The 42,145-nt window shown below is 70.2% G+C and carries 30 protein-coding genes, 1 tRNA gene and 1 pseudogene; 21 read left to right on the top strand and 11 right to left on the bottom strand.

Features of this window, described 5'->3' with window-relative positions; genetic code table 11:
• Positions 1-45: 45 nt before the first annotated feature.
• The 6 genes from ACWGDX_RS33615 to ACWGDX_RS33640 all read right to left on the bottom strand — a co-directional run bounded on the left by ACWGDX_RS33615 (position 46) and on the right by ACWGDX_RS33640 (position 8,647).
• Complete coding sequence (locus ACWGDX_RS33615; RefSeq protein WP_363084722.1) at positions 46-225, bottom strand: hypothetical protein; 180 nt, start codon at positions 223-225, stop codon at positions 46-48.
• 242 nt (positions 226-467) lie between these two features.
• Complete coding sequence (locus ACWGDX_RS33620; protein ID WP_453631787.1) at positions 468-1,574, bottom strand: alpha/beta fold hydrolase; 1,107 nt, start codon at positions 1,572-1,574, stop codon at positions 468-470.
• The gene (locus ACWGDX_RS33625) at positions 1,571-2,065 is read right to left on the bottom strand and encodes a phage holin family protein (RefSeq protein ID WP_453631789.1); all 495 of its coding nucleotides are present in this window, start codon (positions 2,063-2,065) and stop codon (positions 1,571-1,573) included. Before ACWGDX_RS33625 ends, ACWGDX_RS33620 begins: the two co-directional genes overlap by 4 nt.
• Before the next feature lie 61 nt (positions 2,066-2,126).
• Positions 2,127-3,524, bottom strand: coding sequence for a Na+/H+ antiporter NhaA (gene nhaA / locus ACWGDX_RS33630; RefSeq protein WP_453631791.1), 1,398 nt, complete (start codon positions 3,522-3,524; stop codon positions 2,127-2,129).
• Positions 3,525-3,764: 240 nt separating this feature from the next.
• The gene (acs, locus tag ACWGDX_RS33635) at positions 3,765-5,720 is read right to left on the bottom strand and encodes an acetate--CoA ligase (protein WP_453631792.1); all 1,956 of its coding nucleotides are present in this window, start codon (positions 5,718-5,720) and stop codon (positions 3,765-3,767) included.
• A 230-nt stretch (positions 5,721-5,950) separates the two neighbouring features.
• The gene (locus tag ACWGDX_RS33640; RefSeq protein ID WP_453631794.1) at positions 5,951-8,647 is read right to left on the bottom strand and encodes a bifunctional SulP family inorganic anion transporter/carbonic anhydrase; all 2,697 of its coding nucleotides are present in this window, start codon (positions 8,645-8,647) and stop codon (positions 5,951-5,953) included.
• 304 nt (positions 8,648-8,951) lie between these two features.
• Here ACWGDX_RS33640 and ACWGDX_RS33645 point away from each other — a divergent pair, with 304 nt between their 5' ends.
• Entirely contained in the window at positions 8,952-10,232 is a 1,281-nt protein-coding gene (locus ACWGDX_RS33645) for a hypothetical protein (protein WP_453631795.1), read from the top strand.
• Between the two features lie 217 nt (positions 10,233-10,449).
• Here the strand turns inward: ACWGDX_RS33645 and ACWGDX_RS33650 are convergent, their stop codons facing one another.
• Positions 10,450-11,436: an ATP-binding protein gene (locus tag ACWGDX_RS33650; protein WP_453631797.1), complete on the bottom strand. Its 987-nt coding sequence runs from the start codon at positions 11,434-11,436 to the stop codon at positions 10,450-10,452.
• Between the two features lie 100 nt (positions 11,437-11,536).
• Here ACWGDX_RS33650 and ACWGDX_RS33655 point away from each other — a divergent pair, with 100 nt between their 5' ends.
• Positions 11,537-12,415 (top strand): oxidoreductase, encoded by an 879-nt coding sequence (locus tag ACWGDX_RS33655; RefSeq protein WP_453631799.1) that lies wholly within the window; start codon positions 11,537-11,539, stop codon positions 12,413-12,415.
• 411 nt (positions 12,416-12,826) lie between these two features.
• Here ACWGDX_RS33655 and ACWGDX_RS33660 read toward each other — a convergent pair whose 3' ends face one another.
• Positions 12,827-13,663, bottom strand: a complete 837-nt coding sequence (locus ACWGDX_RS33660; protein ID WP_365903556.1) for an HAD family hydrolase — start codon at positions 13,661-13,663, stop codon at positions 12,827-12,829.
• 513 nt (positions 13,664-14,176) lie between these two features.
• On the opposite strand from ACWGDX_RS33660, the gene ssd reads away from it, so the two are divergent.
• The 7 genes from ssd (at position 14,177) to ACWGDX_RS33695 (ending at position 19,243) form a co-directional block, all read left to right on the top strand.
• Positions 14,177-15,274 (top strand): septum site-determining protein Ssd, encoded by a 1,098-nt coding sequence (gene ssd / locus ACWGDX_RS33665; RefSeq protein WP_453631801.1) that lies wholly within the window; start codon positions 14,177-14,179, stop codon positions 15,272-15,274.
• Complete coding sequence (locus ACWGDX_RS33670; RefSeq protein WP_453631803.1) at positions 15,271-16,434, top strand: TadA family conjugal transfer-associated ATPase; 1,164 nt, start codon at positions 15,271-15,273, stop codon at positions 16,432-16,434. The genes ssd and ACWGDX_RS33670 overlap by 4 nt, the downstream gene beginning before the upstream one ends.
• On the top strand, positions 16,431-17,321 hold the full coding sequence (locus ACWGDX_RS33675) for a type II secretion system F family protein (RefSeq protein ID WP_453631805.1): 891 nt from the start codon (positions 16,431-16,433) through the stop codon (positions 17,319-17,321). Before ACWGDX_RS33670 ends, ACWGDX_RS33675 begins: the two co-directional genes overlap by 4 nt.
• Complete coding sequence (locus tag ACWGDX_RS33680) at positions 17,318-18,109, top strand: type II secretion system F family protein (protein ID WP_453631807.1); 792 nt, start codon at positions 17,318-17,320, stop codon at positions 18,107-18,109. Before ACWGDX_RS33675 ends, ACWGDX_RS33680 begins: the two co-directional genes overlap by 4 nt.
• Positions 18,110-18,349: 240 nt before the next feature.
• Positions 18,350-18,487 carry a DUF4244 domain-containing protein gene (locus ACWGDX_RS33685; RefSeq protein ID WP_237540801.1) on the top strand — a complete coding sequence of 46 codons (138 nt, stop codon included), beginning with the start codon at positions 18,350-18,352 and terminating at the stop codon, positions 18,485-18,487.
• Positions 18,474-18,881, top strand: a complete 408-nt coding sequence (locus ACWGDX_RS33690) for a TadE family type IV pilus minor pilin (RefSeq protein WP_365903550.1) — start codon at positions 18,474-18,476, stop codon at positions 18,879-18,881. The genes ACWGDX_RS33685 and ACWGDX_RS33690 overlap by 14 nt, the downstream gene beginning before the upstream one ends.
• Positions 18,878-19,243: an Rv3654c family TadE-like protein gene (locus ACWGDX_RS33695; protein WP_453631810.1), complete on the top strand. Its 366-nt coding sequence runs from the start codon at positions 18,878-18,880 to the stop codon at positions 19,241-19,243. Before ACWGDX_RS33690 ends, ACWGDX_RS33695 begins: the two co-directional genes overlap by 4 nt.
• Positions 19,244-19,302: 59 nt before the next feature.
• Here the strand turns inward: ACWGDX_RS33695 and ACWGDX_RS33700 are convergent, their stop codons facing one another.
• The gene (locus ACWGDX_RS33700) at positions 19,303-21,903 is read right to left on the bottom strand and encodes a DEAD/DEAH box helicase (protein ID WP_453631812.1); all 2,601 of its coding nucleotides are present in this window, start codon (positions 21,901-21,903) and stop codon (positions 19,303-19,305) included.
• A 79-nt stretch (positions 21,904-21,982) separates the two neighbouring features.
• Between ACWGDX_RS33700 and ACWGDX_RS33705 the strand changes: the two genes are divergently transcribed.
• The 11 genes from ACWGDX_RS33705 to ACWGDX_RS33755 all read left to right on the top strand — a co-directional run bounded on the left by ACWGDX_RS33705 (position 21,983) and on the right by ACWGDX_RS33755 (position 39,184).
• Positions 21,983-22,336, top strand: a complete 354-nt coding sequence (locus tag ACWGDX_RS33705) for an STAS domain-containing protein (protein WP_003967428.1) — start codon at positions 21,983-21,985, stop codon at positions 22,334-22,336.
• A 101-nt stretch (positions 22,337-22,437) separates the two neighbouring features.
• A complete protein-coding gene (locus ACWGDX_RS33710; RefSeq protein WP_453631814.1) occupies positions 22,438-22,908 on the top strand; it encodes an ATP-binding protein in 471 nt (156 codons plus the stop codon).
• A 360-nt stretch (positions 22,909-23,268) separates the two neighbouring features.
• Positions 23,269-25,680 (top strand): sodium-translocating pyrophosphatase, encoded by a 2,412-nt coding sequence (locus ACWGDX_RS33715; RefSeq protein ID WP_453631815.1) that lies wholly within the window; start codon positions 23,269-23,271, stop codon positions 25,678-25,680.
• Between the two features lie 309 nt (positions 25,681-25,989).
• Complete coding sequence (locus ACWGDX_RS33720) at positions 25,990-26,577, top strand: small secreted protein (RefSeq protein WP_453631817.1); 588 nt, start codon at positions 25,990-25,992, stop codon at positions 26,575-26,577.
• A 245-nt stretch (positions 26,578-26,822) separates the two neighbouring features.
• On the top strand, positions 26,823-28,358 hold the full coding sequence (locus ACWGDX_RS33725; RefSeq protein ID WP_453631818.1) for a DUF7059 domain-containing protein: 1,536 nt from the start codon (positions 26,823-26,825) through the stop codon (positions 28,356-28,358).
• A 158-nt stretch (positions 28,359-28,516) separates the two neighbouring features.
• Positions 28,517-28,714: a hypothetical protein gene (locus ACWGDX_RS33730; RefSeq protein ID WP_066950783.1), complete on the top strand. Its 198-nt coding sequence runs from the start codon at positions 28,517-28,519 to the stop codon at positions 28,712-28,714.
• Between the two features lie 375 nt (positions 28,715-29,089).
• The gene (gene topA, locus ACWGDX_RS33735) at positions 29,090-31,963 is read left to right on the top strand and encodes a type I DNA topoisomerase (RefSeq protein ID WP_453631820.1); all 2,874 of its coding nucleotides are present in this window, start codon (positions 29,090-29,092) and stop codon (positions 31,961-31,963) included.
• 346 nt (positions 31,964-32,309) lie between these two features.
• Positions 32,310-35,837: a dTMP kinase gene (gene tmk / locus ACWGDX_RS33740; protein WP_453631822.1), complete on the top strand. Its 3,528-nt coding sequence runs from the start codon at positions 32,310-32,312 to the stop codon at positions 35,835-35,837.
• Positions 35,838-36,081: 244 nt separating this feature from the next.
• Positions 36,082-37,287: a DNA polymerase III subunit delta' gene (locus tag ACWGDX_RS33745; protein ID WP_453631824.1), complete on the top strand. Its 1,206-nt coding sequence runs from the start codon at positions 36,082-36,084 to the stop codon at positions 37,285-37,287.
• Positions 37,288-37,450: 163 nt separating this feature from the next.
• Entirely contained in the window at positions 37,451-39,013 is a 1,563-nt protein-coding gene (locus tag ACWGDX_RS33750) for an alpha/beta hydrolase (RefSeq protein ID WP_453631826.1), read from the top strand.
• 97 nt (positions 39,014-39,110) lie between these two features.
• Positions 39,111-39,184, top strand: a tRNA-Thr gene (locus ACWGDX_RS33755).
• A gap of 15 nt (positions 39,185-39,199) precedes the next feature.
• Here the strand turns inward: ACWGDX_RS33755 and ACWGDX_RS33760 are convergent.
• A pseudogene (locus ACWGDX_RS33760) lies at positions 39,200-39,601 on the bottom strand (tyrosine-type recombinase/integrase); the annotation flags it as partial.
• A 401-nt stretch (positions 39,602-40,002) separates the two neighbouring features.
• On the opposite strand from ACWGDX_RS33760, the gene ACWGDX_RS33765 reads away from it, so the two are divergent.
• Positions 40,003-40,995 (top strand): hypothetical protein, encoded by a 993-nt coding sequence (locus ACWGDX_RS33765; protein ID WP_453631828.1) that lies wholly within the window; start codon positions 40,003-40,005, stop codon positions 40,993-40,995.
• A gap of 511 nt (positions 40,996-41,506) precedes the next feature.
• Here ACWGDX_RS33765 and ACWGDX_RS33770 read toward each other — a convergent pair.
• A complete protein-coding gene (locus ACWGDX_RS33770; protein ID WP_453631830.1) occupies positions 41,507-41,857 on the bottom strand; it encodes a PRC-barrel domain-containing protein in 351 nt (116 codons plus the stop codon).
• Positions 41,858-42,145 lie beyond the last annotated feature (288 nt).

Raw genomic sequence — 42,145 nt, forward strand, 5'->3', positions numbered from 1 at the left:
GGTCCGTCCGACCGGACGGACCTGGAGCCCGCTCGTCCGACCTGTCTAGCCGCGTTGATGGCGGAGCCGGGCGGAAACCCAGCGTGCCCTGCGGCGGAGAATCAGGGAAATGCCGAGGCGCGCATCATGCCCCTGACCTTCCTGGCCGCCCCCTTTGTGGGTGATCGGCCCAGCGGCCGAGCGGCGGTTGCGTGCGGCGTCACCGTAGTCGTGCGTCCAGCCCATACCCCGACGTCTGCCCCTGCCCCATGGTCGGTAACCGTACGGGAGAGGGCCAATTGGCCTATGCGCGAGGCAATTGGCTGTTCGTAGGACAAGCGTTCAGAGGGTGACCATATCGGCGCAGCGAATCAGTCGTCCGGGTTACGTCTTCGGTCCCCGTCCGCGGTCCCTGCCGACGGCCCCTGTCAGGGGTTCGGCCGGCGGTTCGGCCAGCCGTTCTTCCAGCGGTCCGGCCGGCGGTTCGGCTAGCGGTCCGGCTCGGGATCCTTGAGCCAGTTGATGAGCTCCGCGGAGAACGCCGCCGGGTCCTCTTCATGGGGAAAGTGCCCGAGCCCATCGAACAGCCGCCACCTGTAGGGCGCTTCCACATACTCGGCCGATCCCGCCGTACTTCGCGTCCTCATCGCCGGATCGAGCGACCCGTGCAACTGGAGCGTGGGCACCCGCACCGGCCGCTTCATCCGCCGGTTGAACTGGATGCCGTCGGGCCGTGCCATCGACCGCACCATCCAGCGGTACGGCTCGATCGAGCAGTGCGCCGTCGAGGGGATGGTCATCGCGCGCCGGTAGACGTCGATCGCCTTGTCGTCGGGGAGCGCGGGCCCGGACCAGTCCCGGATCAGCCGCCCCACCAGCGCCGCGTCGTCCGCGACGAGCTGACGTTCCGGCAGCCACGGCCGCTGGAAGCCCCAGATATAGGAACCGGCCCGGCTCTGGGCGAAGTCGGAGAGCATCGCCGAGCGCCAGCGGCGCGGGTGCGGCATCGAGGAGACCGCGAGTCTGCGCACCAGCTTGGGCCGCATCACGGCCGCGGTCCAGGCGAGATAGCCGCCCAGGTCGTGCCCGACGAGCGCGGCGTCGGGCTCGCCGAGGGAGCGCACCACACCGGTGATGTCGAGGGCCAGATTGGCGGGGTCGTACCCCCGGGGCGTACGGTCGCTGCCGCCCACGCCCCGCAAGTCCATGGCCACGGCGCGGTAGCCGGCGTCCGCGAGCGCCGTGAGCTGATGCCGCCAGGTCCACCAGAACTGCGGAAAGCCATGCAACAGCAGTACCAGCGGTCCCTCGCCCAACTCCGCGATATGGAAGCGGGCACCATTGGCCGCCACATCCCTGTGTGTCCAGGGACCAGCAAGACGGACGGCAGAGGTCGGCGACGTACCGGAGGTCGGCGACGTACCGGAGAGCGGCGTTGCGCCGGAGAGCGGCGTTGTGCCAGCGGACGACGTCGAACCGGCGGACGACGTCGAACCGGGGTGATCAGACGCACCAGAGGCACCGGAAACACCGGAAGCACCAGAAGTCGCAGGCGAGCCGTGGGCCTTGCCCGGGTCGGAATCAGCGGCGGTCATGCAGACGAGCGTGCCACAGACTTGACGCGCTTCCCCACCGTGCGCGGGTGAGGCTTGACGTTCTGGAGCACGGCGGCCGTCTCCTTCGCCGAGGCGATCGACTTCTCCGGCGGCTTGACCTTCTTGAACTTCAGCAGCGCGAGCCCGGCGGCCAGTGCGGCGAGCACCAGAAACGCTCCGCCGACGATCAGGAACGACCAGGCGAGACCGAGCCCCAGATTATGGATCCCGTACGCGGCGGCGAAACTCAGCACCGGCAGTGAGAACAGGGCGAGGACGCCCGCGATGGTGATGGCCGCACCGCCCATCGCACCACGCTTCACATCCTGCCGGAGCTCGGCCTTGGCCAGGGCGATCTCGTCGTGCACCAGCGCGGACATCTCGGCGGTCGCCGAGGCGACCAGTTGACCGATACTGCGGTCGGTACTGACGGGCTGGACCACGGTGCCGGTCCGGACAGCGTCGGCGACTTGCGTGCCGCGGTCGCTCATCGGTGACTCCCTCTTCTCGCTTCTCCGCCACGAACTTCTCCGCCGCGGATCCGATGTCCGATCATGCCGGACTGTCGCCCTTATCGCGCGCCGCCCCCGCGTGTTCAGCCAGCCGACGGTGCTCCGCGGCCTTCGCCTCGTAGAGCGCGGCCATCCGCAGGTGGTACGCCGGATCATCCTGTTCGTAGATGTCGGGGATGCCGTCCAGATCCTCGTCCCGCTCCTCGTCCTCGTACAGCGCCCGGTAGGTCCGCACCCGCAGCTTGAGCAGAATGCCGGATATGACGGCGGCGATCAGCGAACCCGTCAGTACGGCCGCCTTCACCTCGTCGGTGAGCGCCGGGTCGGACGAGAAGGCCAGCTCGCCGATGAGCAGCGAGACCGTGAAGCCGATCCCGGCGAGCGAGGCGAGGGCGAGGACATCGGGCCAGGCCAGGTCGTCGTTCAGCTCGGCCCTGGTGAAGCGCACGGCCAGCCAGGTACCGCCGAAGATACCGACCGTCTTGCCGACCACCAGCCCCAGCACGACACCGAGGGTCTCCGGTCGGTGGAAGACCTCACCGAGCGCCCCGCCCGAGACCGGGACGCCCGCGGAGAACAGGGCGAACAGCGGCACGGCCAGACCGGCCGAGACCGGGCGTACCCGATGCTCGATGTACTCGCCCGGGGAGTGCTCCTCGCCTTCGTTTCTGTGGCAGCGCAGCATCAGCCCCATCGCGACACCGGCGATGGTGGCGTGCACGCCGCTGTTGTACATCAGCCCCCAGATGACCAGGGCCAGCGGGACATATACGTACCAGCCCCGCACCCCCTTCCGCAGCAGCAGCCAGAAGACGGCGAGGGCGACGACGGCGCCGCCGAACGCCACGAAGTTCAGATCGCTGGTGAAGAAGACGGCGATGATCAGGATCGCGAACAGATCGTCGACGACGGCGAGAGTGAGCAGGAACGCGCGCAGTGCGGAGGGGAGCGAGGTGCCGATGACCGCGAGAACGGCGAGCGCGAACGCGATATCGGTGGCGACAGGTACGGCCCAGCCGTCCCATGACCCGCCGCCGACCGCGTTGACCAGCACATAGACCAGCGCTGGTACGGCCATGCCGGACAGCGCGGCGATCACGGGGAGCGCGGCGGCTCTGGGATCGCGCAGTTCCCCCGCGACAAGCTCACGCTTGAGTTCGATACCGGCGACAAAGAAGAAGACGGCGAGCAGCCCGTCGGCGGCCCAGTGCTCCACGGAGAGGTCGAGACCGAGCGCGCCGGGTCCGAGACGGAAGTCGCGTACGGATTCGTAGCTCCCGCTCAACGGGGTGTTCGCCCAGATCAGGGCGGCGACGGCGGCGACGAGCAGCAGTACGCCACCGACGGTCTCGGTGCGCAGCGCGTCCGCGAGATAGTTCCGCTCGGGCAGTGACAGGCGTCCGAGAAACTTACGGGTGGTGGCCGTGGGCGCTGGCACGGGCGAAGACCTCCGGGGCGGTTCGGCGGACATGACGGATCACATGCCGACCAGACTTCCCGGCGCACCCAGAATCTTGCTGTGTTGTTGTCGCGACGCCCACCTTACCGGGGTGCGCAGGGGACGTATCAGGCGATCTTCACTTTATGCGTGGACCGGCGCGAGCACCGGTCGGGACAGATGCCCGGCGGGGGCGCCGGGCACGCGCTGTGCCTGACGCCCCGCTCCGGATGCCTCCGCTCAGTCCTCGCTGGTCGCGCTGGGCAACTGGCTCTGGATCAGATCCATGACGGAGGAGTCGGTGAGGGTGGTGACATCTCCGAGCGCGCGGTTCTCCGCGATGTCGCGCAGCAGTCGTCGCATGATCTTGCCGGAGCGGGTCTTGGGAAGTTCCGCGACGGGCAGGATCCGCTTGGGCTTGGCGATCGGGCCGAGCGTGGTGCTGACGTGATTGCGCAGTTCGGCGACGAGCCCGTCGTCGACGGTGGCGCTGCCGCGCAGGATGACGAAGGCGACGATGGCCTGGCCGGTGGTCTCGTCGGCGGCGCCGACGACGGCGGCCTCGGCGACCTTGGGGTGCGAGACGAGCGCGGACTCGACCTCGGTGGTGGAGATGTTGTGCCCCGAGACCAGCATGACGTCGTCGACACGGCCGAGCAGCCAGATATCGCCGTCGTCGTCCTTCTTGGCACCGTCCCCGGCGAAGTACTTGCCCTCGAAGCGTGACCAGTAGGTGTCGATGAACCGCTGGTCGTCGCCCCAGATCGTACGGAGCATGGAGGGCCACGGCGCGGTCAGGACGAGATAGCCGCCGCCCCCGTCGGGCACTTCGCTGGCCTCGTCGTCGACGACCGTGGCGGAGATGCCGGGCAGGGCGCGCTGGGCGGAGCCGGGCTTGGTCTCGGTGACACCGGGGAGCGGGGAGATCATCATGGCCCCGGTCTCGGTCTGCCACCAGGTGTCCACGATGGGTGTCTTGCCGGCGCCGATGTTCTCCCGGTACCAGATCCAGGCCTCGGGGTTGATCGGTTCGCCGACCGAGCCCAGCACACGCAGGGAGGTCAGGTCGAACTTGGCGGGGATGTCGTCGCCCCACTTCATGAACGTACGGATCGCCGTGGGCGCCGTGTAGAGGATCGTCACCCCGTACTTCTGGATGATCTCCCAGAAGCGGCCCTGATGGGGGGTGTCGGGGGTGCCTTCGTACATGACCTGGGTGGCGCCGTTGGCGAGCGGGCCGTAGACGATGTACGAGTGGCCCGTCACCCAGCCGATGTCGGCGGTGCACCAGTACACGTCCGACTCGGGCTTGAGGTCGAAGACCGCGTGGTGGGTGTACGCGGCCTGGGTGAGATAGCCGCCCGAGGTGTGCAGGATGCCCTTCGGCTTCCCCGTCGTGCCCGAGGTGTAGAGGATGAACAGCGGGTGCTCCGCGCCGAACGCCTGAGGGGCGTGCTCCGTGGACTGGCGGCTGACGATGTCGTGCCACCACACATCGCGGCTGTCGTCGAAGGCCGTGTCCTGGCCGGTGCGCCGTACCACCAGCACATGCTCGACCTGCGGACACTTGGTCACGGCCTCGTCGATGGCGGGCTTGAGCGCGCTCGGCTTGCCCCGGCGGTAACCGCCGTCGGCCGTGATGACCAGCTTGGCGTCGGCGTCCTGGATACGGGAGGCGACGGCGTCGGCGGAGAAGCCGCCGAAGACCACCGAGTGCGCGGCCCCGATCCGCGCACAGGCCAGCATCGCGACGGCGGCCTCGGGGATCATCGGCAGATAGACCGCGACCCGGTCGCCCTTGCGCACCCCCAGCTCGGTGAGGGCGTTGGCGGCCTGGGACACCTCGTCCTTCAGCTCCGCGTAGGTGATCGCGCGGCTGTCGCCCGGCTCGCCCTCGAAGTGGATCGCGACACGGTCACCGTGGCCGGCCTCCACATGGCGGTCGACGCAGTTGTAGGCGACATTCAGCTCACCGTCCGCGAACCACTTCGCGAACGGCGGATTCGACCAGTCGAGCGTCTCGGTCGGCTCGGTGACCCAGTCGAGCCGCCTCGCCTGCTCGGCCCAGAAGCCAAGCCTGTCCGCCTCGGCCCGCTCGTACGCCTCCGCCGTCACATTGGCGTGCGCGGCCAGCTCGACGGGCGGCGCGAACCGCCGCTCCTCCTTGAGCAGATTGGCCAGGCTTTCGTTGCTCACGACATCTCCCTTTCCCAGGGCGTCCTATGTGTCCCGGGCCTAGCTCATCAGGCGGATGCCCGGGTGACAAGGGTGTTCCGGAAATTGGTTTAGACCTATGTGTTCAGGCCTCCTGTGTGGCGCCAGCCCCGGCACGGTCTCCCGTACGACGGTGGGTGGCCCTCCTCCCCCGGGCGGGTGGGGTGGGGAAGGGGGGCCACACACTCTCACGGATGCGGCGGGAGAAGGGTTCAGGCGCGCGACTCCTCCAGCGCGGTCGGTGCCACCGGATTGAAGACCCTTTCGCCGGCTCCGCCGCTCCCGGCGCCGGTCGCCAGCAGATAGGCCTGGGCCTCGCCGACATGGAAGTACATCCCATGCAGCTCCAGTGTGCCGTCGGCCAGTCTGCGAGCCACCGATTCATGGGCCCGCAGATGCTCCAACTGCTGGACGACATTGGTGAGACAGAGCTGCTCGACCGCGTCCGCCGGCAGCCGTCCGGAGATCCTGGCCCAGGAGTGGCTTCGGCTCCTCATCCGCTCCAGGCTGGGCAGACCGTGGCGCAGCCAGCGGCGCAGCGGTGTCGCGGGCTCGCCGTCGGTGGCCCGGGGTGAGTCGTCCAGCAGGGCCTGCATCGCCCCGCACCCCGAATGTCCGCAGATGGTGATGGAGTCCACCCGCAGCACATCGACCGCGTACTCGATCGCGGCGGCCACCGACTCGTCCCCACCGTCCGTACCCGGCAGCGGTACGAGATTGCCCACGTTCCGCACGGTGAAGAGGTCGCCCGGACCGCTTGATGTGATCATGCTGGTGACCAGCCGGGAGTCGGCGCAGGTGAGGAAGAGCTGAGACGGCCGTTGCCCCTCGCGGGCCAGCCGCGCCAGCTCTTCGCGCACCAGTGGGGCCGTGTTCCGCTGGAAGGAGCTGAGCCCGCTGGCCAGTTGGAGAATGCTGGACGTACGCCCGCCTCCTGCGGGACTTCCCCGTCCGGAGCCGGTACGCGCCTCATGCGTCTCGCCCGGCTGCCGGACACTGTCGAATCCCGTACCGCCGGACGGCGCCTCGCCGGACAGCACCCCGCCGGGCTCCGTACCGCCGGCCCCGCCGGTGGCCAGGAGCTCCGTACTCATGGCTCCCATGCCGGGCTCCCCCGCTCCGGACAGGCGGCCTCCCGTATATACCGGGACCGCCTGCTCCACGGCCGTCTGCTCCACGGCCGTCCATCCCGCGCCGGGTCCAGCGGCGGTGTGTCCGGCGGCGGCGCACGCCGCGGTGGCCCGCTCCGCGTCGGGATGCCCGTCGCAGTGGTGATTGCGCCAGGGGGTCCAGGGGCGGCAGCAGGCATGGAACTCACTCGTGGACTCCGCGATCTGGGCTCCCGCCCGGCCGGTGAACTCGGCCGTGCCGCCCCGGGCGATATGCGCGGCCCGCCAGTCTTGCAGTGCCTCGTGGGCCGCGTGATCCATGAAGGACCCGTCCAACTCGACGACGCAGTCCGCGCCCTGCGGTACCTGATGCAGCATCCGGCTGAGCCTCGGCACGGCGAGGAACGTCAACTGGCCGCGCGCGTGCACGCGGTGGACCCCGCTCCGCTCCTCCGTGGTGATCCGCGTCCTGGTCAGCCGGTGCAGCGAGACCGCGACCGCCACCCCGATCCCGATGACGACGCCTTCCAGCACCCCGGTGAGCACGATGGCGGTCAGTGTGACGACATACACCAGCAGCTCGCGATTCCGTCTCACGTTGCGCATGTGCGTGAGATTCACCATCTGGATCCCGACGAACATCACCAGCGCGGCCAGCGCCGCCAGCGGGATCAGATCCAGCACAGGCACCAGCAGCAGAGCCGCGACCGCGATCCACAGGCCGTGCAGCATGGCGGAGTTCCTGCTGACACTTCCCGCGGCCACATTGGCGGCACTGCGCACGGCGACGCCCGTGATGGGCAGTCCGCCGAGCGCGCCGGAGACGACATTGCCCGCGCCCTGTCCGGCCAGCTCCCGGTCGAGCCGGGCCCGGGGGATCTGGACGGCCGGTTCCTTGCGGGCGGCCACCAGCTTGTCCACGGCGACCGCGGAGAGCAGGGACTCGACGCTGCCGACCAGGGTGACCGTGAGGACGGCGGCGAGCAGCCCGAGCACGGGTCCCTCGGGGAGCTCGGGCAGGGCATGACTTCTCCAGGAGGGCAGATCGACACGCTCCAGTCGGATTCCGGCGAGGGCGGCCAGGGTGCTCGCGACGGCCACCGCCGCGAGCGCGGCCGGGAGCTTCCGTACGCCCCGGCCCACGCGCCCCGGAATCCGCGGCCACACGAGCAGCACCGCGATGGTCAGAACGCTCACGGAGAGCGCGCCGGGATGCAGATTGGCCAACTGGGCGGGCAGCCCCAGCACATTGTCGACGGCGGAACTCTGAGGTGAACCGCCGAGCACGATATGGAGCTGGGCCAGGGCGATCGTGACACCGATGCCCCCGAGCATCCCGTGCACGATCGCCGGGCTGACGGCGAGCGCGGACCGGGCCACCCGCAGTGCCGCGAGAACGAGCTGTGCGAGCCCGGCGCAGATGGTGATGGCGCAGGTGGTGCGCCAGCCGTACCGCTGGATCAGATCGGCTGTGACGACGGTGAGCCCGGCGGCCGGACCACTGACCTGGAGCGGTGCCCCGCCCAGCCGGCCGACGACCAGACCGCCGACCGCCGCGGCCACCAGCCCCGCCTGGAGCGGTGCGCCCGTGGCGAGCGCGATGCCCAGCGAGAGCGGCAGCGCGATCAGAAAGACGGAGATCGAAGCGGAGAGGTCCGCCCCCGCGATCCGGAAGCCACCGCCGTCCGGAGGTGGGTCGTGCGGCCTCCGGAAGCGTGCGATGCGAGGGAACCGGGCCGTGGGCTGGGCGCGGCTCGTCCGAGAGCTCTGATCGGTACGAGAGATGACACACGTGGACATATTTTCCGTCTCCTCCGGGGCGGCGCGGACGCGGCCATGGGGCGCAGCCGAGAGGCATGGCATGCGACATCGGAATGCGCAGCTCAACTCTCGGTAAACGAATCGTAATGGAGGGTAAAGATTGTGGCAGGACTTTCCGGGCAAATGGTGCAATCATTCACCTGTCCTAGTGATTAGTAATCTTGTACGGCTGGTCGTCTCTTCATTTCTTCAGCCTTGGTGCGACGGTGTCCGCGCTCGGCGCCGTGCCGGCAGTCGCCGCTCGGCACTTCGGTACTGAAACCTGAAGGAAGAGGGTGGGCGGATGCTGGCCGCCACAAAGAGAACCGCCTTCGGCGCCGCCGTCACGGCGCTCGCCGTCGGCGTTGCCGGATGCTCCGGATCGGGCGGGGACGGCCCCCGGGCGAGGGCCCCCGAAGCCAAGAAGGGGCCCGCCGCCCCCAAGGCCGTGGTCAAACTCATCGGGGACGGCTCGACCGCGTTCACCGGTGCCCAGCCGAACCTGGCGAAGCCCGAGCGGCTCAAACCGGGTGAGAAGCCCCCGCAGTTCGTGGTGTTCTCGTGGGACGGCGCCGGCGAGGACAGCCAGAAGCTCTTCTCCCACTTCCGAGAGCTGAGCAAGAAGTACAAAATGACCATGACGTACTTCCTGAGCGGCGTCTATCTGCTGCCCGAGGAGAAGGCGGAGAAGTACCGGCCGCCCCAGCACTCGGCGGGCAGCTCGGACATCGGTTTCAACGACGTCAAGGGGATCAAGGCCACCCTGCGGGAGCTGCGCGCCGCCTGGCAGGAAGGCAATGAGATCGGCACCCACTTCAACGGCCATTTCTGCGGCGACGACGGCGGCGTCGGCACCTGGTCCGTCGACGAGTGGAAGAGCGAGATCAACCAGGCCAAGTCCTTTGTGAAGAACTGGAAGACCAACACGGGGCTGAAGAGCGAGGCCCCCCTGCCGTTCGACTACGACAAGGAGATGGTCGGCGCCCGCACACCCTGCCTGGAAGGGCAGAAGAACATGATGAAGGCGGCCCGGACGATGGGCTTCCGCTACGACTCCAGCGGGATCAGCAACCAGGTCTGGCCCAAGAAGACCGAGGGCATGTGGGACGTCCCCCTTCAGCTCGTCCCCGTACCGGGGCGTGACTTCGAGACCCTCTCGATGGACTACAACTTCATGTACAACCAGTCGGGAACGGTCCACGGCGACCCGTCGCAGCACACGTACTGGGGCAACCAGATGCGTGACGGCCTGCTCCAGGCCTTCGACCGCGCCTACAAGGGCAACCGCGCCCCGCTGATCATCGGCAACCACTTCGAGTCCTGGAACGGCGGCACCTACATGCGTGCCGTCGAGGAGACGATCAAGAAGGTCTGTGTGCAGAAGGACGTACGGTGTGTGTCCTTCCGTCAGCTCGCCGACTGGCTGGACGTACAGGACCCGGCGCACCTGGCCAAGCTGCGCGGTCTCCGTGTCGGCAAGGCGCCCAAGGGAGGCTGGGAGAAGTTCCTGCCCACGGCGGCGGCGGGCTCGAAGGCCTCCGCGAGCCCGTCGCCCCACCCGTCGGCCCACTCCGGCAAGCACTGACCGTACAAGCGCCGAGCGTGCGAGCACTGACCGAGCGCTGACCGGGTAGGCGCCGGCGGGGGTAGGTACCAGCCGCGGACGTGCCGACGGCGACCCGTCGGGCCCCGGCCCCGGCCGACCGTGCGGGCCGGGGCTGGACCTCATGACGGGATGACAGGTGCGGCGCCCAGCGACAGCGCCGCGCCGCCGCCGGTTGCCGCCACTTTGAAGACACGCTCTAGGACGGCTGACGTACGGCCAGGGTCTCGTTGAGCACGAAGGCGGGGTCGACCTGGGCTGCCAGGTCGACGCCCGTCTTGGCGTTGCCCCAGCTCTGCGCGTTCTTGAGATGGAAGTGGACCATCTGCTGTGTGTACCGCTCCCAGTCGCGGCGCTCGTACGAATCCTCCGCCGCGTCCTGGAGCGTCTGGAGCGCACAGCGGTTGTCCGCCTCCAGCAGATCGAACGGGCGCGGCCGGCCCTTCTCCATCGCCCGGACCCAGTCCGAGTGGCCCACCGAGATGAGCAGATCGTCGCCCACCTCCGTACGGAGGAAGTCCAGATCGTCCTCGCTCTGGATCTTGTTGCCGACGACCGCCAGTGAGACGCCAAAGTCCCGTGCGTACTCCCTGTACTGGCGGTAGACGGAGACACCCTTGCGCGTCGGCTCGGCCACCAGGAACGTCAGGTCGAACCGGGTGAACATCCCGGAGGCGAAGGAGTCCGAACCGGCCGTCATGTCGACGACCACATACTCCTCGGGGCCGTCGATGAGATGGTTGAGGCACAGTTCCACCGCGCCGACCTTGGAGTGGTAGCAGGCCACCCCGAGATCGGACTCGGTGAACGGGCCGGTGGCCATCAGCCGGATCTCGCCGCCGTCGAGTGCGAGGGACCGGGCGCAGGCCTCGTACACCGGGTTGTTCTCGCCGACCCGGAGGAGCCGCGATCCCTCACCGGGCGGAGTGGTCTTGATCATCGCGTCGGCGGAGGCGATCCGTGGATTGCTGCCGCGCAGATAGTCCTTGATCAGCGGGAGGTGCGCCCCCATCGCGGGCAGCGCGGCGGCCTCCGCCTCGTCGAGGCCGAGCGCGACCCCGAGATGCTGGTTGATATCGGCGTCCACCGCGATGACGGGGGCCTCGTTGGCGGTCAGATGGCGGATGAAGAGCGAGGACAGCGTCGTCTTGCCGCTGCCGCCCTTGCCCACGAAAGCGATCTTCATGTTCACATAGGGTAGTCGAGGTCTTGCTCAAGGTGATGGTTTCGTGCGGGGAAGACCACTCCAAGGTGGGGTGCATGCCATGGGCGTAGCCTCCCTACTTATGAGTACGACAGCCTCTGACGGCTTTTTCGCGCCGCGGCCGGAGGATCCCCTTGCCGCGCTGGCCGCCCTGCCGGGAGTCCCCGAGGCGGTGGATTCCGTACGCCGAGCGGTGGACCGTGTCTACAGCCACCGTGTCATGCGCCGCCGCAGTGACGAGGTCACCTCGGAAGCGGCCCTGCGCGCGGCGCGTGGTTCCGCGGCGCTGTCCGGCGCCGACTGGGCGCTCGAAGAGGTGCGCAGGCGCAGTGACTTCAGCTCCGGTGCCGAGGCCCGTACGGTCGGCGCGGCCCTGCGGTTGAACGCGGAGGCCGGTCAACTCCTTTCCATCTGGGTGCAGTCGCCGCTGCGCGTGCTGGCCAGGCTGCATCTGGTGGCCGCGGGCGGCTCCGGCGTCCGGGACGGAACGGTGGGCCGGCCCCGGCTGGCGGGCGAGCCGGTCGTGGAGATGCCCGGTGGCGACATCGCCGGGCCGCCGGCCGAGGCCCCGCTGCCCGGCGCGGACGAGGTGGCGGGACGGCTGGACGGGCTGTCGGCGCTGATCATCGCGGCCAGTACCGCGCCGGCGCTGGTGACGGCCGCGGTGGTGCACGGCGAACTGCTCGCTCTGCGCCCCTTCGGTTCGTACAACGGCCTGGTGGCACGGGCCGCCGAGCGGGTGGTGCTCATCGGCAGCGGTCTGGACCCCAAATCGGTCTGCCCGGCGGAGGCCGGCCACGCGGAGCTGGGACGCGCGGCCTACGCGGCCGCCTTTGACGGCTATCTCTCGGGCACCCCGGACGGCATGGTGGCGTGGATCACCCACTGCGGACGCGCGGTGGAGCTGGGTGTCCGGGAATCGACGGCCGTCTGTGAGGCGCTCCAGCGAGGCGCGGCCTGATCTGTCCCGACAGGGCTGCGGCGGCACCGTCCTGGCGCCGCCGCTGGCATGTCCACCGAGTTACCAGGCGTCCTCGTTGTGTTGCCCATCAGGTCGGGTGCTTTGCCCGTCACCTGGTGCGGCTGGCCCGTAATCGACGGGTCGACGTCGCGTGGGTACCCGGTGTCCATGCTTCGGTCCGTGGGGCCTTATGCGTTAACTGGTGATCCTCTCGGATGTCCTTGGTCTCGCGGGCCGTTGAATCCTTTCTACTCCTGCGCGGAGTAATGCGAAACCCTTGGCTTTACTTCTTTACTTTTAGCTTCAAACAAGGACGAAACGGTCATGCGCGCGATGGCTTCCGACGGGGCGGTTGACCGGGGCTGATTCCCGCCCGGACGCGGTGGCCGCCGCCCATGCGGGGGTGGCCGGTCACGCGAGGGTGGACTGGCGGCGCCGGCTGGCGTACCAGACCAGCCCGGCTGTCGCTGCCGCCGCACCCACGGCCGCCGCCGCTACCAGCGCCGGGCGGGGCGGCATGGAGAAGGCGGGCAGTCGCTGCTTGAGCCGGACGGGCCGGTTGAAGACGAGAACCGGCCAATCGCGAGCCAGTGCCTCGCGGCGTAGCGCGCGGTCCGGGTTGACCGCGTACGGGTGGCCGACCGACTGGAGCATCGGCACGTCGGTGATGGAATCGCTGTACGCGTAACAGCGGGACAGGTCGTACCCCTCGGACTCGGCGAGTGCCTTGATCGCCTCGGCCTTGGTCGGGCCGTACGCGTAGTACTCCACCTCGCCCGTGAAACAGCCGTCGTCGCCGACGACCATCCGGGTGGCCACCACCCGGTCGGCTCCGAGCAGCTCGCCGATGGGCTCGACGACCTCCGCTCCGGAGGTGGAGACGATCACCACATCGCGGCCCGCGATGTGATGGTCCTCGATGAGGGAGGCGGCCTCGTCGTAGATGATCGGGTCGATCAGGTCGTGCAGTGTCTCGGCGACGATCTCTTTGACCTGCTGGACGTTCCAGCCTTTGCAGAGCGCGGAGAGGTACTCCCGCATCCGTTCCATCTGGTCGTGATCGGCGCCTCCCGCGAGGAAGACGAACTGCGCGTACGCGGTGCGCAGTACGGCGCGGCGGTTGATCAGACCGCCTTGGTAGAAGGACTTGCTGAAGGTCAGCGTCGATGACTTCGCAATGACCGTCTTGTCCAGGTCAAAGAAGGCTGCTGTGCGCGGCAAGGAGTGGTTTTCCACGACGCCGAGCATATGCGCCCACCATTCGGCGTAAGCTCGGGCGCGTGGGTTTGCCTGAGAAGGCTGTCGGGTACACCATGGAAGTCACGGATCGTTCGCGACCGTGCTAACCCGGTCCGGCTCCTCCCCCCCCCGAGTCGGCCGTGGGGACGACCCCCGCTCTCCCCCCCGGCGGGGGTCGTCGCATGTCCGGACGCGTTTTGGACTCTCCAGCACGCCGTCCTCCTCTCCTCGATGGCTCTGTGCGGCGGCCTCTCTCCATGTATACGCGTCACTGTGCGTAGTCGATGCGCTGCTCTCCGGAAGTCACCGGTATGAGCGAGCGGGATATTCACAACTGGTGAGTTGTCCACAGTTTTCGAGCAAGATCCACACGATTTCCCGTTCCGCTGCACGGTGATTCCCGTCGTGAAGTTCACGGAAGCCGGAATCGCCGATACCGGATGAGTGCGAGATCGCCGAGAGGCGTTCGCAGTTCCGGGTCGGGGCGTGGATAGATAGGGGGCGGAGATCGTGGCTGGATCCATGACATCCGACCGGTCGCATGCGACCGAAGGACGCGGGACGGGACCGCTGATCGTCACCGAGGATGTGGAGCTGCTCGACGATCTGCTGCGGTTGTGTGCCGCGGCGGGCGCCGAGCCCGAAGTGCACCATTCGGTTCCCGAGCGCACGGAATGCTGGGACGACGCGCCGATGGTGCTCGTCGGGGACGACGCGGCGGCCCGCTGCCGCGGTGCCACCCGCAGACGGGGTGTGATGCTCGTCGGGCGGGATCAGGACGACCCCGACGTATGGCGGCGGGCGGTGGAGATCGGCGCCGACTGTGTGCTGCGGCTGCCCGACGCGGAGAGCTGGCTCGTCGACCGGATCGCGGACGCCGCGGAGGGCGTGGGCAGGCAGGCACTGACAGTCGGCGTGATCGGCGGGCGCGGTGGGGCCGGGGCCTCGACGCTGGCCTGTGCCCTGGCCGTGACCGCCGCGCGGAGCGGCCGGCGCACGATCCTCATCGACGGAGATCCCCTCGGCGGCGGGCTCGATGTGCTGCTCGGCGGGGAGCAGACACAGGGCAGACGCTGGCCGGATTTCGCGGCGTCCAAAGGGCGGGTCGCCGGCGGAGCGCTGGAGGAGTCGCTGCCCCGCCTCCATGAGCTGCGGGTGCTGAGCTGGGATCGCGGGGACTCGGTGGTGATCCGGCCGGAAGCCATGCGGTCGGTGCTCGCCGCCGCCCGCAGAGGCGGTGGCGTCGTGGTGGTGGATCTGCCGCGCCGGGTCGACGAGGCCGTGGCGGAGGCGCTGGCCCAGCTCGATCTGGGGCTGCTGCTGGTGCCGGCCGAACTGCGGGCGGTCGCGGCGGCCCGCCGGGTGGCCTCGGCGGTGAGCATGGTGCTCCAGGATCTGCGGGCGGTGGTCCGCGGTCCGTACGCGGCCGGACTGGACGAGCGGTGGATCGCCGACGCGCTGAGGCTCCCGCTCGTGGGCGAACTGCCCCTGGAAGCGGGTCTGTCGCAGGACCAGGACGGTGGAGCGCCACCGGGCTCCCGGGCGCGCGGACCGCTGGCCGCGTTCTGTACGGCCTTCTGGGAGCGGGCCCTGGCCGGGGACGGGAGCGTGGCGTCATGACCGCGGACACGGCCGGGGGCGGGCTGCTCGACGCCGTACGGCTGCGGCTCGCGGCGAGCGGGGCGGATCCGACGCCGGCGAGGGTGGCCGCCGCCTTACGGGCCCAGGGGCGGCTGCTGGGAGACACGGAAGTGCTGGGCGCCGCCGAGGAGCTGCGGTGCGAGCTGGTGGGGACGGGGCCGCTGGAGCCGCTCCTCGCCGACCCGTCGGTGACCGATGTGCTGGTCTCCGCACCCGACCGGGTGTGGGTGGACCGGGGCGGCGGGCTGGAGCTGACCACCGTGTCGTTCGCGGACGCCGCTTCCGTACGGAGGCTGGCGCAGCGGCTCGCCGCGGTGGCCGGGCGGCGACTGGACGACGCGCGGCCCTGGGTGGACGCCCGGCTTCCCGACGGGACCCGTATGCACGCGGTACTGCCGCCGGTGGCGGTCGGCTCGACGTATCTCTCGCTGCGAGTGGTGCGGCCCACGGCGTTCTCACTGGGTGAACTGACCGAGGCGGGGACGGTGCCACCAGGCGGTGAGCGGGTCCTGCGGGCGCTGATCGAGGCGCGGCTGTCGTTCCTGATCAGCGGTGGCACCGGCACAGGAAAGACCACTCTCCTGTCCAGCCTCCTCGGCCTGGTCGGGCCGCGCGAACGGATCGTACTGGCCGAGGACTCCGCGGAGTTGAGGCCCGACCACCCGCATGTGGTGCGGCTGGAGGGCCGGCCGGCGAACCAGGAGGGCGCGGGACTGGTGGAGCTGCGGGATCTGGTCCGGCAGGCGCTGCGGATGCGGCCGGACCGGCTGGTCGTCGGCGAGGTCAGAGGCCATGAGGTCACCGAATTGCTGGCCGCTCTGAACACGGGCCACGAGGGCGGCTGCGGCACCGTGCACGCCAATACGGCGGCGGATGTTCCCGCGCGGTTGGAGGCCCTGGGGACGGCGGCGGGCCTCGACCGGGCGGCGCTGCACAGCCAGTTGGCCGCCGCGCTCTCGGCCGTGATCCATCTGGTGAGGGACCGCGACGGGCGCCGGAGGATCGCCGAGGTGCATGTGCTGGAGCGGGACACCGCGGGGTTGGTGGTGCCGGTGCCCGCGCTTCGTTGGGGCGCCGAGGCCTTCGCGTACGAGCGGGGCTGGCCACGGCTGCGGGCGCGGATCGGGGGTGCGCTGTGACGGTCCTGTGGACGGCGCTCTGGGCGGGCGCGGTGGCCCTGTGCGCGGGGGCCGCGGCCTGGCTGACGGTCGGTCACGCGCGCGGGCTGCGCCGGGCCGTGCTGCTGTTCGGGGACGGCGGGGGCGGCGACGGGCCGGGCGACACCGGGCCGGGGGTTCCTCGGTGGCGGCGCTGGACGGCCAGGGCATGGGGGCGGGTGCGAAGTCCGGGGCGGGAGTGGCTCTGTCTGCCGCCCGCACTGCTGCTCGCCGTCCTCGGGGACTCGGTGCTGCCGCTGATCGGGGGCGCAGTGGCGGTGCCGCTGATGAGGCGGAGGTTGCGGTCGGGGGAGCGGAGGAGATCGCGGGAGCGGCGGGCCGACGGGGTCGTCGCGCTGTGCGGCACGGCGGCGGGCGAGCTGAGGGCCGGTCTCCAGCCCGCGCAGGCCCTGCTGGCCGCCTCGGGGGCCACGGGCGGGCTGGGAGGCACCGAGGCCGCCGTGCTCGCCGCTGTGCGGTTCGGCGGCGACGTACCGGACGCCCTGCGCCTGGCGGCCCGTGAGCCGGGCGCTGACGGGCTCGTGGGGCTCGCCGCCTGCTGGCGGGTGGCCGTGGACGGCGGGGCGGGGTTCGCCGCGGGGCTGGACCGGCTGGAGGCCGCGCTGCGGGCCGATCGGGAGCGACGGGAAGCGTTACGGGCCCAGCTGACCGGCGCCTGGTCGACGGTCGCGCTGCTCGCGGTGCTTCCGGCGGTGGGTCTGCTGCTGGGCTGGGCTCTGGGCGCGGACCCGCTGCGGGTACTGCTCCACACCCCGGCCGGCTGGGGACTGCTGGCGGTGGGCGGAGCGCTGGAGGGCGCGGGCCTGTGGTGGGCCGTCCGGATCGTGCGGGCGGGGGAGGCGTCATGAGCCACGACGTCGTCCACAGGCTGTGGGCAGTGGTCCCGGCCCTTGCCGCCCTCGGGTGCGCCGTGCTCGCGGTGGCGGCTCTACGGCGCGAACGGCGCGTACGCGGGAGGCTGGCGGCCCTGCTGGCGGTCGAGGACGGCCTGCTGGCGGTCGGGGACGGACGGCGGAGAGCGAGGCCGCAGATCGGGGCCTGGGCGCGGCGCTGGGGCCCGCCGCTCTGCGCGGCCGTCATCGGCTGTCTCTTGGTCGGCGGGGCGGCCGGCCTGCTCGTGGGGCTCGCGGGGGCGTACGGGGTACGGAGATGGCTGCGTACCCGGAAGCCGGACGACGGCACCCTGGCCGATGAGACCGTCCGTCAACTGCCGCTCGCGGCAGATCTACTGGCAGCCTGCCTCGCCGCGGGGGCCGGACCCCGTGAGGCGGCGGAGGCGGTCGGTGAGTCGCTGGGCGGGCCCGTGGGAGACCGGCTGGCGCGGACAGCGGCCGAGCTGCGGCTCGGCGGCGAACCGGAGGAGGCGTGGGGACGGCTCGGGGCGATACCGGGCGCGGCCGGGCTGGCCCGCTGTCTGGAGCGGGCGGCGGCCACGGGCGCGCCGGCCGCGGAGCCGGTGTCCCGGCTGGCCGAGGGCTTCAGGGCGGAGCGGTCACGAGCCGCCCTGGCCAGGGCCCAGCGGGCCCAGGTGTTGATCACCGCGCCGGTGGGACTCTGCTTCCTGCCCGCCTTTCTGACGGTGGGGGTGGCGCCGGTGCTCATCGGCCTCGCGAGCGGGCTGCTGAAGGGCAACTGAGGTTTCTGCGGGCCGGTAATTCGAGTGGATCTTCTTTCAGCTCTTTGATCTTTCAGCTCTTTGAGCGATTTCTACGGGGAGGCAGACATGAGGACGACCCTGCGAGGGACAGGCCGGACGATCCGGACGGCACTGATGACGCGGATCGGGTGGACAGGACGAACGGGGCTGACGGGCCGCGTGAACCGGTGGGGGCGGATGAGGCGGGCATGGCCGGGGCGGCTCCGCGCTGACACGGGGATGGCCACGTCCGAGTACGCCGTGGCGACCATCGCCGCCTGCGCGCTCGCGGCCGTGCTCTACAAGGTGGTCACGAGCGGGTCCGTCTCGGCCGCGCTGGAATCGGTGATCGGGAAGGCGCTCCATGCGCAGATCTGAGGCCGTACGTTCCGAGCGGGGGTCCGTGACGGCGGAGGCGGCCGTGGCCGTGCCGGCGCTGGTTGTGTTCACGATGGCCCTGGTCTGGGCTCTGACGGCGGCCTCCGCGCAGATCCAGTGCGTGGACGCGGCACGGGCGGTGGCGCGGGCCGCCGCCCGGTCCGAGCCACGGTCAGCGGCTCTGGAAGCCGGGCGCTCGACGGCCCCCGACGGCGCGAGGGTCACGCTGGAGCGCGAGGGGGATCTGTGGCGGGCACGGGTGGAGGCGCCGACGCCGGGGACGGGCGGACTGGGCGTGACGCTCACGGCGGAGGCGGCCGCGTCGGCCGAGGACGCCCTGGACGCCTCTGGAGACGGCATGGGAGGCCCGGTGCCGGCCGTGGTGGTGCCATGACCAGGGACCGGGGCGCTGCGACGGTGTGGGCGGCCATGGCGGCCACCACGATGTGCGTGGTGTTCGCGGTGGTGCTCGCCATGGGACAGGCGGTCGTCGCCCGCCACCGGGCGGCTGCCGCGGCGGATCTTGCCGCCCTCGCCGCGGCAGATCACGCGCTGCTGGGGCAGACGGACGCCTGCCGCCGGGCGGCCGCCGTGGCCTCGGCACAGGGGGCGGAGGTGGTGAGGTGCGGGCTGAGCGGGGGCATCGCGGATGTGACGGCTCGGGCGCCCTTCGGACCGTACGTCCCGAAGGTCAGGGCCCGCGCGGGCCCGCCGCTCGCGACACCCCCGCCCGGAGCCGGGGAGGCCGTGCCATGAGATGACGGCCGCTCGGCGGCGGGCCCGCGTTACGAGTACGAGCCTCCGCTGCCCGACGGCTACTCCACGGAGGGCGCGACCGTCTCGGCCGCCGCGGCCCCTGAGACCGCCGGGGCGGCCAGGGGCCCGGGGGTTGCCGAGATCACCGAGACCGCTGGGGGTGCGGGGTCCCGCGGACCGTCCGGATCCCGGGGGCTCCCCGGGGCGGCCGGATCCGGGGCGGAGCTGAGCAGCTCGGTCAGGAGCCGTACGGCTCCTCGCTTGTGCAGGGGGTCGTTGCCGTTGCCGCACTTGGGGGACTGGACGCAGGAGGGACAGCCGGCGTCGCACTCGCAGGAGGCGATGGCCTCGCGGGTGGCCGAGAGCCACTCCCGGGCCGTCCGGAAGGCCCGTTCCGCGAAGCCCGCGCCGCCCGGATGGCCGTCGTACACGAAGACCGTCGGCAGCAGGGTGTCCGGGTGGAGCGGGACGGACACTCCGCCGATGTCCCAGCGGTCGCAGGTGGCGAAGAGCGGGAGCATCCCGATCGAGGCGTGCTCGGCCGCGTGCAGCGCGCCGCCGAGCTGCTCCGGATTGACCCGTGCCCGGTCGAGCTGGTCCTCGGTGACCGTCCACCACACGGCCCGGGTGCGGAGCGTCCGTGGCGGCAGATCGAGCTTGCTCTCGCCGAGCACCTCGCCGGTGATGAGCCTGCGGCGCAGAAAGGAGACGACCTGGTTGGTGACCTCGACGGAGCCGTAGCAGAGGCGTCCGTCGCCCCAGGGGATCTCGGTGTCGGTCTCGAGTACGGAGATGGCGGTGATGTCGCGGGCGGCGGTGGAGTACGGCGGGGCGGCCTCCTCGACCAGGGCGACCGAGTCGGCCAGATCGAGCCGCCTCACCAGATAGGTCCGGCCCTGGTGGAGATGGACGGCGCCGTCGTGGACCGCGGTGTGGGCGGCGGCCTCGTCGACCGTGCCCAGCAGTCGGCCGGTCGCGGCCTCGACGATCTGGACGGGACGGCCGCCCTCGCCCCGGATGTCGGTGAGGTCGGCGGCCCGCTCCCGGCGGGTCCAGTACCAGCCGGAGGCACGGCGGCGCAGCAGTCCGGCGGTTTCGAGCTGCGGCAGCAGATCGGGGACGGCCGGGCCGAAGAGCGTCAGATCGTCCTCGGTGAGCGGGAGTTCGGCGGCGGCGGCGCAGAGATGAGGGGCGAGGACGTACGGGTTGTCCGGGTCGAGGACGGTGGATTCGACAGGCCGCTGGAACAGCGACTCGGGGTGGTGGACGAGGAACGTGTCCAGCGGATCGTCCCGGGCGACGAGGATGGCGAGTGCTCCTTGCCCGGCGCGGCCGGCGCGGCCCGCCTGCTGCCAGAGCGAGGCGCGGGTGCCGGGGTAGCCGGCGATGAGGACGGCGTCCAGCCCCGAGACATCGATGCCCAGTTCCAGGGCGGTGGTGGCGGCGAGACCGAGAAGCTCGCCGGAGTGCAGCGCGTTCTCCAGGGCACGGCGCTCCTCGGGGAGGTAGCCGCCGCGGTAGGCGGCGACCCGGCGGGCCAGGGAGCGGTCCACCTCGGCCAGACGTTCCTGGGCGATCACGGAGATGAGCTCGGCGCCGCGCCGGGAGCGTACGAAGGCGACCGTACGAACGCCCTGGACGGTCAGGTCGGTGAGGAGGTCGGCGGTCTCGGCCGTGGCCGTACGGCGGACGGGAGCCCCCTTCTCGCCGTGGAGCTCGGTGAGCGGGGGCTCCCAGAGGGCGAAGACGAGTTCGCCGCGCGGTGAGGCGTCGTCGGCGACCTCGTGGACGGTCAGTCCGGTGAGCCGGCCGGCGGACACGGCGGGTTCCGCGGCGGTGGCCGAGGCGAGCAGGAAGACCGGATTCGCTCCGTAGCGGGCGCATACACGGCGGAGTCGTCGCAGCACCTGGGCGACGTGTGAGCCGAAGACGCCGCGGTAGGTGTGGCACTCGTCGACGACGACATAGCGCAGGGAGCGCAGGAAGGAGGACCAGCGGGGGTGGGACGGGAGTATGCCCCGGTGCAGCATGTCCGGGTTGGTCAGCACGTAGTTGGCGTACTGCCGGACCCATTCACGCTCTTCGACGGGGGTGTCGCCGTCGTAGACGGCGGGGCGTACGCGGTTGCCGAGCGGCTCGGCGAGCGTTCTGACGGCGCGGCGCTGGTCGGCGGCGAGCGCCTTGGTCGGGGCGAGATAGAGCGCGGTCGTGCCCCGGCCGTTGGCGGCCTCCGAGCCGTCGAGGAGCGTGGACAGCACGGGAGCGAGATAGGCGAGGGACTTGCCGGAGGCGGTTCCGGTGGCGATGACGACCGATTCGCCGTCCAGGGCGTGCTCGGCGGCGAGCGCCTGGTGGGCCCACGGATGGTCGATCCCGGCCTGCTGAATGGCGTTGATCACTTCCGGTCTGATGCGATCGGGCCAGACGGCATGACGTCCTGCCCGCGGGGGCAGGTGCTCCGTATGGGTGATGCGCGCAGCCCGGCCCGCTCCCGCGGTGAGCCGGTCGAGGACCGTACCGGGGGAGGGTCGCTCGCCCCCGGTCGCGGGGGGCCCGCTGGGGCGTGGATTCCTGGCCATCGGCATCGAGTGTGTCACTGGTGTGACGGACAATGGGCTCAAGGCGTCGTGCGCGACTGCTGGTAAGTGATTGAATGCCATCGCGGCTGGCGATACGTCCCCTGGCTCCGTAGGGGAGACCCGAGGGGCGACCGCTCGATAGCAAGGTGCTGGAGGATCCGTGGACCTGTCCCTGTCGACTCGCAATGTGTCCGGCCCTGGTGGCGACCGTACGGTCGTCGAGGTCGGTGGCGAGATTGATGTGTATACCGCGCCCAAGCTGCGCGAGCAGTTGGTCGAGTTGGTGAACGACGGCAGCTACCACCTGGTTGTCGACATGGAGGGTGTGGACTTCCTGGACTCGACCGGTCTCGGCGTGCTCGTGGGCGGCCTGAAGCGAGTGCGCGCCCATGAGGGCTCGCTGCGTCTGGTCTGCAACCAGGAGCGCATTCTCAAGATCTTCCGGATCACCGGCCTCACCAAGGTGTTCCCGATCCACACCACGGTCGACGAGGCCGTGGCGGCCACCGACTGAGGTCGGCCACAGCCTTCCGGAAGAGGGGCAGAGGCACCGGGCGTTTCGCCCGGATGCCCTCGCTCGTGAGTTCGCACGCTCGTACGTTCGAGGGGGATCGCATGGCCACCGTTGAACTGCGCTTCAGCGCCCAGCCCGAACACGTCAGGACGGCCCGTCTGGTGGCGGCCGCCGTGGCGCGCCGGGCCGGGGTCGACGAAGCAGTGTTGGACGAGGTCAGACTCGCGGTCGGTGAAGCATGCAGCCGGGCGGTCGGGCTGCACCGTAGCCATGGCATCACCGCCCCGGTGAGAGTCGTGCTGACCGAGGACGAGAAGAACTTCTCCATCGAGGTCGGCGACGGAGTCACCGGCACAGGCGGCGGTGGCGCAGGTGCCGCTGGTGGTGCGGCCTCGGACGCGCCCGAGGGGGCGTCCTCGGGCGATCTGTACGACGGCGACGCCGAGGGCGAGGACGAGATGGGGCTCGCGGTCATCAGCGGCCTCGTCGACGATGTGGAAGTCACCACGGGAGACGACGGCGGGGTCATCCGGATGAGCTGGCCGACGACGACGGCCGTCACGCTGTCCTGATCGGACCGCCACGCTGCCCTGATCGGCCTGCCATGTTGCCCTGGTCGATCCGTCACGCTGTCCTGATCGAACTGCCGCGATGCCCTGATCGAATCGCGGGGATGTTCTGATCGGACTGTCGGATGCATTGATCGAATCTCCCCATTGCCCTGCCTCGAAAGGCCCTGCTGAGCAGGGCCTTTCTTATTTCGCGGAAGATCGTCGATCATTTTATCAATGTGTTTATACCATTACGTATTTTCGGTGTGACCATTTGTGTGCGGATAAGTCAAGGTCGATTCCATGTGGCGTGCTCTGTTTTGATCAGGTTCTGCTCCCTACAATCCGTCCATCTTGAACGCTGAGCGTCAAGGAGGACGAATGGCGGGGCACTTCCATCCACAACTGTCCGAACACCCCACTTCTCTCGCGGCCGCGATACTCACGGACGACAATCGGCTCATCGTGATCGTCATCGCGGTTGTCGCGCTGGCGGCTCTGTTCGTCGCCCAGCTCCTGGTGCGCCAGGTCCTGTCGGCCGGCGAGGGCACGGATTCGATGAAAGAGATCGCGGCGGCCGTACAGGAAGGCGCGAATGCCTATCTGGCCCGGCAGTTGCGTACCCTCGGCGTCTTCGCCGTCGTGGTGTTCTTCCTGCTGATGCTGCTGCCGGCGGACAACTGGTCGCAGCGCGCGGGACGTTCGCTGTTCTTCCTGGTGGGTGCGCTTTTCTCGGCGGCCACCGGTTACATCGGCATGCGCCTTGCCGTACGCAGCAATGTGCGGGTCGCCGCGGCGGCGCGCGAGGCGGCACCGGCTGAGGGCGAGCCGGAAAAAGATCTCACGGCCGTTTCCCACAAGGCCATGAAGATCGCATTCCGTACGGGCGGTGTGGTCGGGATGTTCACGGTGGGCCTCGGGCTGCTCGGTGCCTCCTGTGTGGTCCTCGTCTACGCCGCCGACGCGCCCAAGGTGCTGGAGGGCTTCGGGCTCGGCGCCGCGCTGATCGCCATGTTCATGCGAGTCGGCGGCGGGATCTTCACCAAGGCCGCCGATGTCGGCGCGGACCTGGTCGGCAAGGTGGAGCAGGGCATTCCCGAGGACGATCCCCGTAATGCCGCGACCATCGCGGACAACGTGGGCGACAACGTCGGGGACTGCGCGGGCATGGCCGCGGACCTGTTCGAGTCGTACGCCGTGACGCTGGTCGCCGCGCTCATCCTCGGCAAGGCGGCGTTCGGGGACTTCGGGCTCGCCTTCCCGCTGATCGTTCCCGCGATCGGGGTGGTCACGGCGATGATCGGTATCTTCGCGGTGGCCCCGCGCCGCTCCGACCGCAGCGGCATGAGCGCCATCAACCGTGGCTTCTTCATCTCCGCGGTGATCTCGCTCGCCCTGGTGGCCGTGGCGGTCTTCGTCTATCTGCCGTCCTCGTACGCCGGACTGGACGGAGTGGACGACCAGGAGATCCTCGCGCACAGCGGCGATCCGCGTGTGATGGCCCTGGTCGCGGTCGCCATCGGTATCGTGCTCGCCGCCCTGATCCAGCAGCTCACGGGCTACTTCACCGAGACCACCAGGCGCCCGGTCAGGGACATCGGCAAGTCCGCCCTGACCGGTCCCGCCACCGTGGTGCTCGCGGGCATCGCCATCGGTCTGGAGTCCGCCGTCTACACCGCGCTGCTGATCGGCCTCGCGGTGTACGGGGCGTTCCTGCTCGGCGGTACGTCGATCATGCTCGCCCTCTTCGCGGTGGCGCTGGCCGGCACCGGACTGCTCACCACCGTGGGCGTCATCGTCGCCATGGACACCTTCGGCCCGGTCTCCGACAACGCCCAGGGCATCGCCGAGATGTCCGGCGACGTCCAGGGCGCGGGCGCTCAGGTGCTCACCGACCTCGACGCCGTCGGCAACACCACGAAAGCCATCACGAAGGGCATCGCCATCGCCACGGCCGTACTCGCCGCGGCGGCGCTCTTCGGCTCGTACCGCGACGCCATCGCCACGGCCGTCGCGGATGTGGGAGCCGTCGCCGGTGAGCTGACCCTCAGTCTGGACATCTCCCAGCCCAACAATCTGGTGGGGCTGATCCTCGGTGCCGCGGTCGTCTTCCTCTTCTCCGGACTGGCGATCAACGCGGTGTCGCGGTCGGCCGGTTCGGTGGTCTACGAGGTGCGGCGGCAGTTCCGCGAGCATCCCGGGATCATGGACTACACCGAGAAGCCGGAGTACGGGCGCGTGGTCGACATCTGCACCAAGGACGCGCTGCGCGAGCTGGCCACGCCCGGTCTGCTCGCCGTCCTCACCCCGATCGTGGTGGGCTTCTCGCTGGGGGTCGGGGCGCTCGGCTCGTTCCTGGCCGGCGCGATCGGCACCGGCACCCTGATGGCCGTCTTCCTGGCCAACTCCGGCGGCGCCTGGGACAACGCCAAGAAGCTGGTCGAGGACGGGCACCACGGCGGCAAGGGCAGCGACGCCCATGCCGCGACGGTGATCGGGGACACGGTCGGAGACCCGTTCAAGGACACGGCGGGTCCCGCCATCAACCCGCTGCTCAAGGTGATGAACCTGGTGGCGCTGCTCATCGCGCCCGCGGTCGTGCAGTTCAGTTACGGGAGCGACGCCAGCGCGGGGATCCGCGCCGTGGTGGCCGTGCTCGCGCTGGCTGTCATCATCGGGGCCGTCTATGTCTCCAAGCGGCGCTCGGTGACGGTGGACGGCGGGGACGGCAGCGGCGGGCACGGCCCTGGCGGCGGAACGGAGAAGTCGCCGGACCCGGCTGTGGCGTCATGACGGCCGGTCGGACGGCGCCTCGGGACCCGTGACCGTACGTCTCGGGGCTTGTGACCGTAAGACCGGGCCCGTGACCGTATGTGCCGGGGGGTCTGCGGCTTGTAGTGGTCTGTAGGGGGCGTGCGGGCGGGCGGTGCGGAGGGACGCGCCGTCCGCCCGTCGGCGTTTCCGGGAACGGACGGTGCGCGTGAGGTGTCTCTCCCTTGGTGCAAATGGCTGCAATGGCGCACAGACCGCGCGACCTGGACACGGTTGTCGCCCACTTGGCGTGTATGTTCCGGGGCCGAGAGCCTTGGAAGGGACCATCCGGTGAACAAGAAGCTTGTGGCCGCGCTGTCCGGCGGTGCGGTACTGCTCATGACGCTGTCCGGTTGCAGTGACGACAGCGAGAGCAAGGTGAACGACTGGGCCAAGAAGGTCTGCGACCAGGTTCAGCCCGAGCTGAAGAAGATCGGGGCCGCCAACACCTCCATCCAGCAGGCGACCTCGGACAGCACCAAGCCCATCGACGTCCAGAGGACCGACTCCGCGGCCTTCCAGTCCATCTCCGGCGCCTACAGGGCGCTGGGCTCCGCCGTGAACAGCGCGGGCGCCCCGCCCGTCACCGACGGCGAGAAGACTCAGCAGGAGGCCGTCAAGGAACTCAACGCCACCTCCACGGCGTACGCGGGCCTCCAGCAGAAGGTCGACGAGCTCGACACGAAGGACCAGGCGGACTTCGCCGACGGCCTCAAGGGCGTCGCGGACGAGCTGGACAAGCTCAGCAGGAGCGGCGACAAGGCGCTCCAGAAGCTCCAGTCCGGCGCCGTCGGCAAGGCGATGGCGAAGCAGACCGGGTGCCAGAAGACGCCGCCGACGAGCGCCGGGGCGACCGGCTCGTCGGTGAACGGCGGCTAGGAACCCCTCAGGAAACATCGGGATTCTCCGGCAGGAAACATCAGGATCCTCCGGAACTCGTCGGAAACAGCCAGAGACAGTCGGAAACCGTCCGTATCGTCGCCGTCGTCGCCACCGTCAGGCGATGGGCGGCGGTCCGCGACATCCGCTCTTGGACGCTCTCGAACATGACACTGCGGCCCGGTCCCCCGAACGGAGGGACCGGGCCGCGGGCCGTTGTCAGTGGGAGCCGCCACAATGGGCGGGTGAGTACGACCAGCCTTCCCGCGCCCGACCACTCGCCCCGACTCCGTGCGGCACTGCTCGCCGCCGATTTCACCGTTGACGGCCTGCTCGACCTGCTCGGCGCGCCCGCGTACGCCGCGCTGGCCCGCAGCGAGACCGTGCCCGCGCTGCGCGCCACCCGCGGCGACACCCCGCTCGAAACGCTCGTACGGCTCTTTCTGCTCCAGAAGCCGGTTCCGGAGGAGCGCGCGGCGGCCGCGCTGCCGTTGGAGGAGGCGCTGGCCGACGGCTGGCTCGTACGGGACGGGCAGGACGGGCAGGAGGTCCGGCAGGACGGGCGGGAGGTCCACGCGACGGTGGATGTCCGGCCGTACGGCGGGCCGGAGGGCCAGGACTGGTTCATCGTCTCCGACCGGGGGCTCGCCGTCGGGGGTGCCTCGGGCGCGAGCGGCCATGACGAGGGGGTGGTGCTCGGAGTGGGCGGGGCCTCCACGACCCTGGCGGGGATCACCGTACGGACACCCGTCGAGAGGGCGCTCGACCTCGGCACCGGCTCCGGTATCCAGGCCCTGCACGCGGCCCAGCACGCCGTACGGGTCACCGCCACCGATCTCAATCCGCGGGCCCTCGGCTTCACGCGGCTGACACTGGCGCTCTCCGGCGCGCCGGAGGTCGAGCTGCGCGAGGGCTCGCTCTTCGAGCCGGTGGGGGACGAGACGTACGACTTGATCGTCTCCAACCCGCCGTTCGTCATCTCGCCCGGCGCCCGGCTGACCTACCGGGACGGCGGGATGGGCGGGGACGATCTGTGCCGCACGCTCGTCCAGCAGACCGGCGAGCGGCTGCGCGAAGGCGGATTCGCGCATTTCCTCGCCAACTGGCAGCACGTGGAGGGGGAGGAGTGGGAGCAGCGGCTGCGTTCCTGGGTGCCGGCCGGCTGCGACGCCTGGATCGTGCAGCGGGAGGTCCAGGACGTGACGCAGTACGCGGAGCTGTGGCTGCGCGACGGCGGCGACCACCGCGAGGACCCGGAGGAGTACGCCGCGCGGTACGAAGCGTGGCTGGACGAGTTCGAGGCCCGCAAGACCAAGGCGGTCGGTTTCGGCTGGATCACGCTCAGGAAGACGGGCGCCGAGCGGCAGTCGATCGTCGTGGAGGAGTGGCCGCACCCGGTCGAGCAGCCGCTCGGCGAGACCGTACGGGCCCACTTCGAGCGGCAGGACTATCTGCGCGCGCACGATGACGCGGGCCTTCTCGCCGGCCATTTCCTGCTGGCGCCCGAGGTCGTCCAGGAGCAGGTGGGGCTGCCGGGTGCCGAGGATCCCGAGCATGTGGTGCTGCGGCAGCACCGGGGTATGCGGCGGGCCACGAAGGTCGACGCGGTGGCGGCCGGGTTCGCCGGGGTCTGCGACGGCAGGCTGAGCGCCGGACGGATCCTGGACGCGATCGCCCAGCTCATGCAGGAGGATCCGGTACTGCTCAGGGACCGGACGCCCCAGGCGATCCGGCTGCTGGTGGAGGAGGGTTTCCTGGAACCGGCACCGACTTCGCTCTGACATGACCGCCGTCGCGGGCCCGTGCGGGGCGCGGGCCCCGTGAACGCGTTCGTGGCGTTCACCAGGAGTTCGTGCCGCTGACGCCCTGAGGTGCCAGCCTCGGGCCCTGAATCCTTGGCGCCCCGGGGCGGGCGCCACGCGCGGAGCGAGGTACGGGCATGGAGAGCGGGCCGGCGGTATTCGCGGGAGCGGTATTCGCCCTGTTCGGTGCCGGACTGCTGCTGTGGACGGTGGCGCGCGTGCTCCACCGCGCACCGGTGGCCCACGGAGTGCGGCCTGCGGCGTCCATCACGCTCGCGACACTCTCGGGCGTGGTCTTTCTCGCCCTCGGCGTGTGGTGTTTCAGTCGTATCTGATCCTCTTTCCCGGAGCGGGACCAGCACTGCCGCGTCATGATCGAACAGACCCGCGCGGAGTGCCGCCGGGCCGCCGGACCTGCACCGTACGGGTTTCGGCGCCCTCGGACACGACCGTCCCGGAGCGACTCGGCCGAAGCACGGCCGGTGCGGTCCGACGCGACGGGCATGGGGGTCCGGGCGGCAGGAACGGCTGGAGTCGGGTTACCGTTCGAGTGGCCGTTGCGGGCTTTCGCCGTTTGACACGGGGGCGGGTTGTACCGTCACACTCCGCAGCGAAGCAGCGTCACCGCTGGGCCGTCCGCGCCCGGCCGTGCCGTGCGCGCCGTACTGCCGTACGGGCCCACCGAGCGTCGACCGGAGAGAAGAGCGAAGTTGTCCCCGACCAGCGAGACCGCACACGGCGGCCGCCGACTCGTCATCGTCGAGTCGCCTGCCAAGGCGAAGACGATCAAGGGGTACCTCGGCCCCGGCTACGTCGTCGAGGCGAGCGTCGGGCACATCCGCGACCTCCCGAACGGCGCCGCGGAGGTGCCCGAGAAGTACACCGGCGAGGTGCGCCGCCTCGGTGTGGACGTCGAGCACGACTTCCAGCCGATCTATGTCGTCAACGCCGACAAGAGGGCCCAGGTCAGAAAGCTCAAGGAGCTGCTGGCCGAATCCGACGAGCTCTACCTCGCCACCGATGAGGACCGCGAGGGCGAGGCCATCGCGTGGCACCTCCAGGAAGTCCTCAAGCCCAAGGTCCCGGTCAAGCGGATGGTCTTCCACGAGATCACCAAGGACGCGATCAGGGCCGCCGTCGCCAACCCGCGTGAGCTGAACACGCGGATGGTCGACGCGCAGGAGACCCGCCGTATCCTCGACCGTCTTTACGGCTACGAGGTCTCGCCGGTCCTGTGGAAGAAGGTCATGCGGGGCCTCTCCGCGGGCCGTGTGCAGTCCGTGGCCACCCGGCTCGTCGTCGAGCGGGAGCGCGAGCGCATCGCGTTCCGCTCCGCCGAGTACTGGGATCTGACCGGTACGTTCTCCACCGGCCGGGCCGGAGACGCCTCCGACCCGTCCTCACTCGTCGCCCGGCTGAACGCGGTCGACGGCAGGCGTGTCGCCCAGGGCCGTGACTTCGGTTCTGACGGACGGCTCAAGTCCGACCAGGTGCTGCATCTGGACGAGGCCAACGCGCGGGCGCTCGCCGCCGCACTGGCGGACACGTCCTTCTCGGTCCGCTCGGTCGAGTCCAAGCCGTACCGCCGCTCCCCGTACGCCCCGTTCCGTACGACGACTCTCCAGCAGGAGGCCTCGCGCAAGCTGGGCTTCGGGGCCAAGTCCACGATGCAGGTCGCGCAGAAGCTGTACGAGAACGGCTTCATCACCTATATGCGTACGGACTCCACGACCCTTTCGGACACGGCGGTCTCGGCGGCTCGGGCGCAGGTCACGCAGTTGTACGGGGCGAGCTATCTGCCGGACAAGCCGCGTACGTACGCGGGCAAGGTCAAGAACGCGCAGGAGGCGCACGAGGCGATCCGTCCCTCGGGCGACCGTTTCCGTACTCCCGCGGAGACGGGTCTGACCGGCGACCAGTTCAAGCTGTACGAGCTGATCTGGAAGCGGACCGTCGCCTCCCAGATGAAGGACGCGGTCGGCAACAGCGTCACCGTGAAGATCGGCGGGACGGCGAGCGACGGCCGGGACGCGGAATTCTCCGCCTCCGGCAAGACGATCACCTTCCACGGCTTCATGAAGGCGTATGTCGAGGGCGCGGACGACCCGAACGCGGAGCTGGACGACCGCGAGCGCCGGCTGCCGCAGGTCGCCGAGGGCGACGCGCTCACCGCCGAGGAGCTGTCGGTCGACGGCCACGCGACCAAGCCGCCGGCCCGTTACACCGAGGCCTCGCTGGTCAAGGAGCTGGAAGAGCGCGAGATCGGCCGTCCGTCGACGTATGCCTCGATCATCGGCACCATCCTCGACCGCGGCTATGTCTTCAAGAAGGGCACGGCGCTCGTCCCGTCCTTCCTCTCCTTCGCCGTGGTCAATCTGCTGGAGAAGCACTTCGGCCGGCTGGTCGACTACGACTTCACGGCCCGGATGGAGGACGACCTCGACCGCATCGCGCGGGGCGAGGCCCAGGCCGTGCCGTGGCTGAGGCGTTTCTACTTCGGCCAGGGCGACGACAACGCGGGTCTCGCGTCGGGCGCCGGCAACGGCGACGGGGACCACCTCGGCGGTCTCAAGGAGCTGGTCACCGACCTCGGAGCGATCGACGCGCGCGAGATCTCCTCCTTCCCCGTCGGCGACGGCATCATGCTGCGCGTCGGCCGGTACGGGCCGTATGTGGAGCGCGGGGAGAAGGACGAGGAGGGCCACCAGCGCGCCGATGTGCCGGAGGACCTGGCGCCCGACGAACTGACGGTCGGATACGCGGAGGAGCTGCTCGCCAAGCCGAGCGGTGACTTCGAGCTGGGCGCCGATCCGGTGACCGGTCATCAGATCGTGGCGAAGGACGGCCGGTACGGTCCCTATGTCACGGAGATCCTGCCGGACGGCACCCCGAAGACCGGCAAGAACGCGGTCAAGCCCCGTACCGCCTCCCTCTTCAAGTCCATGTCCCTGGACACGGTCACGCTCGACGACGCGCTGAAGCTGATGTCGCTGCCGAGGGTGGTCGGCACGGACGCCGAGGGTGTCGAGATCACCGCGCAGAACGGCCGGTACGGCCCGTATCTGAAGAAGGGCACGGACTCGCGGTCGCTGGAGCGCGAGGACCAGCTCTTCAGCATCACGCTGGACGAGGCGCTGGCGATCTACGCACAGCCCAAGCAGCGGGGGCGGGCCGCGGCCAAGCCGCCGCTGAAGGAGCTGGGCACGGACCCGGTGAGCGAGCGTCCCGTTGTGGTGAAGGACGGCCGTTTTGGGCCGTATGTCACGGACGGCGAGACGAACGCGACCTTGCGGACCGGGGACAGCGTCGAGGAGATCACCCCGGAGCGCGGGTACGAGCTGCTCGCGGAGAAGCGCGCGAAGAGCCCGGCCAAGAAGACCGCGAAGAAGGCGGCCAAGGCCCCGGCGAAGAAGGCTCCGGCCAAGAAGGCGACGACGGCGAAGAAGGCCGCGGCGAAGAAGACGACGACTGCGAAGACCGCGGCGGCCAAGAAGACGGCGTCCGCGAAGACGGCTTCCGCCCGGACGTCGTCCGCCGGTACGGCGACTGCCCGGACGGCGTCCTCCGCGGAAACGGACGAGTAGGGCGCGTACGGCGAGCTGGACGCGTACGGCGCCTAGGGCGGCTCGGGCGCGGAGGGCGCGTACGGCGGCCGGGGCACGTGGGGCGGCGGGGGCGTGTTGGCCGGCTGGGGCGTGTGGGGCAGTGGTGCGCGTCGGCGGCTTGGGCGAGTGGGGCGTTGACAGGGCAGGACCAGGGGCCCCGCGGGGTGTTCGGGCACGGGCGCGACGGATCGTCGTAGGACGATGTGGGGCGTTGTAGGGCTTCGCGGGCGTTATGGGGTCGGATAACGATCGATCCGGACGTATGTGCGCCCACGTGTTCGGACAGCGGCTCCAGGGAGTCAACAGCTCCGGATAGGCTGGGCGGATGACGCGAGCCGAGCAGCCAACGGTCGTGAGCCCCCCCTCCGACTCCGACGCACTTGCCGCAGACTCACGAGAGCGTGCCGTGCGGTCCCTGCTGCGCCTTCCTCCGCTCAGGCGGTTGTGGGGGGCGCAGTTCGCCGGCGGCATCGGCGACGTACTCGCCGTACTCGTGCTTCTGCTGCTGTCGTTGCAGGCGGCGATCGCCGAGGGCTCATTCGGTGCGGGATACCGGGGCGCGGCGTTCGCCGTCGCGGCCGTGTTCGGCGCACGGGTCCTGGCCACGCTGCTGTTCGGAGCGGTCCTTCTCGGACCGCTTTCGGGACTGCTCGCACCGGGCAGCGGGGCGCGGCCCGTGCCGGTGACCGGGACCGTCGGCACAGGTGCGGACGGTGCGGCCGGTGCGGCCGGTGCGGCCGGCGGAGACTCCGACGCCGGCGGTGCCGTCGGTACCGCCGGGGCCGCCAGGAAGTCCACCAAGAAGTCCACCAGGAAGTCCGCCAAACCGGCGAGGGACGGTGGTCCGCTGGACCGTCGCTGGACCATGATCGTCGCGGATGTACTCCGTCTCGTGCTGCTCATCATCGCGCCGCTGTGGCTCGAATGGGCGCCGGACCGCGCGCTCCCGATCCTTCTGAGCACGGTCTTCGTCCTCGGTGTCGCCGAGAGGTTCTGGACGGTCGCCAAGGAGAGCGCCGCCCCCGCCCTGCTGCCGCCCCCGCCGCTGGAGGGCGCCGCGGTACGGCCGCTCCCCGACCACTTCGACGCGCTGCGCCGGCTCTCCCTGCGCACGGCCTTCGCCGCGGTGCCCGTCGCGGCGGCCGTCCTGCTCGTCGCGACGCTGATCGGCAATCTGCTCGGGACGGGCATCGACTGGTTCTCGCTGCATCAGGCGGCCCTCGGCTCGTATGTCGCGGCGGGACTGTTCGCCGCGTCCGTGTCCACCCTGTACTTCCTCGAACTGCCCGACGGCCATACGCCCCGTCCGCGCTCCCCGATCGAAGGGCTGCGACGTCCGTCCGCCGCCGGTGGCGCCGGGGGCCGGGACAAGGGGCGTACGGGCGCTCTTCCGCTGCTGGTCCTCGCGTCCGGCGCGATCGCGGGAGCCGTCGCGTCCGCCGTGGCCGTCTCCGTACTCCACGCCAAGGACCTGGGCGGCGGTCCCGTCGCCTTCGCCCTGCTGGTCCTCGCGCTGACCGGCGGCACGGGACTCGGTATCCGCCGCGCCCAGAAGGTGCTGCCCGCCCTGTCGCGGCGACGCCTGTTCGCGCTGGCGATCGCGGTCACCGGCATCGCGCTGCTGGCGATGGGACTGGTGCCGGACACGGCGACCGTGCTGTTCATCGCGCTGTTCGCCGGCTTCGGGGCCGGTGTCGTGGCGAGTACCGGACACGCGCTTATCGACCTGGAGGCGGAGGAGTACCGTCGTAATCGAGTCACCGAACACCTTCAAGCCGTCGTAAGGGTCTTTGTCGCAGTCGGCGTGGTCGTCGCCCCCCTCGTCGCCGCGGCCATCGGCCCGCACCGCCTCGCCAATGGAACCTTCGTCTTCGCGCACGACGGCGCGGCCTTCACGCTGATGCTGGTAGGCGCGCTGTTGCTCCCGGTCGCGGCGGTCGTCCTCGCCAAGACGGACGACCGTTCCGGTGTCCCGCTGCGCCGTGACCTGCGGGACGCGCTGCGCGGGGGGGCGGATCCGGTCTCGGCTCCGGCAGCCGCGAGCGGGTTCTTCCTGGCGATCGAGGGGGGCGACGGCGCCGGCAAGTCGACCCAGGTCGAGGCGCTGGCCGAATGGATCCGTGCCAAGGGCCACGAAGTGGTGGTCACCCGCGAGCCGGGCGCCACGCCGGTCGGCAAGCGGCTGCGCTCGATCTTGCTGGACGTGTCGAGCGCAGGTCTGTCGAACCGCGCGGAGGCACTGCTGTACGCCGCCGATCGCGCCGAGCATGTGGACTCGGTCGTACGCCCGGCCCTGGAGCGCGGCGCGATCGTCATCTCCGACCGCTACATCGATTCGTCCGTGGCCTACCAGGGCGCGGGGCGGGACCTCTCGCCGACCGAGATCGCCCGTATCTCGCGCTGGGCGACGGACGGTCTCGTACCGCACCTCACCGTGCTGCTCGATGTCTCGCCCGAGACGGCACGCGAGCGGTTCACGGAGGCCCCGGACCGGCTGGAGTCCGAGCCGGCCGAGTTCCACCAGCGGGTACGGTCGGGCTTCCTCACCCTCGCCGCCGCCGACCCCGCCCGTTATCTCGTCGTGGACGGCGGGCAGGAGCCGGAGGCGGTCACCACGGTCGTACGGCACCGGCTCGACCAGATGCTGCCCCTCTCCGAGGCCGAGGTGAAGGCCCGCGAAGACGCGCGGAAGGCCGCCATCGAGGAGGCGCGGCGCAAGGCGGAGGAAGAGGCCGCGCGCAAGGCGGAGGAGGAGCGGCTGGAGCGCGAGCGCGAGGCGCAGCTCGCCAAGCTCCGGGCCGAGGAGGAGGAGCGCAAGCGCCGCGAGCTGGAGGAGGCTCAGCAGCGCGAGGCCGAGCGGCAGGCGGAGGAGGCCAGGGAGCGTGCCGAGGAGGCACGGCGGCTGGCCGAGGAGGCGCGCAAGCGGCGGGAGGCCGAGGAGCGGGCGTACGAGGCGGAGCAGGCACGGCTCAGGAGGCAGGCTCAGGAGGAGGCGCGGCTGCGCGCCGAGGCCGAGGAGCGGCGCCAGGAGAAGCAGCGCAAGGCCGAGGAGGCCTTGCTGCGGGCCGAGGAGGCACGGCGGCTCGCGGAGGAGTCGGCGGGCGCTGCGGGGGCCGCGGGCGCTGCGGGAGGTTCCGCGGGAGGATTCGCTGCTGGTTCAGCCGGCGGCTCCGCTGCCGAGTCCGCGGTCTCGCCGAATGAGATCACGGTGCCCACGGCGTTCGTGAAGAAGCCGATGGACGCTCCGAAGCGGACGGGCGCTTCTGACGCTTCGGACGCGGTGACCCAGGAGGTCCCGGCGGTACGGCCTGACGAGGCGCAGGCGGCGGGGGCGCGGGACGCCGAGGAGACGAGGGTCATTCCCCGTGTGCCGGAGCGGCCCGAGTGGCACGAGCGGTCCGAGCCGTCCGAGCGGTCGGCATCGCCCGACCGGGGGGCCGGTCGCGCGGCGGACGAGACGGCTGTGCTGCCTCAGGTGCCGTCGGCGCCGGTACGGGGCGGGGAGCGGCGGGGCACGGGCGAGGTCGGGGACGTGCGGGACGCCCGCGCGGTCGACGAGACCGCCGTACTTCCGCCCGTACGGAACAGTGATCCCGCCGACCGGGTGCCGCGGGGTTACTTCCGCGAGGACGAACCGGCTCCGCCCGCCGACGGGGGCAACGAACGCACGCGCGAGCTGCCGCAGTTCCCTCCGCAGGGCAGCGCCGAGGGGGAGCCGGAGCAGCAGCGCCCGCGCCGCCGCTCGGACTGGGCGGAGGAGACTCCGCTGGACGATCTTCCGAGCCTGGCGGACGAACTGCTCGGCCCGCACGAGGGCGACGACGAGACGGACAGCAGGCGCCGCCGCCGCTGAGCCCTGAAGGCCGCCGAGCCCTGAAGTGGGGGAGGGACTGTCAGACCCTGCCCCCACAATGGAATCGGAGCAAAGGGAATCGGGGCGGCACCGGGCGCTCCGAGCGGCACGGCACGCACGGGGCACGCACGGGGCACGTAAGGGCACGCACGGCACGTGTGTGTCCGTACAAGCCGGCCGCGACCACGCGCACGGCTGGGCAGGGCAGAGCAGGGCAGCGGACGGCAAGGAGCGGTGACGGCGTATGACCGTATGGGACGACCTGGTCGGGCAGGACCGCGTCCACGTGGCGCTCTCCGCCGCCGCCCGTGACGCCGACGCGCGGGTGACGGCCGAGGCGTCGGGCACCCCGCCACCCGAGGCCTCGAAGATGACGCACGCGTGGCTGTTCACCGGGCCGCCGGGCTCGGGCCGTTCCACCGCGGCCCGCGCCTTCGCCGCCGCGCTCCAGTGCGTCAGCCCGGACCGAGCGCTCGGCGGAGAGCCGGGCTGCGGGTTCTGCGACGGGTGCCATACGAGCCTGATCGGTACGCACGCCGACGTCGAGGTGATCCGTACCGACCTGCTCTCCATCGGCGTCAAGGAGACCCGTGAGCTGGTGCGCCGCGCCCAGCTCTCCCCGGCCGGAGGCCGCTGGCAGGTCATCGTGCTGGAGGACGCCGACCGCCTCACCGAGGGCGCGGGCAATGTTCTGCTGAAGGCGGTGGAGGAGCCGGCGCCCCGTACGGTCTGGCTGCTCTGCGCGCCCTCCCTGGAGGACGTTCTGCCCACCATCCGCTCGCGCTGCCGCCATCTTGTCCTGCGTACGCCGGCGGTGGACGCCGTAGCCGATGTGCTGATCCGGCGCGACGGGATCGAGCCGGAGGCCGCCCATGCCGCCGCCCGTGCCACCCAGGGACATATCGGCCGCGCCCGTCGCCTCGCCACCGACGACCGGGCCCGTGCCCGCCGTGCCACCGTGCTCAAGATGCCCCTGCGCGTGGACGACATCGGCGGCTGTCTCAAGGCCGCCCAGGAGCTGATCGACGCGGCGACGGAGGACGCCAGGCAGGTCGCCGAGGATGTGGACGCCAAGGAGACCGAGGACATGAAGGCCGCGCTCGGCGCTTCGGCGGGCGGCCGGATGCCCCGGGGCACGGCGGGGGTGATGAAGGAGCTGGCCGACCGCCAGAAGCGGCGTTCCACTCGTACCCAGCGCGACAGCCTCGATCTCGCCCTCACAGACCTGACCGGTTTCTACCGCGATGTGCTGACGCTCCAGTTCGGCTCACGGGTCGCGCTCGCCAACGGGGACGTACGGGACGCGCTGGACCGTGTTGCCCGAGCCTCGACACCTGAGCGGACCCTGCGCCGGATAGAGGCGATCAGCGCCTGCCGCCAGGCGCTGGACCGCAATGTGGCGCCGCTGCTGGCGGTGGAGGCGATGGCGGTATCCCTGCGGGCGGGCTGACAGCACGGGCGCCGACAGTGCGAGCGGGCGGTGCGGGCCGACAGTGCGGGTGGGCGCGGGCGGGTCTGACGGTGCTGGCGGTCCTGGCAGGCTGATAAACGGTGTACTCACCCGTACGAGTACCGACGGGCGGTATACGCCATCCGGCGGCTAGGCTCCCGGAATGGACAACAGGCGCCTGCTCCGTGTCTCCGCCACCGCCCTGGCCGCGGCCGGTCTGCTGATCTTCGGTTGCACGTCGACCTCGGGCACATCGACCTCGGGTACGACGGACTCCGGCACGTCGGCCTCGGGCACGAGGGCCTCGAAGCCGGACCCGGCGGCCCTGAAGAGGTTCTACGACCAGAAGCTCACGTGGCGCGCGTGCGGAGCCCCCGGTTTCCAGTGCGCCACGCTGAAGGCCCCGCTCGACTACGCCAAGCCGGACGGGACCGAGATCAAGCTCGCCGTCGCCCGTAAGAAGGCCACGGGCCCCGGCACGCGGCTGGGCTCGCTCCTGGTCAACCCGGGCGGCCCCGGGGGCTCGGCGATCGGTTATCTCCAGGGGTATGCCGGTATCGGCTATCCGGCCCCGGTCCGGGCCCGGTACGACATGGCGGCCATCGACCCGCGCGGAGTCGCCCGCAGTGAACCGGTCGAATGTCTCACCGGCGCGGAGATGGACGCGTACACACAGGTCGACCAGACTCCTGACGACCAGGCCGAGACCGGGCTGCTGACCGAGTCCTTCAAGAAGTTCGCCCAGGGCTGCCAGAAGCGCTCGGGCGATATCCTCCCGCATGTCTCCACGGTCGAGGCGGCCCGTGACATGGACATCTTCCGCGCCACGCTGGGCGACAAGAAGCTGTCGTACGTGGGCGCCTCGTACGGCACCTTCCTGGGGGCGACCTACGCCGAGCTGTTCCCGGAGCGCACGGGCCGTCTCGTCCTCGACGGCGCGATGGACCCGTCCCTGCCGGCCCGCGACCTGAACCGCGATCAGACCGCCGGCTTCGAGACGGCCTTCCAGTCCTTCGCCCAGGACTGTGTCAAGCAGACGGACTGCCCCCTGGGCAGGACCTCCGCGGCCGAGGTCTCGACCCGGATGAAGGCATTCTTCCTGACCCTGGACGCCAGGCCCGTCCCCACCGGCGAGAGCCGCCAACTGGGCGAGTCCCTCGCCACGACCGGTGTGATCGCCGCGATGTACGACGAATCCGCCTGGCCCCAGCTACGCGACGCCCTGGCCGCCGCGATGGACGGCGACGGCGCCCCTCTTCTCGCGCTGGCCGACTCGTACTACGAGCGCGACGGCGACGGCGCGTACGCGAACCTGATGTACGCCAACTCGGCCGTGAACTGCCTGGACCTCCCGCCCGCCTTCACCGGCCCCGAAGAGGTCACCCAAGCGCTCCCCTCCTTCGAACAGGCCTCCCCGGTCTTCGGCAGGGGTCTCGCCTGGGCCTCCCTGAACTGCTCCTACTGGCCCACCGAGCCCACCGGCACCCCGCACCGCATCGAGGCGAAGGGCGCGGCCCCGATCGTCGTGGTAGGCACCACCCGCGACCCGGCCACCCCGTACAAATGGGCCCGGTCCCTGGCCGCCCAGCTCTCCTCCGGCACCCTGCTCACCTACGACGGCGACGGCCACACGGCATACGGCCGGGGCAGCGACTGCATCGACACGGCGATCAACACCTACCTCCTGGAGGGCACACCCCCACCGAACGCCAAGAAGTGCTCCTGACCTGCGACAAGACCCCCACCCCAGGCATGTACGGAGCACCCTCCGAAACTGTGTAGACTTGGCCGCGCCGCAGACCGCACCATGGTCCACACGGCACGCCGCCTTAGCTCAGTTGGCCAGAGCAACGCACTCGTAATGCGTAGGTCTCGGGTTCGAATCCCGAAGGCGGCTCATTTAAAGCCCAGCTCAGACTATGTCTGAGCTGGGCTTTTGTGTTCTGTGCACGCGGCGGTGCCGTTGGGCGTAGGCCGTGCGCCGGTCCTCGGTCTCGGTTCTGGTCTCAGTCGGGGGTTCCGGGGCTGGTACGAAGGCGTCTTCCATGCGGCGCGGCGCGTATGTCGACAGGCGCGGTCTCCCCTTCATGTACCGGCGGGTCTGACTGGTCTGCGTGAGACGCGGGATCTCCGTGATCGTCGGCATGCCCACGCCGAGTTCGTTCGGGATCGTGCCAGCAGTGTGGCGGCTTCCGTCGTACAGACAACAGTGGACGATTCCGGCCTCTTCGAACAGTTCCTTGAACTCCTCCCAGTTCTGCCCAGGGTCGAGGAGACGACCGTCCTGCCGGGTGAAGACGAGTTCGTGTTCCTGTCACTCGTCACCCGCGCCCGCTCTTCCTCCGGCTGTGTCTTGCGGTACTCCACGGGCACCCGGATTTGGTGGGTTTGAGTGTCGAGCGATGACGACGATGCAGTTCGAGCGCTCAACGCATGCCGGTACTAGTGGCCGACTGGTAACCCGATAATCTTAAGAACATCCGGCGAAGGTGCCTGGGACTTCAAGAGATGCCGGGGAGAGCTTGGAGCCGTCGTTTCGAGGCGCTCTCCTACGGCAGCTCCCTGTGGACTCCAGGAGTTTGCAACCCAAGTGTGGCGCTCTCGACGTTGCCCTTGAGGTGCTGCTGGTTGAGAAGACCGGAGCCGGTCGACGAAGGTGCCCGCCGAGCCCGTGCGGGAGCGCCAACACGTAGACCCGGGGGGATGAGTCAGCCGATGCGCATCGTCATGCAGCCGGCCGGTCTGGCACGGAAGGTCGTCAATCAGCATTTCCAGGACACGATCGTCAAACCAGTGGTTTTCGACGAGCACGCCGATCTGCTGGAGCCGGGGGTCATGCAGGAGCTGAAGCGCCTCTTCCCGGAGGGCGCCGCGCCGATGTGGGGCGTCATGCCCGGCAAGGAAAACTTCAACGTCGCCAGGATCCGCAAGATGCGGCCCGGCGACTGGGTCTTCTTCACCGGGGAGAAGAAGGTCTACTTCGGCGGTACCGTCGCCCTGATGTGGCGCGACCGAGAGCTGGCCGAGCGACTCTGGGAAGCAGACGGCCACGGCAACACCTGGGAGTACATGTACGCCCTCTCCGGCACCCGCAGATTCGACATCACCATGGACGAGGTCCGCGAACTGCTCGACTGGAAGCCCAACCGCAACGTCATGGGCTTCATCGTGCTCAGCGACAGCGACAGCGACGCCCTCCAGTCCCTTCTCACGCTGGACCCGGCCAATGCCGCTACCACCCCGCTTGACGCGCAGGCCGAACAGGCCGCCGTCGACGGCTTCGACGGAGAGCTGGAACGCAAGGCCCAACGCGCCCGACGCGGCGAACAGGCCGCCCTCAAGCGACGCCTCCTGCCCGGCACCACCGGCGAGTGCGCCCTTTGCGGACGAGAGCTGCCGGGCACCTTCCTCATCGGCGCCCACATCAAGAAGCGCTCGATGTGCACCGACACCGAAAAGCGCGACCTCGCCAACATTGCCATGCTCGCCTGCGTCTTCGGCTGTGACGCCCTCTATGAACACGGTTACGTCACGGTCATCTCCAACGGCGCTATCCAGGTAAGCCCTCTCGTTCAGGAAATCCCCGAAGTCGCCGCCTACATACAGGATAAGCTCGCGAGCCGGACGGTCAGTTGGTGGAACGAACAGCGCGAGCCGTACTACCGCTGGCACCGCACCCACACGTTCAAGGCCGCTTTGGTGCCATGACACATATCTCCTCGAAGCCAGCGTGCCTTTCAGGCTTCCGCGAAGGGGAAGTCATCCGTGGATCGACAGAGGAACTTTCTGACTGGTCCCCTTTCGAGCCGGCGGGGGCGGTTTGTCGGTCGGTGTCCCGGGGGCGCCTGGCAGGACGGCTGGTTCGGGCCCCGTGGGAGAGTGCCGTTTTGGGGGCGGCTTCGGTGGGCTCGGGTCAGAAGCCGCACGCCGCTGATGGCGGTGTGGATTGTCTCCGTCAGTCCTGCGGTCCTGCCGTCCGCCTGGTCCTCGGCCGCGATGCGGAGGGCGAGGTGTTCTGCGAGGACCTGGGCGAAGGCCGGCTCGGGCTGATGGTGTGTCTGGAGTTGTACCGAGCCTCGCTCTGGCTTCTTCCGGCACATCCTGATCCGGTCGATCCGGGACGCCGTGTCCTCCGTGGTGGCTGTCGGGGGAGTGCTGGCTGAGCCGGGCGTGGGGGTGGGCCGGAGTGGTTGCTCCGGCCCACCCCCATGCGGACTGCTCAGATCTGGTGGCTTCCGTAGTAGCCGCCGATCTTGTCGCGGTAGCCCGCGTCTCCGCTGTGCCTGTCCTTGTCGAATTCGGGAGCGTTCTTGATCTGCTCCTTGGTCCGGTCGATGTAGATCTTCTCTTCGGCCGTGTCGATGGCGCTGACGAGGCCGGCGGGCAGCAGGACGTGCTTGCCGAAGATCCATACACCGGTGTCGACCACGATGTGCGAGGCGCCGACGTCGTCGGAGTGCTTGTCGACCTTGCCGATGCTCCCGTCGGTCGCCTCGACCTTGTAGCCGGTCAGGCTGCTGCCGGCGGTGTGGCCGGTCGTCGGCTGGTAGCCCCACATGTTCTCACTCACGAAATATCTCCTTCGTCAACGATTCCTGGACGGAATACATCATCACGGTCGAGCTTCCGTGAATTGTTCTAGCCCTCGTGTGCCCGCCGTTTCCCGTCGTATTCACCGACCGGTGGATGCGTCACCTGAATGTCGGCGGGCCGGGGCGTCCACCGTGGTGGAGGCGTGGTTCCCGATGCCGCACGAGAGGCACCCCGGCCACGAATACCCCCTACCCCCAAATGGTGCGCTCACCTTTCTGGGTGCCTCCGGACACATGGAAAAGCGGGGTGGGGGCGGCGGTAAAAG

Source organism: Streptomyces sp. NPDC055025 (genome assembly GCF_053608565.1).

What these genes read in the sequence shown, in the direction of transcription:
- ACWGDX_RS33615 (WP_363084722.1), bottom strand. Translation starts at nt 225, where the DNA reads ATGGGCTGGACGCACGACTACGGTGACGCCGCACGCAACCGCCGCTCG.
- ACWGDX_RS33620 (WP_453631787.1), bottom strand. Translation starts at nt 1,574, where the DNA reads ATGACCGCCGCTGATTCCGACCCGGGCAAGGCCCACGGCTCGCCTGCG.
- ACWGDX_RS33625 (WP_453631789.1), bottom strand. Translation starts at nt 2,065, where the DNA reads ATGAGCGACCGCGGCACGCAAGTCGCCGACGCTGTCCGGACCGGCACC.
- ACWGDX_RS33640 (WP_453631794.1), bottom strand. Translation starts at nt 8,647, where the DNA reads ATGTCCACGTGTGTCATCTCTCGTACCGATCAGAGCTCTCGGACGAGC.
- ACWGDX_RS33645 (WP_453631795.1), top strand. Translation starts at nt 8,952, where the DNA reads ATGCTGGCCGCCACAAAGAGAACCGCCTTCGGCGCCGCCGTCACGGCG.
- ACWGDX_RS33650 (WP_453631797.1), bottom strand. Translation starts at nt 11,436, where the DNA reads ATGAAGATCGCTTTCGTGGGCAAGGGCGGCAGCGGCAAGACGACGCTG.
- ACWGDX_RS33655 (WP_453631799.1), top strand. Translation starts at nt 11,537, where the DNA reads ATGAGTACGACAGCCTCTGACGGCTTTTTCGCGCCGCGGCCGGAGGAT.
- ACWGDX_RS33660 (WP_365903556.1), bottom strand. Translation starts at nt 13,663, where the DNA reads ATGCTCGGCGTCGTGGAAAACCACTCCTTGCCGCGCACAGCAGCCTTC.
- ssd (WP_453631801.1), top strand. Translation starts at nt 14,177, where the DNA reads ATGACATCCGACCGGTCGCATGCGACCGAAGGACGCGGGACGGGACCG.
- ACWGDX_RS33670 (WP_453631803.1), top strand. Translation starts at nt 15,271, where the DNA reads ATGACCGCGGACACGGCCGGGGGCGGGCTGCTCGACGCCGTACGGCTG.
- ACWGDX_RS33680 (WP_453631807.1), top strand. Translation starts at nt 17,318, where the DNA reads ATGAGCCACGACGTCGTCCACAGGCTGTGGGCAGTGGTCCCGGCCCTT.
- ACWGDX_RS33685 (WP_237540801.1), top strand. Translation starts at nt 18,350, where the DNA reads ATGGCCACGTCCGAGTACGCCGTGGCGACCATCGCCGCCTGCGCGCTC.
- ACWGDX_RS33690 (WP_365903550.1), top strand. Translation starts at nt 18,474, where the DNA reads ATGCGCAGATCTGAGGCCGTACGTTCCGAGCGGGGGTCCGTGACGGCG.
- ACWGDX_RS33695 (WP_453631810.1), top strand. Translation starts at nt 18,878, where the DNA reads ATGACCAGGGACCGGGGCGCTGCGACGGTGTGGGCGGCCATGGCGGCC.
- ACWGDX_RS33700 (WP_453631812.1), bottom strand. Translation starts at nt 21,903, where the DNA reads ATGGCATTCAATCACTTACCAGCAGTCGCGCACGACGCCTTGAGCCCA.
- ACWGDX_RS33710 (WP_453631814.1), top strand. Translation starts at nt 22,438, where the DNA reads ATGGCCACCGTTGAACTGCGCTTCAGCGCCCAGCCCGAACACGTCAGG.
- ACWGDX_RS33715 (WP_453631815.1), top strand. Translation starts at nt 23,269, where the DNA reads ATGGCGGGGCACTTCCATCCACAACTGTCCGAACACCCCACTTCTCTC.
- ACWGDX_RS33730 (WP_066950783.1), top strand. Translation starts at nt 28,517, where the DNA reads ATGGAGAGCGGGCCGGCGGTATTCGCGGGAGCGGTATTCGCCCTGTTC.
- tmk (WP_453631822.1), top strand. Translation starts at nt 32,310, where the DNA reads ATGACGCGAGCCGAGCAGCCAACGGTCGTGAGCCCCCCCTCCGACTCC.
- ACWGDX_RS33745 (WP_453631824.1), top strand. Translation starts at nt 36,082, where the DNA reads ATGACCGTATGGGACGACCTGGTCGGGCAGGACCGCGTCCACGTGGCG.
- ACWGDX_RS33750 (WP_453631826.1), top strand. Translation starts at nt 37,451, where the DNA reads ATGGACAACAGGCGCCTGCTCCGTGTCTCCGCCACCGCCCTGGCCGCG.
- ACWGDX_RS33765 (WP_453631828.1), top strand. Translation starts at nt 40,003, where the DNA reads ATGCGCATCGTCATGCAGCCGGCCGGTCTGGCACGGAAGGTCGTCAAT.